Source organism: Delftia sp. DT-2, assembly GCF_028401915.1.
In the GTDB taxonomy this organism is placed as follows: Bacteria; Pseudomonadota; Gammaproteobacteria; order Burkholderiales; family Burkholderiaceae_C; genus Comamonas; species Comamonas tsuruhatensis.
Genome location: NZ_JAQOTI010000010.1, coordinates 279,993 through 323,512 on the forward strand (window position 1 = coordinate 279,993; position 43,520 = coordinate 323,512).

At 66.8% G+C, this 43,520-nt stretch carries 34 protein-coding genes and 1 pseudogene (1 of these 35 only partly in view); 22 read left to right on the forward strand and 13 right to left on the reverse strand.

The window, feature by feature from the left end; genetic code table 11:
• Both PO605_RS19910 and pobA read right to left on the reverse strand, forming a co-directional pair.
• Positions 1-115: the beginning of a 2OG-Fe dioxygenase family protein gene (locus tag PO605_RS19910; protein WP_016451485.1), read on the reverse strand. It extends 668 nt beyond the left edge of the window; the window shows 115 of its 783 coding nt (coding positions 1-115); the start codon lies at positions 113-115; the stop codon falls past the left edge of the window.
• Between the two features lie 131 nt (positions 116-246).
• Positions 247-1,422: a 4-hydroxybenzoate 3-monooxygenase gene (pobA, locus tag PO605_RS19915; protein WP_013801914.1), complete on the reverse strand. Its 1,176-nt coding sequence runs from the start codon at positions 1,420-1,422 to the stop codon at positions 247-249.
• A gap of 170 nt (positions 1,423-1,592) precedes the next feature.
• Here pobA and PO605_RS19920 point away from each other — a divergent pair, with 170 nt between their 5' ends.
• The gene (locus PO605_RS19920) at positions 1,593-2,375 is read left to right on the forward strand and encodes an IclR family transcriptional regulator domain-containing protein (RefSeq protein WP_016446366.1); all 783 of its coding nucleotides are present in this window, start codon (positions 1,593-1,595) and stop codon (positions 2,373-2,375) included.
• 40 nt (positions 2,376-2,415) lie between these two features.
• Here PO605_RS19920 and PO605_RS19925 read toward each other — a convergent pair whose 3' ends face one another.
• Positions 2,416-3,315: a LysR family transcriptional regulator gene (locus tag PO605_RS19925; protein ID WP_043792929.1), complete on the reverse strand. Its 900-nt coding sequence runs from the start codon at positions 3,313-3,315 to the stop codon at positions 2,416-2,418.
• Between the two features lie 204 nt (positions 3,316-3,519).
• Here PO605_RS19925 and PO605_RS19930 point away from each other — a divergent pair, with 204 nt between their 5' ends.
• Positions 3,520-4,527 carry a Bug family tripartite tricarboxylate transporter substrate binding protein gene (locus PO605_RS19930; RefSeq protein WP_047475041.1) on the forward strand — a complete coding sequence of 336 codons (1,008 nt, stop codon included), beginning with the start codon at positions 3,520-3,522 and terminating at the stop codon, positions 4,525-4,527.
• 75 nt (positions 4,528-4,602) lie between these two features.
• Here PO605_RS19930 and PO605_RS19935 read toward each other — a convergent pair whose 3' ends face one another.
• Together PO605_RS19935 and PO605_RS19940 are read right to left on the reverse strand one after the other, a co-directional pair.
• Positions 4,603-5,745, reverse strand: a complete 1,143-nt coding sequence (locus PO605_RS19935; RefSeq protein ID WP_047475042.1) for a DSD1 family PLP-dependent enzyme — start codon at positions 5,743-5,745, stop codon at positions 4,603-4,605.
• 11 nt (positions 5,746-5,756) lie between these two features.
• Positions 5,757-6,161, reverse strand: coding sequence for a GFA family protein (locus tag PO605_RS19940; RefSeq protein WP_016446370.1), 405 nt, complete (start codon positions 6,159-6,161; stop codon positions 5,757-5,759).
• 110 nt (positions 6,162-6,271) lie between these two features.
• On the opposite strand from PO605_RS19940, the gene PO605_RS19945 reads away from it, so the two are divergent.
• The 11 genes from PO605_RS19945 to PO605_RS19995 all read left to right on the forward strand — a co-directional run bounded on the left by PO605_RS19945 (position 6,272) and on the right by PO605_RS19995 (position 25,180).
• Positions 6,272-6,811: a DUF6886 family protein gene (locus tag PO605_RS19945; RefSeq protein ID WP_017404809.1), complete on the forward strand. Its 540-nt coding sequence runs from the start codon at positions 6,272-6,274 to the stop codon at positions 6,809-6,811.
• 165 nt (positions 6,812-6,976) lie between these two features.
• A complete protein-coding gene (locus tag PO605_RS19950; RefSeq protein ID WP_047475043.1) occupies positions 6,977-11,065 on the forward strand; it encodes a TOMM system kinase/cyclase fusion protein in 4,089 nt (1,362 codons plus the stop codon).
• A gap of 17 nt (positions 11,066-11,082) precedes the next feature.
• Entirely contained in the window at positions 11,083-11,868 is a 786-nt protein-coding gene (locus PO605_RS19955) for a BMA_0021/BMA_0022 family TOMM bacteriocin (RefSeq protein WP_016446373.1), read from the forward strand.
• Positions 11,869-11,905: 37 nt separating this feature from the next.
• Positions 11,906-12,709, forward strand: a complete 804-nt coding sequence (locus tag PO605_RS19960) for a class I SAM-dependent methyltransferase (protein ID WP_047475044.1) — start codon at positions 11,906-11,908, stop codon at positions 12,707-12,709.
• Positions 12,666-14,888, forward strand: a complete 2,223-nt coding sequence (locus PO605_RS19965; RefSeq protein ID WP_334313818.1) for a TOMM precursor leader peptide-binding protein — start codon at positions 12,666-12,668, stop codon at positions 14,886-14,888. Before PO605_RS19960 ends, PO605_RS19965 begins: the two co-directional genes overlap by 44 nt.
• A gap of 119 nt (positions 14,889-15,007) precedes the next feature.
• Positions 15,008-15,952, forward strand: a complete 945-nt coding sequence (locus PO605_RS19970; protein WP_047474461.1) for an FHA domain-containing protein — start codon at positions 15,008-15,010, stop codon at positions 15,950-15,952.
• Between the two features lie 198 nt (positions 15,953-16,150).
• A complete protein-coding gene (locus PO605_RS19975; RefSeq protein ID WP_223275358.1) occupies positions 16,151-16,486 on the forward strand; it encodes a hypothetical protein in 336 nt (111 codons plus the stop codon).
• Between the two features lie 328 nt (positions 16,487-16,814).
• A complete protein-coding gene (locus PO605_RS19980; protein ID WP_047474459.1) occupies positions 16,815-21,827 on the forward strand; it encodes a hypothetical protein in 5,013 nt (1,670 codons plus the stop codon).
• A 97-nt stretch (positions 21,828-21,924) separates the two neighbouring features.
• Positions 21,925-22,359, forward strand: coding sequence for a GFA family protein (locus PO605_RS19985; protein ID WP_052195876.1), 435 nt, complete (start codon positions 21,925-21,927; stop codon positions 22,357-22,359).
• Between the two features lie 294 nt (positions 22,360-22,653).
• Positions 22,654-24,534 carry a HEAT repeat domain-containing protein gene (locus PO605_RS19990; protein WP_231574544.1) on the forward strand — a complete coding sequence of 627 codons (1,881 nt, stop codon included), beginning with the start codon at positions 22,654-22,656 and terminating at the stop codon, positions 24,532-24,534.
• Positions 24,535-24,739: 205 nt separating this feature from the next.
• Entirely contained in the window at positions 24,740-25,180 is a 441-nt protein-coding gene (locus PO605_RS19995; RefSeq protein ID WP_034366122.1) for a hypothetical protein, read from the forward strand.
• 36 nt (positions 25,181-25,216) lie between these two features.
• Here the strand turns inward: PO605_RS19995 and PO605_RS20000 are convergent, their stop codons facing one another.
• Entirely contained in the window at positions 25,217-25,696 is a 480-nt protein-coding gene (locus tag PO605_RS20000; RefSeq protein ID WP_082001642.1) for a GNAT family N-acetyltransferase, read from the reverse strand.
• Between the two features lie 129 nt (positions 25,697-25,825).
• Complete coding sequence (locus PO605_RS20005) at positions 25,826-29,326, reverse strand: IPTL-CTERM sorting domain-containing protein (RefSeq protein WP_231574543.1); 3,501 nt, start codon at positions 29,324-29,326, stop codon at positions 25,826-25,828.
• A gap of 592 nt (positions 29,327-29,918) precedes the next feature.
• Between PO605_RS20005 and PO605_RS20010 the strand changes: the two genes are divergently transcribed.
• Complete coding sequence (locus PO605_RS20010; RefSeq protein WP_272206780.1) at positions 29,919-30,290, forward strand: hypothetical protein; 372 nt, start codon at positions 29,919-29,921, stop codon at positions 30,288-30,290.
• A gap of 27 nt (positions 30,291-30,317) precedes the next feature.
• Here PO605_RS20010 and PO605_RS31045 read toward each other — a convergent pair whose 3' ends face one another.
• From PO605_RS31045 to PO605_RS20025, 4 genes are all read right to left on the reverse strand, one after another.
• A complete protein-coding gene (locus PO605_RS31045; protein ID WP_156136031.1) occupies positions 30,318-30,479 on the reverse strand; it encodes a hypothetical protein in 162 nt (53 codons plus the stop codon).
• Between the two features lie 6 nt (positions 30,480-30,485).
• The gene (locus PO605_RS20015) at positions 30,486-31,190 is read right to left on the reverse strand and encodes an SDR family oxidoreductase (RefSeq protein ID WP_016446383.1); all 705 of its coding nucleotides are present in this window, start codon (positions 31,188-31,190) and stop codon (positions 30,486-30,488) included.
• A 30-nt stretch (positions 31,191-31,220) separates the two neighbouring features.
• On the reverse strand, positions 31,221-32,222 hold the full coding sequence (locus PO605_RS20020; protein WP_047471568.1) for an NADP-dependent oxidoreductase: 1,002 nt from the start codon (positions 32,220-32,222) through the stop codon (positions 31,221-31,223).
• A gap of 73 nt (positions 32,223-32,295) precedes the next feature.
• Complete coding sequence (locus PO605_RS20025; RefSeq protein ID WP_047471566.1) at positions 32,296-32,901, reverse strand: TetR/AcrR family transcriptional regulator; 606 nt, start codon at positions 32,899-32,901, stop codon at positions 32,296-32,298.
• Positions 32,902-32,971: 70 nt separating this feature from the next.
• Between PO605_RS20025 and PO605_RS20030 the strand changes: the two genes are divergently transcribed.
• The 4 genes from PO605_RS20030 to PO605_RS20045 all read left to right on the forward strand — a co-directional run bounded on the left by PO605_RS20030 (position 32,972) and on the right by PO605_RS20045 (position 36,746).
• Complete coding sequence (locus PO605_RS20030) at positions 32,972-34,282, forward strand: flavin-dependent oxidoreductase (RefSeq protein ID WP_047327558.1); 1,311 nt, start codon at positions 32,972-32,974, stop codon at positions 34,280-34,282.
• A gap of 98 nt (positions 34,283-34,380) precedes the next feature.
• Entirely contained in the window at positions 34,381-35,283 is a 903-nt protein-coding gene (locus PO605_RS20035) for a glutamate ABC transporter substrate-binding protein (RefSeq protein ID WP_016446387.1), read from the forward strand.
• A 3-nt stretch (positions 35,284-35,286) separates the two neighbouring features.
• Positions 35,287-35,949: an amino acid ABC transporter permease gene (locus PO605_RS20040; protein ID WP_047471564.1), complete on the forward strand. Its 663-nt coding sequence runs from the start codon at positions 35,287-35,289 to the stop codon at positions 35,947-35,949.
• Positions 35,946-36,746, forward strand: coding sequence for an amino acid ABC transporter permease (locus PO605_RS20045; protein WP_047471562.1), 801 nt, complete (start codon positions 35,946-35,948; stop codon positions 36,744-36,746). The genes PO605_RS20040 and PO605_RS20045 overlap by 4 nt, the downstream gene beginning before the upstream one ends.
• A 19-nt stretch (positions 36,747-36,765) precedes the next feature.
• Here PO605_RS20045 and PO605_RS20050 read toward each other — a convergent pair whose 3' ends face one another.
• Positions 36,766-37,002, reverse strand: a complete 237-nt coding sequence (locus tag PO605_RS20050) for a hypothetical protein (RefSeq protein ID WP_016446390.1) — start codon at positions 37,000-37,002, stop codon at positions 36,766-36,768.
• 174 nt (positions 37,003-37,176) lie between these two features.
• On the opposite strand from PO605_RS20050, the gene PO605_RS20055 reads away from it, so the two are divergent.
• Positions 37,177-38,559, forward strand: coding sequence for an aminotransferase-like domain-containing protein (locus PO605_RS20055; RefSeq protein WP_016446391.1), 1,383 nt, complete (start codon positions 37,177-37,179; stop codon positions 38,557-38,559).
• Here PO605_RS20055 and PO605_RS20060 read toward each other — a convergent pair.
• A complete protein-coding gene (locus PO605_RS20060; protein ID WP_047471559.1) occupies positions 38,540-40,018 on the reverse strand; it encodes an MFS transporter in 1,479 nt (492 codons plus the stop codon). The genes PO605_RS20055 and PO605_RS20060 overlap by 20 nt on opposite strands.
• A gap of 128 nt (positions 40,019-40,146) precedes the next feature.
• Between PO605_RS20060 and PO605_RS20065 the strand changes: the two genes are divergently transcribed.
• The 3 genes and pseudogenes from PO605_RS20065 to PO605_RS20075 all read left to right on the forward strand — a co-directional run.
• Positions 40,147-41,049 carry a LysR family transcriptional regulator gene (locus PO605_RS20065; RefSeq protein ID WP_016451465.1) on the forward strand — a complete coding sequence of 301 codons (903 nt, stop codon included), beginning with the start codon at positions 40,147-40,149 and terminating at the stop codon, positions 41,047-41,049.
• A 149-nt stretch (positions 41,050-41,198) separates the two neighbouring features.
• Positions 41,199-41,672, forward strand: a complete 474-nt coding sequence (locus tag PO605_RS20070) for a BLUF domain-containing protein (protein WP_231574409.1) — start codon at positions 41,199-41,201, stop codon at positions 41,670-41,672.
• Positions 41,673-41,804: 132 nt separating this feature from the next.
• A pseudogene (locus PO605_RS20075) lies at positions 41,805-43,394 on the forward strand (EAL domain-containing protein); the annotation flags it as partial.
• Between the last annotated feature and the right edge of the window lie 126 nt (positions 43,395-43,520).

Sequence of the window (43,520 nt, forward strand, 5' to 3'; positions counted from 1 at the left end):
CGCCCGCCCAGGCCGCGAATTCGTCGGGGCGCAGCACCGCATAGCCTGCGTCGCGCAGCGACTGCGCTGCATTCTGGGGAGCGATATAGGGAGGGGGAAACGTGATGTGCGCCATAACCTGCCAAGCTTACTCCTCGCCCGTGCCCGTCCGGGCGAGGCGGCCTGCAAATTTGCGCAATGCTGTGGCGACAGGCGCGCATCAATGCGGGCGCAGCCTCGGCGGCGCCCGGGGCCTCACGCCGGCCCTCACACCAGCGGCAACCCCACATAGTTCTCCGCCAGCGAGGTCGAGCCTGCACGGGAGTTAACGATGTAGTCCAGCTCCGCCTCCTGCACCTTGGTGTCGAAGCCGCCCGCGTCGGGGAAGCGGTGCATGAGCGAGGTCATCCACCACGAAAAGCGCTCGGCCTTCCAGACGCGGCGCAGGCATTGCTCGGAATAGCCGTCGATGCCTTCGGGCGCCTTGTCGCGGTAGTACTGCGCGAAGGCGCTGGACAGGTAGCCCACGTCCGAGGCGGCCAGGTTCAGGCCCTTGGCGCCCGTGGGCGGCACGATGTGGGCCGCGTCGCCGGCCAGGAACAGGCGGCCGAAGCGCATGGGCTCGGTCACGAAGCTGCGCAGCGGGGCAATGCTCTTTTCCAGCGAGGGACCGGTCACCAGGCGCTCGCGGGCCTCGGGGTCCAGGCGCAGGCGCAGTTCGTTCCAGAAGGCTTCGTCGCTCCAGTCCTCCACTTTCTCGGTCAGCGGCACCTGCAGGTAGTAGCGGCTGCGCGTGGCGCTGCGCTGGCTGCACAGTGCGAAGCCGCGCTCGGTCTGGGCGTAGATCAGTTCGTGCGAGACGGGCGGCGTGTCCGACAGCAGGCCCAGCCAGCCGAAGGGGTAGACCTTCTCGAAGGTGCGCACCTTGTCCTGGGGCACGCTGGCGCGGCAGATGCCGTGAAAGCCGTCGCAGCCGGCGATGAAGTCGCATTGCAGCTCATGGACCTGGCCGTCCTTTTCGTAGCGCACGACGGGGCTGTCGCCATCGAAGCCCACGGGCTGCACGTTGCTGGCCTCGTAGACCGTGGTCAGGCCCTCGGCGGCGCGCACTTCCATCAGGTCGCGCGTGACCTCGGTCTGGCCGTAGACCATGACGCGCTTGCCGCCGGTCAGGCCGTGCAGGTCGATGCGGTGACGCTGGCCGCCGAACAGCAGCTCGATGCCGTCGTGCGGCAGGCCTTCGGCGCGCATGCGGGCATCGGCGCCGGCCTGCTCCAGCAGGTCCACGGTGACCTGTTCGAGCACGCCGGCGCGGATGCGTCCCAGCACGTAGTCGGCGCTGCGCTGCTCGATGATGACGTTGTCTATGCCTGCGCGGTACAGCAGCTGGCCGAGAAGCAGGCCGGCAGGGCCTGCGCCGATGATGGCGACTTGGGTACGCATTGATCTGTCTCCGTTGCGTTGTTCGATGTCATGGCCGGTTCATGCCATGGCCTGGTCCCAAGACTAGTTTTGAGGCAGCGCAAAGACGAGGGGCTGGCACATGAGTTGCGCGGTGATCGCGCAATCTGCGCGACAATCGCGCACTACCTGCATGCACGCCCTCCCCGCCCATGAACCAGCCCTTTCCCATCGACCCGGATGACTTCATCGCCGGACTGGCCAAGGGCCTGGCCGTGCTGGAGAGCTTCGACACCGAGCGCCAACGCCTGAACGCCACCATGGCGGCCGAGCGCTCGGGCATCACGCGCACGGCCGCGCGCCGCCATCTGCTGACGCTGGCGCACCTGGGTTACCTGGAGACGGACGGCAGCCATTTCTGGCTGGCACCCAAGGTGCTGCGGCTGTCGGGCAGCTACCTGGCCTCGGCGCGGCTGCCGCGCATCGTCCAGCCCGTGCTCTACCGGCTGGCGGCGCAGACCCAGTTGTCGTTTTCCTGCGTGGTGCGCGATGGCCACGAAGTGGTCATCGTCGCGCGCAGCGCCCTGCACGAGCGCGGCCAACGCCTCATGGCCCACGGCCTGCACCTGGGCAGCCGCCTGCCCGCCCACGCCACCTCCACGGGCCGCGTGCTGCTTGCCGCGCTGCCTGCGGCCGAGCTCAGGCAATGGCTGGCATCGCACGATCTGCGGCGCCTGACCGCCCACACGGTCACCGACAGCGCAGCGCTCGAAGGCGTGCTGGACGAAGTGCGCCGACAGGACTTCTGCCTGGCCCTGGAAGAGCATGAGCTGGCCGTGCAGGCCCTGGCCGTGCCGCTGCGCAACATGGAGGGCCGCACGGTGGCCGCGCTCAACATCGTGACCTCGCCCCAGCGCATGGCGCCGGCCGACATGGTGGCCGAGCTGCTGCCGCTGCTGCAGGAGGCGGCGCGGGAGCTGCGGCCGTTGCTCTGAGGCCTGCTGACCTGCGACCTGCCGCCGTCGCTGCAACCGCTCAGAGCGGCGCGCACACCAGCCGGCTCAGTTCGCGCAGGGCCAGAGAAGTCTTGCGGATCAGCGGCGTGGCCTTTTTCTTGGCCGACTGCGCCAGGCACAGCGTGCTCACCACGTGGGGCGATTCGATGGGAATGCCCACCAGCTCGGCATCGGTCAGGTGGCTGCGCATGGCGCTGTCGGTCAGCGCGGCGTAGCCGTAGCCGCCGCGCACCAGGTCCAGGATGGCCGGCACGCTGGACACTTCCCAGACCACGTTGAGCTTGACCTGGGACAGCGTGGCCTGGGCCTCCATCAGCTTGCGGAAGATCTGGCCGTGCTGCGGCATGATCAACGGAAACTGCGACAGCTCGTCAAAGCGCACGCTGCTGCGCCCGCCCAGCGTGCGCGTCGGGCCGATCAGGCACAGGCGCTCTTCCAGCACGGGCGTGACCTCGATGTGCGGATGCGGCTCGGGCGTATAGACCAGGCCCAGATCCATGCGGCCCGAGGTCAGCCATTCGGCGATGTTCATGGAAAAGCCCTCGACCACGGCCAGCCGGGCCTTGGGCATGTCCTTGCTGAACAGGTCGATCAGCGGCAGCGTCAGGCGCCGCGCCAGGCTGGGCGGCAGGCCTACCACGATGCGGCCCACGGGCTCGTCGCGCTGGCTGCCCAGATCCTCCTTGGCCAGCGCCACGCGCTGCATGATGGCGTGGCCGTGCTCCAGCAGGCGGCGGCCGGCGTCGGTCAGGGTCACGCCGCGGCCGGTGCGTATCAGCAGGGTTTCGCGCAGCTCGGTCTCCAGCGCCCGCACCTGGCGGCTCAGTGCGGGTTGCGCCGTCTCCAGCAGCACGGCCGCCTTGCTGAAGCTGCCGGTCTCGGCCACATGCACGAACGTCTCTATCTGCTGCAAATTCATGTTCTCTCGCCTCCTCACTTATGCCATTTTGCTATAGCTGCTAGCGCCAGCTATGGCTAGGTGCTTTGCAACGAACTGACACAATGCGGCGACTGGATGATCCAGCCGCTCCCGCAAGAGAGCGTAAAAACAAGAGCAGCCTGTGCCTTGCCGGCATAGGACCAAGCCCCCCCAGCAAGCCCAACAGCGACTCGGAGACAAACCATGAAAGACAGCGCCTTCCGCATCAATCGCCGCCAGGCGGGCCTCGCCCTTGGCGCCCTGGCCATGGGCGCCCTGGCACCCGCGCGTGCCCAGTCGGGTGCCGCCGCCAACTGGCCCACCAAGCAGGTGCGCATCATCAACCCCTTCCCCGTGGGCGGCGGGCCGGACGGCACCTCGCGCCTGGTGGCCGACAAGCTGGCGCGCCTGTGGAACCAGCCCGTCATCGTGGAAAACCGCCCGGGGGGCAACGGCTTCATCGCCATCGAGGCCTTCAAGCGCGGCGCCACCGACGGCACGGACATCATCCAGCTGGACAACGTCCACCTGGCCGCCTATCCCCACCTGTTCAAGAAACTGCCCTACAGCATCGACAAGGACTTCGAGGTCGTCCTGCCGCTGTTTCGCACCTTCTTCTTCGTCTGCGTGCCGGTCAACAGCCCCTACAAGACCGTGGCCGACCTGATTGCCGACGCCAAGGCGCGCCCCGGCAAGCTCAACTACGGCTCGTGGTCCGTGGGCAACCCGGTGCACCTGGGCTCGGCCCTGCTGGAGTCGCTGACGGGCACCAAGATGGAACACGTCATCTACAAGGAAACCAGCCAGCTGTACACCAGCGTGGCCACGGGCGAGCTGGCCTTTGCGCTGGGCTCCTCGGGCACGGCCGGCCCGCTGATGCGCTCGGGCAAGCTGCGCTTCCTGGCCGTGCTGGCGCCCCACCGCCTCAAGGGCTATGAAGACGTGCCCACCGTGGCCGAGTCCGGCGGCCCGGCCGATGCCGTGGTCACCGGCTGGAATGCCTTTGCCGTCTCCAAGTCCACGCCGCCGGCCGTGGTCGAGAAGATCCGCCAGGACACCATGAAGGCCCTGCGCGAGCCCGACATCCAGCCCAAGTTCCAGACCTTCGGCTACGAGAACTACTTTCCCACGCCCGAAGAGTTCAAGGCCTTCATCGTCGAGGAAAACAAGCGCTTTGGCGACGTGATCCGCCGCGCCAAGATCGAGCTGTAAGCCACAGGCCACAGCAGGCCGCAGACGCAAAAAAGCCGCCGCGCCGCAAGGCCGGCGGCTTCTTTCATGCCGTCTTCAGCGCGACAGCCCGCGCGCCGCAATCGGCCACAGCGCGTGCACCGTGCCGCCCTGCAGCACCACCAGCTCGTCGTGCAGGTTGAATGTCGGGTCCACGTGCGAGGGCAGCAGCTGCAGCACGCTGCCCAGGGCGGGCGCCTGGGCGCCAGGCTCCACGCATACCACGCTGTGCTCGTCATTGATGGCCACGCAGCGCAGGCCCGGCGTGCCGTAGACGGCGGGCGGGCCGCATTCGGCCGAGGTGGATTTCAGGCCCGCATCGAGGATGACGCGGTCCGGCGCGGGCGTGCTCATCACCGTGGACAGCAGGAACAGGCTGCGGCGAAAGGCCAGCGCCCCGCCCCATTCGTTGGCGCCGTAGTCGCCATCCATGAAGGCATAGGAGCCCGGCTGCAGCTCGGTGTAGACGCCGCTGGCCGCATCGAACTCCACGCTGCCCGTGCCGCCGCCCGTGATGGTGTGGCAGGCCAGGCCGTTGTCGCGCAGCAGCTGCGCGCAGGCCGCCGCCCGGCTCGCAGCCTCCTGGCAGGCCTGCGCACGCTCTTCGCGGCTGCGCCGGTGCTGCACCGCGCCGTGGTAGGCCTGCAGGCCCGCGAAATTCAAGCCCGGCAGATCACGCGCCTGCCGCGCCAGGGCCAGCACGGCCTCGGCACCGGGCACGCCGCAGCGGCCCTGGCCCACGTCCACCTCGACGAGCACGTCGATCTCCACGCCCGCATGCGCCATGGCCTGGGACAGCTGCACCAGGTTGGCCGCGTTGTCCACGCACACGGCCATGCGCGCACTGCGCGCCAGCCGGGCCAGCAGCGCGTGCTTGGCCGGCCCCACGACCTCGTTGCTGATCAGGATGTCGCGCACGCCGGCCGCCACAAAGGGCAGCGCTTCGCTCACCTTCTGGCAGCAGATGCCGCGCGCGCCCAGCGCCAGCTGGCGCAGCGCGATCTGGGGGCACTTGTGCGCCTTGGCATGCGGGCGCAGCGCCACGCCATGGCGGTCGGCCCAGTCCTGCATGGTGCGCAGGTTGGCATCGAAGGCCGTCAGGTCCAGCGCCAGGCTGGGTGTGTCGATGCGATCAAGCGGATCGCCGGGCCGTGCGGCAGGCTCCATTGCCAGGCCGCTGGCGTCATCGTGCAGGGGCATGGGGCTGTGCCTCATTCCTGCGGGGGCGCGTACTGGGCGATGACCTCGGCCTCGGTCATGGTCGGCGTCTGGTTGGCGAAGTCGTAGTAGCCGGGCTTTCTGTCGATGTAGATCTGCGTGGCCAGCTCGAAGTCCTGCGACTCGAAGGCGCCGGCCGGCACGAAGTACTCGCCCGTGGCGTGCAGCCGGTAGTACAGGTGCGTGCCGCATTGCCTGCAGAAGGCGCGCTCGGCCCATTCGGAGGAGGCATAGGTGCCTATGTGCTCGCCGCCCTCGAACTTCACATCGGGCCCGCAATGCACCGCCAGCATGGGGCCACCGCCCCAGCGCCGGCAGTACCCACAGTGGCAGGCCCCGATTTCCCGGGCCTGGGGAGAGACAAAGCTGACTGCGCCGCAAAGACAGTGACCGTTCATGGTGCGTGGACCTTTCCGTGGGTTGCGAGTACCTGGGATTATTCACAGGTGTCGCGCATCATAGGGGATGGCGGGCCGCCTGCAAATCGCCGCGCCCTACACTGCGCGCCATGCGACTTTTTCATTTCAGCGAAGACGGGGACATCCGGCAGTTCCAACCCCGCCCGGTCCTGAAGGCGGCCCCCCGCCGCCAGGGGCAGGAGTGGCTCAACGGCCCCCTGGTGTGGGCCATCGCACAGACGCATCAGCGGCTGTACCTGTTTCCGCGCGAATGCCCGCGCATCGTCATATGGCCGCACGAGCACAGCACCAGCGAAGACAGGGCCCAATGGCTGAACGCCCTGCCCGATGGAGCGCTGGCCGTGGCCTATGTGGAGACCGCCTGGGCCGCGCGCCTGCAAGCGGCCCGGATACACCGGTACGAGCTGCCGGCCGATACATTTGAAAGCCTGGAGGACGCCGGCATGTACGTGAGCCGGCAGGCCGTGCAGCCCCTGCGCCGGGACCTGCTGGTCGATCTGCCGCAAGCAATAGCGGAATGCGGCACCGAACTGCGCATCGTCGATTCCCTGCAGCCGCTGCGCGGCGTCTGGGACAGCTCGCTGCATGCCAGCGGCATACGGCTGCGCAATGCGGCCAGCTGGGCCTGAGCGCCGGACGCCGCGGCGACGGCAACCATGGGCAAGCACGTAGGCAAAAACAGTCAATTGCATTCGGACGTACGCTATAGTAACGAACGGTATCAAAAGCACGGTCTGCCGTATGACAAATGGACGACTGGATACCCTCCAGGAGGATACCCAACAGAGGCTGAAATGCACGATGCCATCACCAACCCCACGCAAGCTGCGGTGACCCCGGTGGCGCCAGCCCCCCTGGAAATACCCGATTACGAACTGCTGGAAACCTTGGGATCGGGTGGCTACGGCACCGTCTACCGTGCGCGACACCGGCGCACGGGTGCATCGGTGGCCATCAAGGTCGTCAGGCTGCAGGAAGGCGGCCGCCAGGTGGAGCGCTTCCACCGCGAGACCATGCTGTGCGCGTCCCTGCACCATCCGCACATCGTCCAGTTGCTGGACAAGGGCGAGCAAGGCGACTGCGTCTACGGCGTCTTCGAATATGTGCCCGGCGAGACCCTCAAGAGCCTGATCCGCCGCCAGGGCGTGCTGACTGCCGCCGAGGCCGGCCGCCTCATGGCCGAGGTGCTCGATGCGCTGGACTGCGCGCATGCCGCCGGCATCGTGCACCGCGACCTCAAGCCCGACAACGTGATGGTCACCTCCACGGGCGCGGTGCGCCACGCCATGGTGCTGGACTTCGGCATTGGCACCGTGATCCCGCAGTTTGCCGGCCCGCAGGTCTCGCAGCTCACCATGGGCGACGAGTGCCTGGGCACGCCGGCCTACAGCGCGCCCGAGCAGCTGCGCGGCGAGCCGCCCAGCGCCCGCACCGACCTGTATGCCTGGGGGCTGATGTTCCTCGAATGCCTGACGGGCACGCCCGCCGTGCAGGGCGCCTCGGTGGCCGAGATCGTGCACCGCCAGCTCAGCCCGCAGGAAGTGCAGCTGCCGCCGGCCATCTCCACCCACCCCATCGCCGCCCTGCTGCGCAAGGCGCTCAAGAAGCGGCCTGCGGAGCGCAGCGACTCGGCGGCGGCCCTGCTCAGGGACCTCATGCGCGTGCGGCTGGACGATCTGGTGGGCCAGTTGCCCGCCGCCGCCCAGGTGCAGCAGGCGGACCTGACACGCACCGTGGCCACCACACGCGTGTTCTCCGAAGTGCGCCAGCTCACCGTGCTGTGCTGCAGCGTCTCCCTCTGGCCGGGCAGCGACACCCACGGCATGGACGGCACGACGGGCACCTCAAGCCAGCCCTCGCAGGGGCTGAACATCGAAGACATCGAACTGCTGCAGCGCGAGGAACTCACGCTGTTCTCCGACGTTGCCACCCGGCGCGGCGGCATGCTGGCGGGCACGCTGGGCGACCGCATGCTGGTGCTCTTCGGCTACCCGCACACCAGCGACACCGATGCCCGCCAGGCCGGCATGACGGCCCAGGAGCTGCTGACGCTCAGCCGCAGCCGCGCAGCCGCCATCGAGCAGGTCCACGGACTGCACCTCGGAATCCGCATGGGCCTGCACACCGGCATGGCCGTGGTGGTCGGCGGCGAAGCGCCCTCGGGCCATGCCGTCAACGTGGCCATGCGGCTGGAGGCCATCGCCGATGCGGGCACCCTGCTGGCCAGCGAAAGCAGCCACCGCCTGCTGTCGCGTCATGCGCGCTTCGAGAAGGCCGGCAGCCTGCGCCTGCCCGGCCAGCCCACGGGCATGCAGACCTATCGCCTGGAGCTGGAGCAGCCAGCCGAGCTACTGCAGGGACCTGTGTCCGATGCAGCCTTGCAGTGCATAGGCCGCGAACCCGAACTGCAGCGCCTGCACGACGCATGGGCGCGGGCCCGCGAAGCCGGGGGCAATGCGCTGTGGATTCGCGGCGAGCCGGGCATCGGCAAATCCTGCCTGGCCGACATGCTGCTCGTCCACGCCAGGACACAGGGCGCGAACACCGTGGTGCTGCAATGCCAGCCCGAGCATCGCAACACCGCGCTGACCCCTTTCCTGGGCCTGATACGGCAGCGGCTGGAGGCGGCCGATCCCCCGCAGGACCACCGCGAGCAGATGCGCGAAGCCCTGCGCGCCGCAGGCTGCGATGCCGAGGCCGCCCTGCCCATTCTGTGCGCCTGGCTCTCGCTGCCCCTGGGCGACTGCGAGCCCAGCCGCATCTCGGCCGTCATGCAAAGGGCGCTGCTGCTGCAGTCCACCGCGCAATGGCTGCTGCACATGTCCGAAGCCGAGCCCCTGCTGCTGGTCGTCGAGGACGTGCACTGGGCCGACCCCACCAGCATCGAACTGCTGGAGCAACTGGTAGCGCGCCTGCCCGGGCGGCGCGTGCTGCTGGTGCTCACGGCGCGTCCGCAATGGCAGCCGCCCGAAGGCCTGCAGGCCGAGTGCGTGGACGTGCGGCGCCTGGAAGACGCACAGGCCACCGAGCTGGCCCGCCAGACGCTGGCGCCGCGCAGGCTCAGCCCCGCCGTGATCCGCCACGTGGTGGAGCGCACCGACGGCGTGCCGCTGTTCATCCAGGAAATGGCGCGCATGCTGCTGGATGCCCACCTGGTGGAGCAGGACGGCGTCTGGGACTTTCGCCATGCCGGGCTGCCGGCCGCCATTCCGCTGACCCTGCGCGACTCGCTGGTCAGCCGCTTTGACCGCATCGGCCCGCTCAAGCCGCTGCTGCAACTGGCCGCCACCATGGGCCGGCACTTCGACTTCGGCCTGCTGTGCGCCTGCGTGGAACGCCCGCAAGGCGAGGTCGAGCAGGAACTGGCGCAGCTGGGCCAGGCCGGCCTGGTCATTGCCGATGAACGTGCGGGCGCCGGCGCCTTCATGTTCCGCCACGCGCTGATCCGCGACACGGCCTACGAATGCATGCTGGCATCGCAGCGCCGGCTGCTGCACCGCGACGTGGCCCTGGCCCTGATGCAACACCAGCCCCAGCGCGTTGCAGCGGAACCCGCAGGCGTGGCCCAGCACTGGGCGGACGCCGGAGACCACGCCCAGGCCGTGGCGCTTGCGGTGCGGCAGTTGCGCATCACGCAGCTGCGCTCGCTCAACGATGAAACCATTGCCTACGCGCGCCACATCGACGACTGGCTGCAACAGCTCCAGGGCGTGGCCCAGCGCGAGGCGCGGCTGGACGTCAACAGCTACGTGACCCAGGCGCTGATGAACAAGCACGGCTGGGCCCATGCCCAGGTGGTGGAAAGCATCGCGCTGTCGCAGGAGCTGCTGGCCGGCCCCGGCGCCAATGCGGTGGCCGACTACAAGCAGGTGCAGCACCTGTGGATGCTGATCACCTACCACCACGTGGCCAGCAACCGCGAGGAAGTGCGCCAGCTCAGCCACCGCCTGCTGGAGCAGGCCGTGCGCCAGCAGGACACGGGCGTGCTGGTGGCCGCCCAGACCTACCTGGGCCTGGCCCACTACTCCGACGGCCGATTCGAGCAGGCCGAAGAAGCGCTGACCGACGCCATCACCCGCTACGACCCCGTGGCCCATGCCCACCATGCGGCCGAGTTCGGCTTCGACACGCGCGTCTGGGCCACCTGCGGGCGCGCCCTGGTGCGCTGGTTCGCCGGCTTCGACCAGGCCGCGCTGGCCGATGCGAACGACGCCGTGCGCCTGGCGCACGAGGTCTCGCACATTCCCTCCCTGAGCATGGCCCTGCTCTACCAGGCCCTGGTCCACCAGGCGCGTGGCGACAAGGAAAGCGCCTTGGCCACCACGGGCGAGCTGCTGGACATCACGGCCCGCTACGGCCTGCCCGCGTTCTCGGGCTATGCGGACATCATCCGCTGCTGGGCGCTGGGTGACGGCGCAGGCAGCGCCAGCGCCGAGGGCATTGAACGCGCCAGCGGCACGGCGCAGCTGCTCTGGGACATGGGCTGCCGCTACTGCCAGACCTACTACCGCTCCTTCGTCGCCGAAATGCTGGCGGCCAGCGGGCGCTGGGCCGAGGCCCTGGACAAGATCGACGAATGCCTGCGCCTGGCCGACGTGCTGGACGAACGGCTGCACAGCAGCGAGCTGCACCTGAAGAAGGCCCGCTTCCTGCTGGCCATGGGCGCCGACCACACAGCCGTGCAGGACAGCCTGGCCCAGGCCGCCGGGACTGCGCGCACCGCCGGCAAGTACCGCACCGAAACCGAGGCGCTGGCCCTGTCGCAGGCCCTGGCACCCGCCAGGCCGGACGTGGCCGCGCGCCTGAGTGAGCTGGCCGCGCTGCGGCCTGAACTGTCCGTGCACCTGTCCGGGCCCCTGCCCGGCCAGGCGCATTTTTCTTGAACCGAGGATGAAGTCACATGACCACCCAGCTGCAGAATACTGAACCGTTGCTCGCATTCCGCCTTGCCTACCTGCGGGCCATCGCCCGCTCCTGGCAGGATGACGCCTACCGCCGTGACCTGCTGGGGCAGCGCGACATCCAGCCCATGCTGCACCGCGACTTCAACCTGCCGACCCAGTGGCCCCAGGTCGATGTGTCGCTGCGCCTGAGCGACGACCCCACCCAGCGCGCCGAATGGAAGCCCGTGCTCACGGCCGGCTGGATCGGTCCCGACGATGAATTCGTCATCGTCCTGCCCCAGGCGCCCCAGACCCATGCCTCCGAGGCCCTGGCCGCCTACTACCAGCTGTTCCCCAACTTCATGGGCGTGAGCACCTCGTTCGAGGAACCGAACAACGGCATGCTCAGGGCTGCCCTGCCCACGGGCCTGGGCATCCCCGGCGGCGGCCCCGACTCGCTGCTGGCCTTCGGCGGCGTGGTGCTGCGCGCCATCGCCCTGGCCTGGCAGTCGCCCGAGTTCCACGCGGAGCTGACGCGCGACGACGGCAAGGACAAGGCCCCCGTGCTGAGCCAATGGCTGGGCTACAACAACCCGTTCAACTTCCAGGTCCGCTTCGAGACCGAACAGGCCTTCACCTGGGACGCCGCGCGCGGCGAGTGGAACCTGCAGCGCGCAGACGGCACGGCCATCAAGAACGGCATCGTGCTGAACTACCCGGTGGCACCCGCCGAGCAGGACCTGTGGGCCATCGCCCTCACCTCCTACAACAACACCGGTGACGCCTATCCCTTCACCTGCTGATACGGCACCGGCGCAGCTGCAAGGGGCCACGACCACCTTGCTGCTGACTCTGGCGGCACGTGCCCGCGCTGCAGGTGCGGCAGCTCCCCCGGAGCTGCACGACCTGCCGCCCTTTGCCGACCCCGAGGCGTGCCGCATCGCGGCGGCGCTGCCCCAGGCCAGCGAGGCGCACGCCGCCGACCCCGCCTTTGTGCGCAGCGTGGTGCTGCGCACGCAGCTGTTCGACCGGCTCACCACGCAATTCCTGAGCGCGCATCCGTCCGGTCTGTGCATTGCGCTGGGCGCGGGCCTGTGCACGCGGCGCAGCCGCCTGGCGGCCCTGGCCGGCACCGCACGCTGGCTGAACGTGGACCTGCCCGACGCCATTGCGCTGCGCGATCAATACATGGACGGCGACGAAACCCGCCTTGCCTGCTCCATCCTCGACACCTCCTGGCTGGACGCCGCCGCCCTGCCCGGCAACCAGCCCGTTCTGGTGCTGCTCGAAGGCGTCTGCCCCTACCTTCCACAGGCGCCGCTGGAGGCCATGCTGCAGCAGCTGGCCCAGCGTTTTGCCGCGCCCGGCAGCCCGCCGTGTACCGTGGTGCTCGACCATGTGCACCCGGCCCTTGCACGGCTGCCCATGCAGGTGGGCGGCATGCGGCTGCCCGTCGTCTCCGGCTTTGCGGACGGCGCCCAGATGGAGCGCATCCACCCCGCCATCCGCATCAGCCTGCAGGAGCACCTGTATGCCCGGTTCTCGCAGCAGCACCAACTGTTCGAGACCGCCTTCCACGCCACCACCGGCCAGCATCCGTATGCCGTCGTCCGCCTTGAACTGGGAGCCCCGTCCCTTGCCTGAGCCTGCGGCCCCGGACCTGTTTGCCGACGCCTTCCGCTGGCACGAGAAATTCCTTTCCCCCGTGCAGCAGGGCGACCGCCTTTTGCTGACCAGCGAACGCGACACCCTGGCCCTGGGCTCCGCCGCCGTGCTGGCGCTCAACGCCCCGCTGCAGGCCGGCACCAGCCTCATGCAGCACTGCGCCACAGCGCCCGATGCGCCGCTTGCGCAGATGCTGCACGCCCTGGGCGCCCTGCTGCGCCAGGGCCTGGTACAGCCGGTGCTGCACAGCGACGTGAACGGCCACGGTTATCTGCAACCGGATTTCTCGGCCCCGCCCGTGCGCCTGCAGGCATCGGAGCAGATCGACATCGTCCTGCTGACTGCAGCGCTGGACAGCACAGCCGCCTGCCACTGGGCTGCGGCCGTGGCCACGCAGTCACCCGCCCCCGCCCCGCTCACCATCGTTTTCTGCGACGACTACCTGGACCCGCGCCTGGGCGCCATCGACGCCGGCCAGCGTGCCGCAGGCCGGCCCTGGCTGCTGGTCCGGCCCGCGGGCGAGCAGGCCATGGCCGGGCCCTTGTTCACGCCCCATGCCGGCACCGCATCGGCCTGCTGGCATTGCCTGGCGCACCGCTGGCAACGCAACCATCCCGCACGCGCCGCGCAAGGCGGCCCGCCGCACGACAGCGGCCGCTGCCCGCCCGTGCGCGCCGGCGCCGACCTCATCGCCACGCGGCTGCAGGCCCTGCTGCCCATGGTGCAGCGCCTGCTGGCGCACACCGATGCGGCGCAAACCGTGTGGACGCTGGAGCCCCCCCAGGCCCACCCCGTGGCCGCCCGCCCACAATGCCCGCACTGCGGCACCCCGGGGCTGATGGCACTGCGCCAACGTGAACGCATTGCGCCAGTTCCCGGCACGCATGCCGCGCGCGCCGACGGCGGCTGGCGCAGCGTGCCGGCCGAGACCACGGTGCAGCGCCTGTCCCGACACGTCAGCCCGCTGACCGGCGTGATTGCCCGGGTCACGCCGCTGACGGCCGAGACCGACGAAGCGCTCACCGTCTACCGCAGCGAAATCTTCAGAACGCCCGCGCCTGGCAGCGGCTTCCTGGCAGGCCCCCCGACACAGCTGTGCCTGGGCAAGGGCCTGTCGGCCATGCAGGCCCGCGCCAGCGCCATGTGCGAAGCCGTGGAGCGCTACGCCGCCTTCCACCAGGGCGATGAAGCCGTGGTCGTCGCCCCCGCCGCCGAGCTGGATGCGCCCTGCATTCCTCCCACAGCGCTGGCCCGCTTCAGCGACCGGCAGACCGCCGGCTTTGCCACCGACAGGCCGCCGCATGCCGTGGCCCCCAGCGCCGGCCAGGGCGATCCCCTGTGGTGGGCTCCCGCCTGGTCCCTGACCGCCGATGCGCGCCGCTACCTGCCGCTGGCCTTCTGCCTGGCCCATGCGCCCGCGCAAAGCCAGCACCACGTGGGCTGGACCTCCAACGGCTGCGCCGCAGGCAACACGCGGGAAGAAGCCATCCTCCAAGGCTTCATGGAACTGGTGGAACGCGACGCCGCCGCCATCTGGTGGTACGGCCAGATCCGCAGGCCCGCCATTGCGCTGCAAGGCATCGACCAAGCCACACGCGAGCGACTGGACCGCAGCTGCGGCCCGCAATGGTCGTACTGGCTGCTGGACATCACGCACGACTTCGGCATACCCGTGGTCGTCTCCGTGGGCCGTCATGCACAGACCGGCCAATGGGCCGTGGGCTTTGGCTGCAGCCTGGACCGCGCCCTGGCCTGCGAACGCGCCCTCACCGAAATCAGCCAGCTGATCGCGGCCGGCAAAAGCTTTGCCGTGCCCGAGCCACTGCAGGCCTTCCTGCACCCTGCGGACAGCGCCGATGCACCGCCGCAACAGCCTGCGCCTCTGTCTGGGCACACGCCGGACACCGCGCCGCCAGACATTGCCCAGGCCATTGCGCGCTGCGTGAACATCGCACGCGGCCTGGGCCTGGAGACCATCGTCTACGACCACTCGCGCCCCGACATCCCTGTGCACACCGTCAAGGTCGTGATTCCCGGCCTGTGCCATATCTGGCCGGAACTGGGCAATCCACGGCTGCGCAACGTACCCGTGGCCCTGGGCTGGCGCAGCCGGCCGCTGCAGGAATCCGAACTGAATCCGCAGGCTCTGTACGTTTGACAAACTGAACAGCGCAGCGGGCATGTACTCTCTCAGCTTGGCAACAGGCTGCAGGCTCCGGGCCAATGCGCCCCCAGCCCACCCCCTGTTCACACAAGCCCCAAGGAGAATTCGAGGCGATGGCCCTCTTTCGTAACCAACTCGACGGCCGCATCGTCGTGCTGCGGCCCCTGCATACCTTCGGCCGCCACCCCTCGGTCTGCCAGACCGTCATGAAGGCGCCCGACGTCTCCCAGGTCCACGCACTGTTCCGCTGGAACCGGCAGACCTGGGAAATCGTGGACCAGAGCCGCAACGGCACCATGCTCAACGGCGTGCGCCTGGTCGCCGGCCGCTGGACCGTACTGACCGTGGGCGCCAGGCTCAGCATGGGCGAAGGCGCAGAAGCGGCCTGGACCGTGCAAGACCTGGGACCGCCCGTCACCTGCCTGAGCCCCGGCCCGGGCCTGCCCCAGGACGCCCCCCTGGCCCTGAACCCGCGCGGCACCCTGCTGCCCGACGCCCAGGAGCCCGAAGCCAACGTCTTCTTCGAAGACGGCCGCTGGCTGCTGGAGTCCGGCGACGGCACCGAACCCCTGGTGGACGGCGCCATGGTCCACACCTCGGCAGGCAGCTGGGAATTCGTGCAATGCGACGACCTGGAATCCACGCGGGAAAGCAGCTTCGACCCGCATGCGCCCAAGCCGTCGGACGTGTCCTTTCGCTTCCACGTCAGCCAGAACGAGGAGCACGCCAGCCTGACCGTCATGAGCGACGGCAAGCCCATCGCGCTGGGTGAACGCATACATCACTACACCCTGGTTACCCTGGCCCGCGTGCGCCAGCAGGACGCCCACAAGGGCCTGGCCCCCGCAAGCCAGGGCTGGATAGAGCTCGACGCGCTCTCGCGCATGCTGGGCGTGGATTCGTCGTACGTGAACATCCAGATCTTCCGCGCCAAGCACCAGATCCTCAGCGCCCTGCCCGAATGCGCGGCCTTGCCGGCCCTGGTGGAGCGGCGGCGCGGCAGCCTGCGCTTCGGGGACTTTGCGTTCGAGATCGAGGGCGGGGCGCGCAGCGCCTGAGCGGCGAACTGCAACGGAGAACGGCAGGCACACGGCGCATCGCTCGCCGCATGTAATCAGCTGTAATTTTCTTGTTGTGCACACGTCAATAAAGTGGGAACCGGTTCCTGCCGCCTGCGGCAAGGACCTCTCACCCTCCTCCCGGACCGGGTTGCCCGAGTCCACTGGCGCACCTGGAAGCCGCAAATGAGCATGGACATGCGACGTGTACTGTTGATCCCCGCCAGCGCGCGGCCCGTTGACCCTGGCCTGGCCAGCCTTTCCATGGACGCACAGGTCTGGGAAAACGGCTATCCCCTGGTCGTCGGCAAGGCCCGCCACGGCCTGCTGCAGGACTTCTGGCGGCACTACTACGGCGAATCCGCCGCCATGTTCGTGGCCTCGGACCAGCTGCTGGAACTGCACAACGACATCATGGCCGCCATCCCTGCCTGCGTGGGCGAGATGCCGGTGCTGCGCTTTCTCAACGACCTCGGAAGAATGTGCCTGCAGGCGCATGGGGACGGCAGCGGGCTGCAGGTCATCGGCGACTAGTGGCCGGCTTGCCGCGCCGCAATGGCGCGGCCGGCGCAGCCAAGGCCCGTAGGCGCAGGCAGGCCCCCAGGCGATATCCATTGCCCCGCATGGCCACCTGCGCCCATCGGGGATGCAGGGCACTCTTGCTGCCCGTCAGTGAATCAAAAAGAGATTCCCGCGAAGGACGCCCCAGGAGTCCGAACGTCGAATGCACAGGAAACCGGGCGCTGGCTTGAAGCGATGACCGGCAAGCTCCCCCACGGCGGGCCATACAGACCGCAACCCTTCAAGCGATGGGCAGACCGCGCCATTCATTTATCTCTCAACGGATATCAATGGAGGATGTATGACGGAAGCTTTCAACGGACTGGCACTGGGTACCGCCACCAACCTGATCAAAGGCTACGCGCCGGGGTGGGACCCATCCAGGGGCATGCTGGACATACTGCACCGCCCCCGGCAGCAGCCGATGGAGCCGCAAGCGCCTGAGCCCTCCGGCAGCCGGGGCGACTGGGGATATCCGGTGATCAGCCTCCACGAGAGCGCACAGAGCCTGGTCACCGCGCTGCTGCCCTATGGCATCGATATGCCTGCGATAGACACGGCGCCACCGTCCCTGCCGGCGGGCGCCTTGCTGCTGTCGGCGCCCACCGGGGCTGCCGCGCTGGACAGCCTGGTCCAGACACTGGGCATCTCGCTGCACGACACCAGCCTGCGATTTGCGCTCGTCAAACTAGTCCGCCAGGACGAGACATTGCGCCACACGACCAAGGAGAACCAGGTCCTCACCACGGTCCATGCGCTGCGCCCGGATCCACGCATTGGCGTCGATGGCGAATTCATGCGCTCCATGGCGCGGCTGCGCCATTTCCAGGCAGAGGGCTCGCAGGACACGGCCGCCGACCTGACGCTCAGGGACGCCAACCTCTTTCTGGACAACTTCGCCGAATGGGGCACGCATTTCGTGTCCTCCATCACGGTCGGGGACCAGATCATCCAGGTATTTGCCTACGAAGCCGAGCGCTTCGCACGGGTGCAGCAGGCATTCAATGGCTCCGAAAACGACTTCACGGGCGCCAATGCCGTCAAATTCCAGTACTTCACCACGGATGCGGAAAAAGGCGCGTTCGGCTTCGTCAAGCAATTCGGCAACATCCTGAACCTCAGCCACAGCCCCCAGTTCCAGCAAAGCCTTGCAGACGGGGATTGGGTGGAGAAAACCTGGGCCAAGCGCAACAGCGTATTCCAGCCCTTTTCCGTGGACTCGGCAGTATCGCTGTCCCGATTGAACCGGGATTTCACCGACCAGGCTCCCGTCGCCATCACGCTGGGGCCGTTGACCACCTTCACCGAATACAAGCGCACGGCGGTGTGGCGGCGCGTCTTCAAGGCGGCCATGTCCAGCGTGTTCGGCGATGCGATACAGCCCCAATTCGTGCCGCATGACTCCAGCGACTTCGCCGCACTGATCCCGGAAGACCAGCCCGGCGTGGTCTCCGCCATTGCCACGCCCAGCATCAATGTCTACAAGGCCCGCCTGAATCTGGCGGGCATGCAGTTGGTGGCCCGGTCCGAAGTGCGCAACTTCACGTCCTACGGCTATGTGGTCGCCGTCCGGTCCCAGGCCGCCATCGAGCTGCCCGGCGACAAGGTGGGCCTGTACGGCTACATCCTGGACATGAGGACGACCGGCCTGCCCAACGTGGTAGCACTCAGCAATGCGGGCTTTGAAGGACTGTCCATCGGCTGCAGCCAGTTCCTGGGCGCGGCACGCTTTCAGAACCACGACGGGGACAGGCACTTCCTGGTGGTCGACGGCCTGCGCTACGAGTTGGACGCCAAGGGCTGGCCCCGCGTCATCGAGGACGTGCGGCGCGTGCCCCCTGCCACCGAGCTGCCGGCCCTCAAGGACAGCCTGGAGTTTTCGCTGGCCTTCGGCGAAGCCGTGCTCGGCATGCAGGCCGACCAGATGGGCGCCGTGACGGTACGCACACTGGCGCGCGGCTACCTGAAATGGGTGGCGCAGGTCATCCCTGCCGATACCCGCGACGAGGACCTGCTTGCGATGCGCTTTCGCGCCCTGGACCTGGGCAGCTACACGCCCAGTTCCGGACAAGGCGCGTTCGTACCCATCCTGCCGGCCTCCGACTATGAGGCCTCGGTCAAAAAGATACTGGACTACCTCCAGGAGATCCAGCGCCAGATCAGCGAAGACACCATCCAGATCAACCAGCGCAAGCAGGCCGAGCTGACCGTCGATGTCGGCAAGGCCTTGAACGAGAACATCGTCCAGAGCGGCAAGCTGCTGTCCGGGCTGATCGATGCCAACGCCAAGTCCGCAAAGGACCTGTCGAACCACTACGACTCCGTGATCGCTGCCAGCCAGGCCGAGGCGAAGGCCCAACAGGAGAAGATCAACGACCTGTCCAAGGCCCTGTTCGAGCAGCAGGCAGAGGTCAACCAGGCGGTGCAGCGCTACAAGGCGGCCGTCGTGCAGTGGGAGACCCTGGAATGGGTAAAGTTCGGTCTGGACGTGGCCACCACCGCCTTCAGCCTGGGCACGTCGGTTTTCGTGCCCGCCAGCTCGATCAATGCGGTCAAGGACCTCGGCCTGACCGTGCAGCGCATCCAGAAGGCACTGAACATCCTCAATGCCACGATGAAGGTCTACACCACCATCTCGGGCACCGTGAAGAACATCCAGGACGCGCAAAAGACGCTGGACGGGCTCGATGGCATGGACTATGGCGATACCTCCACCCTCCAATGGGACGAGATGTCGCTTCAGCTCGACGTGGTGATGTCGACCGGACCCAGCGGCAGCGGCGTCAACGAAGCCAAGGCCGAGATGGTCGCCGCGTTCAAGATCCTCGTCATGCGGGGCAAAGCGCTGACCGGTGCCCAATCGGGCCTGCACCAGATCCTTCGCGACATCTACTCCACGCAGCGCCAGAAGGTGCTCAACGACCGTCAGGCGGAGCGCCTGAACGCCCTGGCCGACAAGCTCAACCCCTTGCAGATCAAGGACCTGGACAGGCAGGCCATCGACCTGGTCGGCCTGACGGGGAGCCTGGACTACCTGCGCCGCCAGATGCTCACCACCTTCGCCAAGTCCTTCCTGTTGCAGGACCAGGCGCTGCAATATGCGTGGCTGCAGCCCCCTACGCCGATTGCCAGCTACAGCCTGATGAACTTCATGCAGTCGCGCATCGCCCAGAACGAGGCCACACTGGAGGCCAAGTCGCAGTTGCTGCAGTACCAGGCCTCGACCACCCGCCCCATCACCATCGACATCCAGGGCGTGCTGGCCTCGGACATCAGCAACGGCAACGCCTTTGAAATCACCATCGACCCCAACCAGCCACAACTGAGCCAATACGTGAACCTGCGCGTGCGGGCCGTGGTGGCCGAGGTCATGGGCGTCAAATCGACAGACAGCGGCAAACTGCTGACCAGGCTGACCTTCGAAAGCAAGCCCTTCGTGGACCGCAACGTGGAGCGCTCCATGCTGCGCTTTCACACACCCTGGCGCGAGCGCGTGTACCAATTCGACGTGGCCACAGGACAGCCTGATTTCAGCGACCAGGGCCATTCATGGTCGGCGGACATCAGCCCCGTCACGCCCTTCGGCTCCTGGCTGATCTCGCTGCCCAAGACGCAAACCAACCGGGGCCTGGCCTTTGCCGGCCTGACGGTGGACATCCGCCTGACCTTCGTCCTGGACGCCCGCATCGTCGACGTGCCGATGCTCGCGGGCGGCAGGGCCCACGCCCGCCAGCGCGCCGTGCGCACTGAAGCGGTGCGGGGCGCGCTGATGGCCCTTGCGGCCGAAGGCCCCGCACAGCCCACGCCGGACAAGCTGATCTCGCTGCTCAATGCCGCAGGGACAACCACCAATGGCTGGGACGTGGTGTTCAACATGGGACTGCAGCAGATCAACAAAGCCCTGCTCAGCCAGTATGAAGAGCTCAAGCGCGACAGCAAATACAAGAACACCATCTCCGCGCAGACCCGGACCAAGGTCATCGACGGCGTGTGGTCCATCAAGAAATTCGACCTCGAGTATGGCTATCCGCTGCTGAGCTTCCAGGCCAACAACAACAGCACCGTCGTGCTGAAAATGCAGATAGAAAAAGGCTCGCAGATCAACTGCATCCAGATGGGCGACACCCCTGAAAAATGCGATGCGCCGGTCTCCATCGCGGGCAAGACGCTCACGGCCTTCGTCAACCTGACCAAGGTGGAGGGCAAGATCACCAAGGAGGGCAAGGAACTGCAGATCCTCAAGGTCGTGCTGGACATGTCCCAGGGCGCATTCACCGTCGAGAACATCGACATCAGCGACGAGGAGAAGGTCGACCTCAACGCGGCAATCAAGGCCTACTTCTCGGAAAACCCGGTCGTCTACCTGATCAATGCCCTGGACCTGACCAGCGTGCCCGTGATCGACGGACTCAAGCCCAAGGGCTTTCTCTTCAAGGTGCTGCGCACGGCAGCCAACGTGGACATCCTTCAGCTGTTCATCCAGACCGGCAACCGGGCCCTGCTCAACCCCACGCTGACCTTCCTGAACAATGTGCCCGAGCCGCTGCCACAAGGCAACGAAACGTCCCTGCTGATCCGCAGCGAGCTGTTCTTCTCCGACATCCTGCCCAGCGCCATGAACCGATCCGGATGGAGCCTGGCCGGCCGCAAATCCTCGGAACAGAACTCGGCCTCCTGGGGGGAGTTCACCAATGCCCCGGTCTCCGCGACCAACATCGACCTGAGCAGCCTGACCCAGACCACGACCACCTCCTCGCCCATGGGCGGCGGGGGCTCATCGACCACCACGAAATACTTCTTCCCCGACAACAAGGTCTCCTGGAACCTGTCGGGCATGACGCTCAAGCCGATGGGCAGCGGTCAGATGCAGCTGCAAGGCAGCAAGACACAGTCGATGACCATCAAGACCAGCACCACCTACAGGTACTGGCCCTGCTTCTCCAACTGCTCGGACACCTGGGAATCCTCGTTCACCAACGACGCCACCTCCAACGTCCAGGCGGCAGCGCCGGTGACCGTCAGCGGCAGCGGCCGGGAGCAGAACATCAGCATCTCCATGAGCAGCCAGGCCGTGACGGTCACGGGTCATGTGGCCGGCGGCGGACCTTCGGGATCGGACGACCTGCAAGCCAAGGTCAACCAGCAGGTCAAGTCACAGGTGCCGCAGCAAATCGCCACCCAGCTGAACGTCAGCTTCTCGGCCGTCTCGCTGTTCGCCATCAAGAACCTGCTGTTCCCTGCCAACAACTACATCAACTTCACCCGCGCGGCCGTGCCGGGCGACCTGCTGGTGCTGGGCAACTTCCAGTCCTGAGCCCGGCCTAGCCCGGCTGGATGCGTCCGACGCTGCGGCAAGCACACGGCAAATCGGCGCATGCACAATCGCATGCGCCTTTTTGTCCTTGCAAGATATGAGTCCCAACACCAGCACCAAGACCGACACCAATGCCGCGCCCCCCGCCACCACGCCTCTGACCGGCAGCTGCCTGTGCGGCGCCATCGCCTATGCACTGCGCTCCACGCCCCAGGCCGTCTCGCACTGCCACTGCCGCATCTGCCAGAAGGCCCACGGTGCCGCATTCGCCACCTACGGCAGCGTGCCGGCAAAGGACCTTGTCTTCACCCGGGGCCAGGAGCAATTGCGCTCCTTTGCCTCATCGCCCGGCATCACGCGCTGCTTTTGCCAGCAATGCGGCTCATCGCTGTCATGGCACAGCCAGCATTACGAAGAAGGCGCATGGATCTCCGTCGCACTGGCCACGCTGGATTCGGAGTTTGTCGTGGGCAGGCAGCGGCATGTGAACCGGGGGGCGGGGATGGCGTGGGTGGATGGTGGGACAAGGTGACCGGGCGGATGGGGTCGGCCAAAAGCGGCCGGATGCCAAGGCCTGCCCGGCCGGTCGACCGGTGGACGACTTGTCCAGTGGCGGCCCTGGGGCGGCACCTATGATGCAGGGCGCGCCAGACGAGCCTGTGCTGGTGGTCTTCTCGGACAAGCAGAACCAGGGCAATCCGGACCGGCCCTTCCAGTACTTATGAACGACAACCCAAGCCAGGCACTCGCAGACCAGCTGCAGAGCTCCACAAAAAACGTCGATGTGTTCTTGGCGCTGCAAGCGCTGTCCTGCGCTGCCCCCGCAGTGGCTTTCGAGGCCATCACGACATTCATGAGGTCCGCGCCGGCAAATCAGCTGCCCCTGGCCCGAAATGCACTGCTGGAGCTGGCGGACCGCGCTCCCGCGCTCCTGGTGAGCGCGACGCTGGACGAAGACGCAAAGGTGGCTGACGCGGCCAGGCAGGCCTTGTTGATCCGTCCCTCCAATGAGGCACTGCCCCTGTACCTGCGCATGGCCAAGTCCAAGAGCGTTGACGAAGCCTGCTCGGGCTGCATGTACCTGGGCCGTATCTCCTCGCCACAGGCCCGGGCGCCTTTGTTCAAGGCCTTGGGCCACCGCAGCGCAGCGGTGCGCGAGTATGCGGCGACATCCATTCACAGCCACGCCGACGAACACTGGATCGCCGACCTGCTGGAGGCCATCCGCACGCTGCGGCGTGAGGAGACCGACAAAAAGAAAGACTTTGGCGAGGTGATCAGCACGCTGTGCAGCGCGGTGGTCCAGAAATCCACACACGCCTGCCTGGACCTGCTGATGGAAGGACTCCACGATGCGGACGCCAGAGTCCGCGGGACCTGCATCAGCGCACTGGGGCGCCTGGGCGATACGGCAGCCGTGGTCCCGCTGATCGAGACGTTTGAACATCCGCGCCGCGGGATGCCGCGGGAGCTGAGGACGGCACTGGTCAAGGTGCTTGGCGAGTTGGGCGACGCGCGTGCGATCGCGCCACTGCTGCGTGCCGGAGTGACCGTTGCAGCACCGGCGCTGGGCCCGCTGAAGGCGCAGGAAGCCGTGCCTGAACTGATGGCCGCGCTGGAGCAGGCAAGGACACCGCGCGATGCCGACGAGCTGGCCGAGGTGTTGGCCCAGCTGCAAGGGCCCGGCGAGTCGCAGTGGCCCCGCGCAGGGTTGCGCACGGCGTCGCTGCAGGTACGGCGAGCCGCCGCGCTGCAGCTGGCGCGCACCGCGCCCCAGGAAGCGGCCCAGCATCTGCGCGCCATGCTGCCCCAGCTGTGCGGCGGCGACGCCGTGGGCGTGGCCGAAGCGCTGGCCTTGATGGGCTCAGCAGAGGGTTTCGAAGGCTTCGCGAAGGCATTGGCGGACGACCCCCACCACTGGAATGCCAGCGCCGTGGCGTACGCCTGCCAGAATCTTCGCGGCCCCCAGGTGCAGGCCCTGCTCCTGGGGCTGATACCCGGCATCCGCAACGAATACGTCCACCACGTCTGCAAAGCGCTGGCAGCGCAAGGGGCTGACGTATTGCCTGCGCTGATCGCTGCAGCCCAGGCAGCCGGCGACAGCTTGCGATACCGCTACGTGATGGCGCTTGCCGAATTCCGCGACCCCCAGGGGGCCGGTTTGCTGGCGCCTCTGATGGTCCGCCGCAACCCGTTGCGGGACGCCGCCATGCTGTCGCTGTCAGCCACGCCCAGCGCCGAGGCCAGCGCGGCGCTGGCTGCGGCATTGCTGCAAGCCGAATCGCCGGCTGATGCCCGGCTGATCACCGAAGCGCTGGCGAAGGCAGCCACGCGCGAGGCGATTCCCGACCTGATACGGGCGCTGCAGGCCGACCTCGCCACCGAAGAGATATTGGAAGCCTTGGGCCGTCTGGGCAGTCTGGGCGACCGGGCGGTTGTGCCTGCACTGATCGATCAACTGAGCAGCCCCAACGCGCGCCGCCGCCAGGCAGCGGCCATGGCGCTGGGGCAGATCGCAGACCCTGCGGCGGGGGCTCCGCTTGTCCGCCTGCTGCTGAAAGAGTTTCATCTGGAGGTGGCGCAGGCCGCAATGCAAGCCTGGCTGGCCATGGGCGCGCAAGATGGTGGCGCACTCGATGGGCTGGGCGCGCCGGGCACGCGCGCATTCCTGTTGGCCAGTGCCAGACAGCTGCGCAGGGAACGCTGACACGCACATCCCCGCACGGATTGCGGTGCGCCCGGTCAGGATCTGCCATCGCTGTAGAGCCGGCATTCGGTGCGGCTGCTTGAGGCTGAGAGCTGCCCGGCCCCTTGACGAAGATTCACCGTGCCTTCAGGCAAAATCCAGACGATCGGGAAAGCTTGGCGTCAGGTCTGCCGGGAAGCCCAACTTGAAGAATGGAACAGTATCAATGGCACTGACGAAGAAGGGCGAGTTCTGGTACGGGACAACGTCCGGCGACACCCAAGCCGAGCTGCGCAGCTACAGCGTTGCGAATCGCCATGAGGCCGTCCGGTTTGCCTCGTCCAAATGCGATTGCGGATGTCGGACTTTTGCGCTGCAGACGGATGAAGAAGCCGGCGTGGCCATCCGCACCTGCACCGACTGCGGGCAGGAACACCTGATGGGCGACAGCGCGGAACATGTTGAAGAGGCCGCCCCTGAGGCACACGAGTGCGTGTGCGAGAACGAGACGTTCGAACTGATGTCCGGCGTCTCCGTGTACGAAGGCACACACGACGTGCGCTGGTACTACATCGCTTGCCGCTGCGTGGAGTGCAATCTGGTTGGGGTCTTCGCAGACTGGAAGTGTGAAGCGGGTGATGCAGCGGCCTTCCTCGCCAAGGTATGAGCGCGCGGGATCAAGACGCGCTGCCCAAAGATCTGGTCAAGCGGGTTTGCCGGGTGCATGCAGGCGATAGCGCAAAAAGCGAGCCCCCTCGATATCCAGTGCGCCATCTGGCCGAAATCCCAGCTTGAGAATCCCTTTTATTCTGGTTCTTGAAGGTGGCAGCAAAATCGTGATGGAGCTCAGCCCCAAGCCAGTGAATGCACGTTTCACTATCTCTTGATAGACGGCTTTGCCACTTCCCCAGAATTTGGGATGAAGCACCAAAGCGAGGTCGGCATCACCTTCCTCGTACTGCAAACCGCCCCAGCCGGCAAATTGCTGGTCAATTTCAAACGCCCATGGCCCATAGCCGTATTGCTGCCACTGGGCATCCTTTTGCCGAGCCCATTCATTTGCTTTCGCCAGGTCGAAATTCGCACTTCCAAGCGGCATTTGTCGCAGCACATCTGGATTGTTGTTCAGCGAAACAATGTGAGCCGGATCAACTTCAGTGAGCCGCTTAAATTTCAAATTCATGCCTGTATCTGGTTGTCTATCCATCAAATTCAAAGCCTACCAAAACGGTGGTTGCCGACCGTCTATCTGAGCGTCAACCAAGGGGCAGCAGTCCACAGTGCGGGGTTGCTGCCGCTGCAAGCCAAGGCTTCACTTTCTGATCGGCGGTGCGCAACCACTGCTCGACGCTCGGCAACGCACCGCCACCAGACCCGCTGCCAGCAGCGAAAGCAACGCCAGCGCCCAGGGGCCGAGCGCGGGGATGGCCTGCGGGGCCAGCAGCACGGGCAGGCCGGGGTCGGTGATCTGGTTGGGCACGGAATCGCTGTCACCCACGCCGCCATCGGCCAGGGTGAAGGTCACGCTCAGGCCGTCGGGTGCAAACTGCGCGCCGGGCAGCGCATACCAGTGCGGCTGCGCGCAGGCAGCGCCGGTGCAGCCCAGCCCGTCGGGGCTGGGGCCGTATTTGTAATAAACGGCCCCCTGCGGCACTGGCGTGGTGAAGTGCACGGTCACCTGTGCATCTGCATTGCCAGCGACACGCCCCAGCACCAGGCCCAGCGGCGCGTGCACCGCACGCACATGGGACGGCAAGGGCGCGGGCAAGGTGGAGGCAAAGGCGGCGCTGCTGATCTCCCAGCCGTTCGCTCCATCCACCTCCACCGCCCCCAGATTGCCGTTGCCCCCCGCACCCTGCCACGGTGCGCTGCACTGCTGCGCTGCGCCGCCATATTCACCGCTGCACTGCCATTTGTATTGGCCGCCAGCGGATAGCACGGTCCCTGGCGTACCCGTGGCGCACAGATTCGCGCTGGGCTTGAAGGCCACAGCGCCGTTGGCCGCTGAGCCGCAGGTGGCATCGACCGGGTCGTGGGTGAACGTGGCCGAAACGCTGCGCGGACTGGTCACGTTGGTGAGCTGGCATGCTCCCGTGCCCGCGCAATCGCCCGACCAACTGGTGAAGTGATAGCCCGTACCAGGCGTGGCGGTGCAGCTTGCGTCCTGGCCGTGGGTGACGGGGTTGGGTGTGCAGGTGACTGTGCCGTTGGTGGTCGCGGGGGTGATGCTGATGGGGTATGTGTTCAGCGCGAAGGTGGCACCCACGCTGCGCGGGCTGGTCACGTTGGTGAGCTGGCATGCACCCGCCCCCGCGCAATCGCCTGACCAACTGGTGAAGTGATAGCCCGTATCGGGCGTGGCGGTGCAGCTTGCGACCTGGCCGTGGGTCACGGGGTTGGGCGTGCAGGTGACCGTGCCGTTGGTGGCGGCGGGGGCGATGCTGATGGGATAGGTGTTCAGCGCGAAGGTGGCACTCACGCTGCGCGGGCTGGTCACGTTGGTGAGCTGGCATGCCCCCGCCCCTGCGCAATCGCCCGACCAACTGGTGAAGTGGTAGCCCGTATCGGGCGTGGCGGTGCAGCTTGCGGCCTGGCCGTGGGTCACGGGGTTGGGCGTGCAGGTGACCGTGCCATTGGCCGGGGCGGGGACGATGCCGATGGAATAGGTGTTGAGCGCGAAGGTGGCACCCACGCTGCGCGGGCTGGTCACGTTGGTGAGCTGGCATGCTCCCGTGCCCGTGCAATCGCCTGACCAACTGGTGAAGTGATAGCCCGTATCGGGCGTAGCGGTGCAGCTTGCGTCCTGGCCGTGGGTCACGGGGTTGGGCGTGCAGGTGACCGTGCCGTTGACGGCGGCGGGGGTGGCGATGGAGTGGGTGTTGGGCGTGAAGGTGGCCGAGACGGTGCGCGACGCGGTCACGCTGGTGAACTGGCATGCCCCCGTGCCCGTGCAATCGCCCGACCAACTGGTGAAGTGGTAGCCCGCATCGGGCGTGGCGGTGCAGCTTGCATCCTGGCCGTGGGTGACGGGGTTGGGCGTACAGGTGACTGTGCCGTTGGCCGGGGCGGGGACGATGCCGATGGAATAGGTGTTGAGTACAAATGTGGCCCCCACGCTGCGCGGGCTGGTCACGTTGTAGAGAATGCACGCGCTGGCAGTGCCCGTGCAATCGCCCGACCAATGGGTGAAGTGGTAGCCCATCGCGGGCGAGGCGACGCAGATGGTGTCTTGCCCATGGGGCACGGGGTTGGCCGTGCAGTTCACGCTGCCGCCGGTGACGGCAGGGGTGGCGATGGCGTAGGTAATCGGCGCGAAGGTGGCTCCCACGCTGTGCGCGCTGGTCACGTTGGTGAACTGGCATGCACCCGTGCCCGCGCAATCGCCCGTCCAGCCGGTGAACTGAAAGCCCGTTTGCGGCGTGGCAGTGCAGCCAGCGGCCTGGCCGTGGGGCACGGGGTTGGGCGTGCAAGACATGCTCCCGCCCGTGGTGGCAGTGGTAGTGATGGCGTAGGTGATGAGCGTCGTGTTGGCAGAGACGGTGGTAGCCCCGAGCACCACGGGCTGGCAAGCCCCCGTGCCGCTGCAGGCGCCGCCCCAGCCGCTGAAGGGGCGGGCGACAGGGTCGTGCACCGTGGCCGTGCAGGTGGCGCTGGAGCCATGGGTCACGGGGTTCGGGGTGCACTGTGCGCTGGCAATGCCCGCATCCGTGTTGACTGTCACCATGTACTGGCGCGGTGCCAGGCAAGCGGCCGTGGTGCCGCCGCTGATGCCCGCGCAATTCCAGCGGAAGGCATCGGACGCGGCAGACTGGTTGGTGGCCGAACCGGCGCTGCACAAGAGGGTTGGCAAGGTGAGCGAAGGCGCAGTGCTGCCACACGCGCCATTGGTGGGCGGCGGGGCGAAGGTGGCGCTGATGGTGCAATTGCCGGTAATGGTCGCAGTGGTGTAGGTGTTGCCCGCAAGCGATCCGCCGCAGCCGCTGACCTGCACCGTATAGCCCGGTGGCGTGGTGAGCGTGAAGCTGGCCTGCTGCCCCGCCGCTACATCGCGCCCCGCCTCGATGCTGCCGCCGCCCGTGGCCTGGGAGGTAACGAGGTAGGCGCGAGGCACGGAGCATTGCGGCGAAGGGTTGCCGCCGTAGCTGCTCTGGCACACCCAGGAGAAGGAGTAGGTTTCATCCATCACGCCGCTGGTCGTGCCCACGCTGCACAGCAAGGCGTCTGGCAGATAACGGCGAGGCGTGGTGCTGCTGGCACTGCCGCACACGCCATCGAGCTGCACGGAGCCGGCCTCGACCGTCATGCCGATGGAGGTCTGCGGCTCGGCCACCCAGGCCGGCTTGTGGCTCGCGCCTGAATACCAGGTCAGCCCGTCGTTGGTGGCCGTGGTGATCTGGCGGCGGATCATGGTCTGGCCGATGCTGCGCACCACCACCCAGGCAAAGTCGCCCGCCGCCACGATGCGGTCGCCCGTGAACACGCGCATGCCCGGCGTGGCCGCGTCGGCGGTGAAGGGGGCACAGGCCGTCATGTCCACGAACGGCGTGGCGGCGCTGGCGTCGGTTGCGCACACTTGCAGCTCGAACTGGTCGATCTGGGTGAGATTCATCTTCACCTGCGTGATGCGCAGCGACTGGCTGCCAATCGGGATGCGGTTGGCCACCCACAGTTTGGTGTGGTAGCTGGAGTTGTGCTGGATGAGCCACGGGTCATTGGCGGCTGCCAGGTTGTCGAATACCGTGACTGCACCAGCAGACACTGAAGCCGCCGCCGTCAGCAGCAGCATGGCAATTCGAAGGGTAAGGGTTTTCATGGCGATGGGGTGGGTGGGTGGAGCGGTGTTCCACCCAGCCGCGATCGGCCATGAAAAATGCTTTCAGCTCTTGTGTATCAAGCGCTGAAAGCCATGTTGATGCAAGCGTGTGGCACGGGTGGATGCGCACTGCCGGCCATCTTGCGGGCGCGCAGCCCTGGCGGCTTGACTGTGCGTTCGTGCCGCGCTTGACTGGACGTTTCGCAAGCCTCACTCCCCAAAAAAGGGGCGTTCCCCTCCCTACCCGCGCTATCATCCGCCCCGGCCCCCTGTCCCGGGGCTGATGCTTCAAAACATCCGTCGTATAGCGGTTGAGCCTTCCCGAAAGAAGGCCTCGTCACGTCTGAACACCTGGTAAGTGGGCTCCCGCCCGCTCGTCCAAACGGTTACGGGCGGGATGGGGCTGTCCGCAAGGCTGCCCGCACGTCTATGCGCGTGTTTTGAACATCCCGTCCACCTTTTCCGTGCTTCAAAACACGGGGCTGGTGGTTTCAAATCTCGCATAGGAGTACGGAACCATGAACGCCGTTTCTCTCGCTGTCACCTGCGCGCCCTCTCTTGGCGCCGCCCTTTCCACACGGAGGGCCAAGGCATGAACCCCGCCCAGCCCAAATCCGCCACGGACAGCCACACCACCCGGCAACTGTCCAGCGCCCTCACCCAGGTGGACCATCTCGTGCAGCAAGGCTGTGCAGAGATCTCCTCCATCGCCCAGCTCGCCCTGGCATGGCTGGAGACGCCCAAGGGCCATCGCCACATGGACGTGGTGGCCCGCGCCCTGCAAAGCATCCGCGACAGCGCCGAGACGCTGGCCGACTACGCCGGCACCGAGGCCCAGGCCATGGGCTGCGGGTTCGAAGACGCGGCCGAGATGCGCCGCGCCGAAGCGGCCGAGGCGGCTGCCCGGGCCATGGCGCAACTGCTTGAGCGCCGGCCGGCGCCCGGGCTGGACGGCAGCAGCTGACGCGCCAGCGCGCCAGTCAGCCTGCGTTCAGCCCACACTCAGCGCCGTACTCAGCACCACAGTCAGCCCTGCGTTGCACTGGCCGCAGATTCCCAGGCACACGCCCGGGGAGAGCACGGCGATCTGCCATGGCGCGCACTTCATGGCCCGGCCTGTGTTGATGGTCCGGCCACGGGCTGCGGCGGTCATCCAGGCTCAGGCGCCCTGCGGCAGATAGCTTGGCCGGGCCGCCGTCATGCCGCGCTTGACCTGCTGGGTGAGCTCGTCGGCCAGCACTTCATCGAGCCCGGCCTCCAGTCCGTCCAGCGCGCGGCTGACGATGTCCTCGGGGCTGGACTTCGGTGCGTCAAGCCCGCGCGTGAGGTCGGTATCGACATAGGCCATGTGCAGGCCCAGCACCTGTGTCTTCTGCCCTGCAAGCTCGCTGCGCAGGGCGTTGGTAAGCGACCAGGCGGCCGACTTGCTGGCCGAGTAGGCGGCCAGTTCGCCGCCATTGACCCAGGAGGCCACCGACAGCACATTGAGCAAGGCCCCGCCGCCGTTGGCCTTGAGAACCGGCGCAAAGGCCTGGCTCATGCGCAGCACGGCGAAGAAGTTGGTCTCGAAGATGCGCCTGGCGACCTCTTCGCTGTCGGGCGCCAGAAAGCCGCCGGGCTGCGCGATGCCGGCGTTGTTGATCACCAGCGTGACGTCCGACGCCTGCGCTGCGGCGGCGGCCACGTCCTGCGGGCGGTTCACGTCCAGCTGCAGGGCATGCACGCCGGGCTGGGTGACGGTGGCGGGGTCGCGCGCGCCGGCGTAGACCTTGCGGGCGCCACGGGCAAGCAGCTCGCGTGCGAAAGCCAGGCCGATGCCGCGATTGGCACCGGTGACGAGAACAACAGCGTTTTCAATTTTCATGGAGCACTCCAGGGGTGGGGGGAAACAGATTCAACGGATCTTGATGACGACCTTGCCCTTTGCGTGGCCGGCTTCGGCATAGGCAAGGGCCTCGTTGGTGGACTCGAATGCGAAGACCTTGTCCACGACCGGGCGGATGGCGCCCGCCTCGATGAGGCGGGTGATCTCGCGCAGCTGGGCGCCGTCGGCCTTCATGAAGAGAAAGGAGTAGTCAATGCCACGGCCTCGCGCCCGCCGCCTGATGCCGGAGCTGAGCAGCCGCATCACCAGCCGCACGAATGCGGGCGCCGCGATGTTTCTGCCAAATGCGGGATCGGGCGGGCCGGAGATGGAGATCAGCTTCGCGCCGCCCTTGAGCACGCGCAGGGATTTGCCAAGCGTCTTGCCGTCCTGGCTGTTGAGCACCACGTCGTAGTCGTGCAGGACATCCTCGAAGTCCTGCGTGCGGTAGTCGATGACGACATCCGCACCCAGGCTCCTGACCAGTTCGAAGTTGGCAGCGCTTGTGGTGGTGGCAACGGTGGCGCCCAGGTGCCTGGCCAGCTGGATGGCGAACGTGCCCACGCCCCCGGAGCCAGCCTGGATGAAGACCCCTTGCCCCTTCGTCAGCTTCGCTGTCTCCACCAGTGCCTGCCAGGCCGTCAGGCCCACCAGGGGGATGGAGGCGGCCTCTTCCATCGTGAGCCCCTTGGGTTTTGGCGCCAGCGACGACTCCTTGACCGGCACGAACTCCGCGAACGTGCCGATCCGGAAATCGTCCGTGCGTGCATAGACCTCGTCACCGGGCTTGAACTGCCGCACGCGCGGGCCGGCCTTGACCACCACGCCGGCCACGTCGTGGCCCAGGATCAGGGGCAGGCGATAGGGCAGGATGAGCTTGAATTGCCCATCCTTGATCTTGGAGTCCAGCTGGTTCACGCCTGCGGCATGGACCTGGACCAGGACTTCGTCGTCACGCAGCTGCGGCTCGGGTACGTCTGCCAGCTGCAAGGCGCGGTTCGCTCCATAGCTTTCCAGAACAAATGCCTTCATGGTCTTCCTTTATATGATGATCATCATATGTAACGGCAAAAAAAATCCTGGCACATGCACTGGGCATGCGCCATCACTGGTTGGCTGGCGCCAGGTGCTTGAGTGCTGCCTCGCGCAGGCTGTCGGACAGGGCCGGATCATCCACCGCCCGAGCCAGCAGCAGGCTGCCGACCATGGTGGACAAGGTGACGAGAGCGCGCTCGTGGGCACCGGGCTGCCCCCAGTCCGGTGATTGGCGGGTGATGAGATCGACCATTTCCTTGATGTGGCCCGTGGCCACGCGGCGCACCTCCGGCGCCTGGCGCGAGGTCTCGGAACCCAGGGCCGCCAGGGGGCAGCCCACCTCGGCGCGCTGGACATGTTCCTTGGAAAGATAGGTGGCCAGCATGGCATGCAGTGCCATGCCGGGCGGCGCCTTGGCCACCACGTCGGCGACGGCGGCACAGGACTCCGCGCAGGCCTTGCCCGCCGCTTCCGCCAGCATGGCATCGCGCGAGGCGAAGTGGGCGTAGAAGGCGCCATGCGTCAGGCCCGCCTCCTTCATGATGTCCGCCACCCCGGTGCCGCCATAGCCGCTGCGGCGGATGGCACGCGCCGCCACGGAGACGATGCGCTCATGCGTGGCCTCCTTGGCGGAAGCCCGGGTGCTGGAATTGGTGTTTCGCATGATGGTCATCATACATTGTTTGCGCCATGCACGCGCCGCAGATGGGACATCCGCCCGCAGCCATTGCATGGACAATCCCGGCATGTCTGCTGCTGCTTCACACCACAATCCATCCCGCCCCGTGCTCATTGCCGGCGGCGGCATCGGTGGCATGGCCACTGCCCTCACGCTGCACCAGATCGGCGTGCCCTGCATCGTGTTCGAGTCGGTGGCGCAGTTGCAGCCGCTGGGCGTGGGCATCAACCTGCAGCCGAACGCGGTGCGGGAACTGCATGACCTGGGTTTCGGCAACGATGTGCTGGACACCATCGGCCTGCAGGCCCGGGAATGGGCGCTGGTCGGGCGCAACGGCAACGAGGTGTATGCCGAGCCGCGCGGGCTGCAGGCCGGCTACCGCTGGCCGCAGTACGCGGTGCACCGCGGGCAGCTGCAGATGATGCTGTTCAACGCCGTCAGGCAGCGCCTGGGCGACGACGCCGTGCAGCTGGGCCGGCGCGTGGTGGGCTACCGGCAGGATGCCGAGGGCGTGACCGCCCTCATCGACACCCGCGATGGCCAGCGGCTGGAGGTGCAGGGCTCGCTGCTGGTGGCGGCCGATGGCCTGCACTCGGCCGTGCGCGCGCAGATGCACCCCACGCAGCCGCCCATACAGTGGGGCGGCGCCATCATGTGGCGCGGCACCACGCCCGGGGTGCCGGTGCGCACCGGCGCATCCTTCGTGGGCGTGGGCTCGCTGCGCCATCGCGTGGTGCTGTACCCCATCACGCCGCCGGACCCCGTCACGGGCCTGGCCACCATCAACTGGATCGCCGAGATCACGGTGGACAACCAGGGCGGCTGGCGGCAGGGCGACTGGAACCGGCGCGTGGCGCTGGAGGAATTCATCCACCACTTCGACGGCTGGGACTACGGCTGGCTGGACGTGCCGGCCATGCTGCGCGGCGCCACGGATGTCTTCGAGTACCCCATGATCGACCGCGACCCCGTGCCCACCTGGGTGGACGGCCGCGTGGCCTTGCTGGGCGATGCGGCGCATGTGATGTACCCGGTGGGCTCCAACGGCGCCAGCCAGGCCATCGTGGACGCGCGCGTGCTGGGTGCACAGTTCCTTGCCCACGGCGTGGGCCCGCAGGCGCTGCGCGCCTATGACGACAAGCTGTGCAAGGACCTCTCGGCGCTGGTGCTGCGCAACCGGGGGGCCGGCCCCTTCGGCCTGCTGGGGCTGGTGGACGAGCGCTGCGGCGGCGTCTTCGACGACATCGACGAGGTGCTGCCACGCGAGGAGCGCGAGGGCTTCATGGCCCGGTACAAGGCCGCTGCCGGCTTTGCGATCGAGACGCTCAACGCCGCGCCCCCCACCATTGCGCCGGGGCAGCGCGTGGCCGGGGCCTGAGCCCTTGTGCGGCGGCAAGGGCCGCGAGTCGCCATAATCGGCCCTTGCCCCTGGCAGCCATCCCCAGATTTACATCACAGACCCAGCAGGAAGACCCCATGCCGATCCAATCCATTCTGAAATCCACCGTGGTGGCACTGGCGATCGTGGGCAGCGGTTCGCTCTTTGCGCAGGGCGCGCCCCTGAACACAGCGGCGTTCGACGCCCTGATTGCGCAAGGCCCCGTCGCCGACGCCGCGACCATCGCATCGAGCACCTGGGCCAGCAAGATCAAGCAGGCCGGCACGCTGCGCCTGGGCAGCACCCAGACCTCCAATCTGTTTTCCCTGCTCAACGAGAAGGACGGCAAGATCCGCGGCTTCGACGCAGGCCTGGCCCAGCTGCTCACGCGCTACATCCTGGGCGATGCGTCCAAGTACCAGTTCGCGCAGGTCACCTCGTCCACGCGCGAGCAGGTGCTGATCAACAACCAGGCGGACATGGTGATTGCCACCTACTCCATCACCCCCGCCCGTGCCGAGAAGATCTCGTTTGCCGGCCCCTACTACACCTCGCAGGCCGGGGTGCTGGTCAAGGCAAGCAACAAGACCGTGCAGTCGTACAGCGATCTGGGCGGCAAGAAGGTCGCCACGCAGGCCGGCTCCACGGGGCCTGCCATCCTGGCGCAGCACGCGCCCAAGGCGGTCGTGCAGGAGTTCCAGACGCACCAGGAAGCGCTGGACTCCCTGCGCCAGGGCCGCGTGGACGCCTATGTGACCGACTACACCCTGCTGCTCAACACCCTGAGCCTGGGCACCGGCGACGCGCGGCTGGCGGGCGCGCCCTTCGGCACGCAGGATTCCTATGGCATCGGCCTGCCCAAGGGCTCGGACGGCGTGGCCTTCATCAATGCCTTCCTGAAGAAAATCGAAGCCGACGGCACCTGGGCCAAGCTGTGGACCATCTCCATCGGCCAGCGCACCGGCAGCACGGCCGTTCCCACGCCGCCCGCCCTGCCCTGAGCGATGGGTGACGTCTTCAGACTCCTCGCCGACCACGGGCCTGCCTTCTGGCAGGCCCTCTTGCTGACCTGGAAGCTCACCGCGTTCTCGTTCCTGCCCGGCTTCCTGCTGGGCGTGGTCGTCACGGTGCTCAGGTTGCTTCCGCTGCCGCCGCTGCGCTTCGTGCTGACGGGCTACGTCGAGATCTTCCGCAACATCCCCAGCGTGGCGCTGCTGATCTTCATCGTGTTCGCGCTGCCCGATCTCAACGTCGTGATCGACTATGAGCCCAGCGTGGTCCTGGCCCTGGCGCTGGTGTGTTCCGCGTTCACGGCGGACTATCTGCGCGCGGGCATCAACACCATCGCCGGCAGCCAGATCGAGGCCGCGCTCAGCCTGGGCATGCGGCCCATGCAGATCATCTCGGCCGTGGTGCTGCCGCAGGCGCTGCGCTCGGTGGTGCAGCCCATGACGTCGCTGCTCATTGCGCTGATGCTGTCCACCTCGCTGGCATCCCAGGTGCCGCTGGCGGGCCGGGAACTCACCTCGCTCGTGTCCAAGATCGCCAACGACTCCGCTGCCGGCATGGCCGCCTTCGCCGTGGCCGCCGCGATGTACGTGGCCACCGGATTGCTGATCGCCTGGGCGGGCGCCATCCTGGAAAAGAAGCTGCGGATACTGCGATGAGCCGTTCTCTGGAAGACATTCTGTTTGGCGCACCCAGCCCGCAGGCCCAGCGGGTCACGCAGGTGGCCAGCCTGATCGCGGCGGCCCTGCTGCTGGCGCTGGCCGCGGGCATCGCGCTGCGCTTTCATTCGGCAGGCCAGCTCGAGGCCCGGTTCTGGGAATTCTTCGCCTGGCCCACCACCTGGGCCTTTCTGGCCAAGGGCCTGCTCGGCACGCTGGCATCGTCGGCCATGGCCGCCGTGATTGCGCTGGCCCTGGGGCTGGTGCTGCTGGCGGGGCGCCTGGCGCGGCCCCGCATCGTGCGCTGGCCCAGCGTCGCCGTCATCGAATTCCTGCGCGGCACGCCCACGCTGCTGCTGATCTATGTGTGCTTTCTGGTGCTGCCCGCCGCCGGCATCAAGCTGAGCACCTACTGGATGCTGACCCTGCCCATAGGCCTGAGCACCGCCGCCGTGGTGGCCGAGGTCTACCGCGCGGGCGTGCTTGCCGTGCCACGCGGCCAGACCGATGCCGCGCGAAGCCTGGGACTGACCGAGGTCCAGGTCTTCCGGTTCGTCGTCTTCCCCCAGGCGGTGCGCTTCATCGTGCCGGCGCTGGTCGCGCAACTGGTCATCGTGGTCAAGGACACCACCTTCGGCTACATCGTCACCTACGGCGAGCTCATGCAGAACGCCAAGGTGCTCATTGCCAACTACCACGCGCTGGTGCCCGTGTACCTTGTGGTGGCGGTGCTCTACTGCCTTGTGAACTACGCGATATCCAGGGCGAGCAGGCGGCTGAACCGGCCCGTGCACTGAGGCCCGCCAGTGCCTGCCCTCAGGGAAGGCTCAGATCCATGCCGAGCATCCTGGCAAGGCCGAAGGTGAAGGCCAGCACGCACAGCAGCAGCAGCGTGAAGACGGCAGCGATCTTGCCGCCCGCAATGAGCAGCTCGCGCCTGTCCGCCCCCTTCTTCTTGCCTTGGTCGTAATGCCACTTGATGGCGAAGAACATGGCCGTGCCGAACACGAGCGCCTTGAACGTGACGAAGACTACGGGGATCCAATCGATCATTTTGAGAACTTCCAGCCAATGACTTGGCACTGTCCACGGTGGGGAGCCCCCCTCCCGGACATGAGAGGCAGAGCGTCAGCGACGGCCATGCAAGCACGGTGCTGCCACACCTTGTGGCGCATACTACCCAAAAGCAATTTCCATACATGGACCCCAACATCGCTGCTGAAAACCATGCAAGATGACTCTTTGCCAAGCTGGCTGCCGCGCCTTGCCGTGCAGCGCGGCCCCCGTTTTCTGCAGATTGCGGATGCCTTGCAGGCAGCGGTGGCGGACGGATCGCTGAAACCGGGTGACCGCCTGCCTCCGCAGCGCCTGCTGGCAGCGCAGCTGGATGTGGACCTGACGACCATCACCCGCGCCTACGACGAGGCCCGGCGGCGCCACCTGCTGGAGGGACGCGGCGCGCGAGGCACCTATGTCGCGGCGCCGAAGGTCGAATGGAGCTCGGTGCTCGACCTGAGCATGAACACCCCGCCACCGCCCGAGGGCGTGGACTTCGACGACATGCTCAAACAGGGCTTGTCGCAGGTATTGATGAGGGCCGATGCCCAGCTGCTGATGACCTACCACCTGGGCGGGGGCAGCGATTCCGACCGCAAGGCCGCAGCCCAATGGCTGGAGCCGATGTTTGGAAGTCTGGATGACCGGCAGATCGTTGTCTGCCCCGGGGCGCAGGCGGCGATCGCCGCCCTGATTCTTGCGCTGACCGCGCCGGGCGACGTGATCCTGGCGGAGCCCGCCAGCTATCCCGGCCTGCGTGCCGCAGCGGCCCAGTTCGGCCGGCGCATCCTGGCGGTGCAGGCGGACAGGCAGGGGATGGTGCCGGAGATGCTGGAGCAGGCCTGCCGCGAGCACAGGCCGGCGCTGGTCTACCTCAATCCGACACTGCAGAACCCGACCGCCATCACCATGTCGGAAGGCCGGCGCAAGCAGCTGGCCAGCGTGGCCAGGCGCTGCCAGGTGCGCATCGTCGAGGACGACCCCTACTGGCTGCTGGCCGACGCCCCGCCGCCGCCCATTGCCGCATTCGCCCCGCAGCAGGTGTACTACATCTCGACCCTGTCCAAATGCCTGACGCCCGGCCTGCGCGTGGCCTTCGTGCTCATGCGCGACCCGCATGAACGCCAGCGCTTCCTGGTGGCGCTCAGGTCCTTTGCGCTGATGGCCACCCCCGTGACGGCCGCGCTGGCCACGCAGTGGATCCTCGATGGTTCGGCCGGGCAATTGATGGACGGCGTGCGCAAGGAGGCGCGCCTGCGCCACCGGATGGCCAGGGACATCCTGGCGGGGCGGTACAGCGGCGCCGGAGACGGCCTGCATGTATGGCTGGAGCTGCCGGGGTACTGGACTAGCGCTCAGCTGGCACGTGCCGCCGACAGCGAGGGCATCGCCGTCACGCCCGCGCAGGCATTCGCCACCGGCAGCGAATCCGTGAATGCCATCCGCATCTCCCTGGGCAGCATCAAGGACCGTGGACGCCTGCACGCCGGTCTTCAACGGCTGTCCCATCTGCTTGCACGGCTGCCGGAGTCGTTCAGCGCTGCCGTGGTGTAGCCGCGCCGGTCGCGGGAGCGCGGCTTGCGGCCGCAATCGCAGCCGCAATCGCGAGCGCAGCCACGACCAGCACTGCCGCGACTGCGAACGTGATCCGCATCGCGTGGGCAATGGCCCCGGGATGCGCCGCGGCGATGTCGGCCGTCCCTGACGCGAACGCGAACACCATCCCCATCACGGATGCCCCGGTGACGAGCCCGAGGTTGCGCGACAGCCCGAGCATGCCCGACATCACGCCACGCTGGTCCGCAGCGACATCGGCCATGACGGCCGTGTTGTTGGCGGCCTGGAACAGCTGGTAGCCAGGGGTCAGGACGGCGATGGCGGCAACGTAGCCCGCAACACCGAACATCGCCGCAAGCACGGACAGGGCGAATGCGCCCGCCGCCAGGGCGATGAGTCCGGCGATGACCATGGGGGCAGCGCCCAGGCGATCGACGACACGGCCGGCCGGGACACCGCTCAGGATGGCGATGAACGGGCCCACCGACATCACGAGCCCGACCGTGGTTTCGTCAAGCCCGAGCCCGCGAGACAGATAGAACGGCCCGACCACCAGCGTCGCCATCATCACCGTCGAGACGAGCGCATTCATGGCCAGGCTCGCGCTGAAGCCCGGATCGCGGAACCGCTCCAATCGGATCAATGGCGATGCGGCTGCCGCCTGGGCCCTCGCGAAGAGCACGACGCCGAAGGCCGCGGCCGACAGCAAAGCCCCGTTGAGCGAACCGAAGCTTGCGCGCCCCAGCGTCATGGCGAGTGCATAGGCCACAAGCGTCAGAGCGAGCAGCAAGGTGCCCAGGTGGTCGAAGCGCGCCCGATCCGCCTGCGCCCCTTGGCGATGCACGGGCAGGTATCGATGCGCGAGAAGGAATGTCAGGACGCCCAGCGGCAGGTTGATGAGGAAGATGGCCCGCCAGCCGGGTCCGGCGATCAGATATCCGCCGAGTGCTGGACCGAGGGTGGTGCCCATCGCGGACATCGTTCCGAGCAGGCCCATCGCGCTACCGGTCCTCGCCTTCGGAACCGTCTCGGCGACCAGCGCCATGGAGAGGGCCATCATGATGGCCGCGCCCAGGCCCTGCACCGCCCGGGCGGCAATCAGCAGCCAGAGATTGGGAGCCAGGCCGCAAAGGACCGAGGCCAGCGTGAACAGGACGATGCCGGCCAGCAGCAGCCGTCGGCGGCCCAGGACATCGCCAAGCCGGCCGGCGCTGACGGTCAGGGCGGTGATGGCCAGCAGATAGGCCAGGACGATCCACTGGACCTGCTGGAAGGACGCGTTGAACGCCTGCGCGAAGGTGGGCAATCCCACGTTGGCGATGCTGGTGCCCAGCGAGGACAGCAGCATGGACAGCGAAAGGCTGGCCAGCACCCACCGGACCGGCGGCCCCTGTTGCACACTGCCGGCCCCTGCCCCACCTGTTCCGGCACCGATCGGTTTCGACGTGGACTTCATCTTTGGCGACTCCCATATTCAAGTTCTCAGGAGCCTAGTGCCGCGCCTGGCATGGCGGAAGGCGCACTGCTCTCACTTTATTCATGCGTTTGACGCCATGTCGCTACCCGCTGTGCTACGGTCAATCCATGCCGAAGCCCGATCTCAACCTGCTTGTCACCCTGGATGTGCTCCTTGCGGAGGGAAACGTTGCGCGCGCGGCCCAGCGGTTGCGGCTGAGCCCGTCGGCAATGAGCCGGGCGCTGGCGCGGCTGCGTGAGACCACCGGCGATCCGCTGCTGGTCAGGGCCGGGCGGGGTCTCGTTCCCACACCGCGAGCGCTTGAGCTGCGCGATCGGGTCAGCCAGCTGGTGCAGGACACGGAAGCTGTTCTGCGCCCTGCCGGGCAGCCCGACCTCGGACAACTGGTGCGCACGTTCACGCTGCGCACCAGCGAAGGCTTCGTGGAGAATTTCGGACCGGACCTCATTGCCCGCGTGGGCCAGCAAGCGCCCGGCGTACGGCTTTGCTTCGTGCAAAAGACCAACAAGGACAGCGGCCCGCTTCGCGACGGGACGGTCGACCTGGAAACCGGCGTTGTCGCAAGCACGATAGGTCCGGAGGTGCGCGCGCAGGCGCTGTTCCGAGACCGTTTCATCGGCGTCGTGCGCCAGGGCCATCCGCTGAGCCAGGGCGAGATCACACCCGCGCGCTATGCGAGCGGCAGGCATATCCTGGTGTCCCGGCGGGGGCAGGAAAAGGGGCCCATTGATGAAGCCTTGAATGCGCTCGGCCTGCAGCGGCAGATCGTTGCGACCGTCGGCGGCTTTTCCAGCGCGCTGGCCCTGGCCCGCGCCAGCGACCTGATCGCCAGCGTTCCCGAACGACACACCGGCAACCTGCGCGCGCAAATGCACAGCTTCCCCCTTCCGGTCTCCATGCCGCAGATCACGGTTTCATTGCTCTGGCATCCCAGGCTGCATGCCGATGCTGCGCACCGCTGGCTGCGCGGGTGCGTACGGGAGATTTGCGCAAAGGCTGATTCGCCATGAGCGCCCGCAGCCAGCGGGCTGCCATCGCCGCTCCCATGCACCCATGCAGATACCCATGCAGATGGGCCAGCCCATCAGCAGACCAAGGCTGACCAGCGCCAGATGCAGCAGGCGCTGGAGGCCGGGATGGTTACATATGCAACAACGGGTTGCACACCTACGTGGACCGTCCCGCGCAGGCCATACCATCGTCGGCCTACAACACAGAAAGGCGCGAGGTTATGCAGGAGAGTTCTCTGGAGTGCTTCCTCTATCACAGTCAGTTGGCACCAGGGGCCGACACCACCTGCATCGCGGGCATCATCAAGACCGCACGCTCCTTCAACGGGTCGGCCGGGATCACGGGCATGCTGGTTTTCGACGGGGAACGTTTCTTTCAGTATGTCGAAGGGCCGGCACGGCAATTGGGTTTGCTGGTGGAGTCCATCTCGCGCGACGAAAGACATATCAACTTCACGCCGATGTTCCCGCAAACGCGCATTGATCAAAGACGTTTCGCCAAGTGGTCCATGGCCTATGTGATTGTGGAAGATACAGAACATCTGGGCACGATTTCCAAGCTGGAAGGCCCTGGTGCGCTGGCGAAATTGCAGGAGCTGTTGCCGCTGCTGGATGTTCAGTAATTCCTTAGGCCAAAGCGGAGCGGGATTTTCATGATGTGGGTTCACTGAGGCAGGAAATCGATGCTCACCCGTTGGACTACCGAATCCGAGAAAGAGCAACTGCTCGGACTTCAGACCGCTGAAATCCTGGACATGACCGCCAGACGGGAATTTCAGCGCATCACCCAGCTGACCAGCCAGATGTTCATGGTGCCGATTGCCATCATCACGGTTCTGGACGAGCACAGGCAATGGTTCAAGGCGCCCGTAGGTGTGGACATGGACGGCAGCCTGCGCACAGACGCCTTCTGCGACCACACCATCAGAAACGAAGGAATCATGGTGATTCCTGACACGCACCTTGACCGCAGGTTCTCAGGCAATGCGCTGGTAACCGGCCAACCGAACATCAGGTTCTATGCCGGCGTTCCCCTGATCATGAAATCCGGCCATGCCATCGGCAGCCTGTGCATCATCGATACCCGACCCAGAACCTTCTCTGAAGAGCAAGGCCGGCAACTGGCCGCCATGGCTGCGATAGTGCTGGCTCAGATCCAATACCATCACAGCATTGGAAAAGTAGACGAGGTCACGGGCTTGCACAATCGCTCGCAGCTCCAGTGCGACCTGAACAGCCTTTGCATTGTGGCCCCGCAGGAGGCACGCAGCCTGGTATTGATGGAAGCGATCAACCATTGCAGCCTGCTGGAAATGAGCAATGCGCTGGGCTTTAACTATGTCGAGCAGCTCCTGCGTGACATTGCGAAGGCCGTCACGGACATGACGGGGCCGCACGCAACCGTGTACCACGTGGGCCTGGCCAGGTTTGCATGGATCATCAGCGCGGGCAGGCAAGAAGATGAAGAGGCCCTGGTCAGACAATTGCTGAAACACCTGCAAAAGCCCATCACCAGTGCCGACCTCCGGTTCGAACTTCAGCCCCGGGCAGGCGTGGTGCGGTTCCACCTGGCCCAGGCCGAGGTCGATGATGTCATTCGCAAGGCCATGGTGTCCGTGCAGCAGGCTGGCCACGACCATCGGTCACTTCACCGCTATGAGGAGAACGAGGACAGCCGCCAGCGAAGATCCTATCGGCTATTGCGGGACTTTGGGCATGCGCTGGACAAGGGGCAGCTGCGGCTGGTGTACCAGCCCAAATTCGACAACCGCAGTTTCAGCTGCAAGGGGCTGGAGGCGCTCATCCGCTGGAAGCACCCGGAAATGGGGGAAATCCCGCCCAGCGAATTCATCCCCCTGGTGGAAGCCACGCCGTTGATCCATGGCCTGACGCGGTTCGTGATCAAAACGGCGCTGGCGCAGGTTGCGGCCTGGAAAGCGGAAAGTCTCGACCTCCAGGTCTCCATCAATGTCTCGCCGCGCAATCTGGACGAGGTCGATTTTCCGGACTACCTCAACGCCATGTGCAGTCAATATGGCGTTGCCCTGGAAAATATCGTGATCGAGTGCACCGAAAGCGATGTGCTGACAGGCCACGGCACGGTCCAGGCGCTTCAGCACATCAGAAAACTCGGAATCCAGGTCGCACTGGATGATTTTGGTGCCGCCTACTCCAATCTTGCGTCACTCAAGAATCTGCCTGCCGAGATATTGAAGATAGACCGCTCCATGGTCTGCGACGTCGATACCAATGAACGGGCGCTGGCCGTGCTCAAATCCATCATGACCATGGCCTCGGACCTTGGCTACCGCCTTGTGGCAGAAGGCGTTGACAGCGCCGAAGTCTTCGATCTGCTGGTTTCGCTGGGGTTCGATGAGATACAGGGCTACTATTTGTCGCATCCCGTACGATCATATGGTCGCTTGTGAAACAGGTGCGGGTGGGTCTGGTACCAATCTTTCATGGCCTGC

What these genes read in the sequence shown, in the direction of transcription:
- pobA (WP_013801914.1), bottom strand. Translation starts at nt 1,422, where the DNA reads ATGCGTACCCAAGTCGCCATCATCGGCGCAGGCCCTGCCGGCCTGCTT.
- PO605_RS19920 (WP_016446366.1), top strand. Translation starts at nt 1,593, where the DNA reads ATGAACCAGCCCTTTCCCATCGACCCGGATGACTTCATCGCCGGACTG.
- PO605_RS19925 (WP_043792929.1), bottom strand. Translation starts at nt 3,315, where the DNA reads ATGAATTTGCAGCAGATAGAGACGTTCGTGCATGTGGCCGAGACCGGC.
- PO605_RS19930 (WP_047475041.1), top strand. Translation starts at nt 3,520, where the DNA reads ATGAAAGACAGCGCCTTCCGCATCAATCGCCGCCAGGCGGGCCTCGCC.
- PO605_RS19935 (WP_047475042.1), bottom strand. Translation starts at nt 5,745, where the DNA reads ATGCCCCTGCACGATGACGCCAGCGGCCTGGCAATGGAGCCTGCCGCA.
- PO605_RS19940 (WP_016446370.1), bottom strand. Translation starts at nt 6,161, where the DNA reads ATGAACGGTCACTGTCTTTGCGGCGCAGTCAGCTTTGTCTCTCCCCAG.
- PO605_RS19945 (WP_017404809.1), top strand. Translation starts at nt 6,272, where the DNA reads ATGCGACTTTTTCATTTCAGCGAAGACGGGGACATCCGGCAGTTCCAA.
- PO605_RS19950 (WP_047475043.1), top strand. Translation starts at nt 6,977, where the DNA reads ATGCACGATGCCATCACCAACCCCACGCAAGCTGCGGTGACCCCGGTG.
- PO605_RS19955 (WP_016446373.1), top strand. Translation starts at nt 11,083, where the DNA reads ATGACCACCCAGCTGCAGAATACTGAACCGTTGCTCGCATTCCGCCTT.
- PO605_RS19965 (WP_334313818.1), top strand. Translation starts at nt 12,666, where the DNA reads ATGCCGTCGTCCGCCTTGAACTGGGAGCCCCGTCCCTTGCCTGAGCCT.
- PO605_RS19970 (WP_047474461.1), top strand. Translation starts at nt 15,008, where the DNA reads ATGGCCCTCTTTCGTAACCAACTCGACGGCCGCATCGTCGTGCTGCGG.
- PO605_RS19975 (WP_223275358.1), top strand. Translation starts at nt 16,151, where the DNA reads ATGCGACGTGTACTGTTGATCCCCGCCAGCGCGCGGCCCGTTGACCCT.
- PO605_RS19980 (WP_047474459.1), top strand. Translation starts at nt 16,815, where the DNA reads ATGACGGAAGCTTTCAACGGACTGGCACTGGGTACCGCCACCAACCTG.
- PO605_RS19985 (WP_052195876.1), top strand. Translation starts at nt 21,925, where the DNA reads ATGAGTCCCAACACCAGCACCAAGACCGACACCAATGCCGCGCCCCCC.
- PO605_RS19995 (WP_034366122.1), top strand. Translation starts at nt 24,740, where the DNA reads ATGGCACTGACGAAGAAGGGCGAGTTCTGGTACGGGACAACGTCCGGC.
- PO605_RS20000 (WP_082001642.1), bottom strand. Translation starts at nt 25,696, where the DNA reads ATGAATTTGAAATTTAAGCGGCTCACTGAAGTTGATCCGGCTCACATT.
- PO605_RS20005 (WP_231574543.1), bottom strand. Translation starts at nt 29,326, where the DNA reads ATGAAAACCCTTACCCTTCGAATTGCCATGCTGCTGCTGACGGCGGCG.
- PO605_RS20010 (WP_272206780.1), top strand. Translation starts at nt 29,919, where the DNA reads ATGAACCCCGCCCAGCCCAAATCCGCCACGGACAGCCACACCACCCGG.
- PO605_RS31045 (WP_156136031.1), bottom strand. Translation starts at nt 30,479, where the DNA reads ATGACCGCCGCAGCCCGTGGCCGGACCATCAACACAGGCCGGGCCATG.
- PO605_RS20015 (WP_016446383.1), bottom strand. Translation starts at nt 31,190, where the DNA reads ATGAAAATTGAAAACGCTGTTGTTCTCGTCACCGGTGCCAATCGCGGC.
- PO605_RS20020 (WP_047471568.1), bottom strand. Translation starts at nt 32,222, where the DNA reads ATGAAGGCATTTGTTCTGGAAAGCTATGGAGCGAACCGCGCCTTGCAG.
- PO605_RS20025 (WP_047471566.1), bottom strand. Translation starts at nt 32,901, where the DNA reads ATGATGACCATCATGCGAAACACCAATTCCAGCACCCGGGCTTCCGCC.
- PO605_RS20030 (WP_047327558.1), top strand. Translation starts at nt 32,972, where the DNA reads ATGTCTGCTGCTGCTTCACACCACAATCCATCCCGCCCCGTGCTCATT.
- PO605_RS20035 (WP_016446387.1), top strand. Translation starts at nt 34,381, where the DNA reads ATGCCGATCCAATCCATTCTGAAATCCACCGTGGTGGCACTGGCGATC.
- PO605_RS20040 (WP_047471564.1), top strand. Translation starts at nt 35,287, where the DNA reads ATGGGTGACGTCTTCAGACTCCTCGCCGACCACGGGCCTGCCTTCTGG.
- PO605_RS20045 (WP_047471562.1), top strand. Translation starts at nt 35,946, where the DNA reads ATGAGCCGTTCTCTGGAAGACATTCTGTTTGGCGCACCCAGCCCGCAG.
- PO605_RS20050 (WP_016446390.1), bottom strand. Translation starts at nt 37,002, where the DNA reads ATGATCGATTGGATCCCCGTAGTCTTCGTCACGTTCAAGGCGCTCGTG.
- PO605_RS20055 (WP_016446391.1), top strand. Translation starts at nt 37,177, where the DNA reads ATGCAAGATGACTCTTTGCCAAGCTGGCTGCCGCGCCTTGCCGTGCAG.
- PO605_RS20060 (WP_047471559.1), bottom strand. Translation starts at nt 40,018, where the DNA reads ATGAAGTCCACGTCGAAACCGATCGGTGCCGGAACAGGTGGGGCAGGG.
- PO605_RS20065 (WP_016451465.1), top strand. Translation starts at nt 40,147, where the DNA reads ATGCCGAAGCCCGATCTCAACCTGCTTGTCACCCTGGATGTGCTCCTT.